Annotated in this window: 60 protein-coding genes and 1 tRNA gene (1 of these 61 only partly in view); 40 read left to right on the forward strand and 21 right to left on the reverse strand. The window is 60.1% G+C overall.

The annotated features are described in order from the left end of the window. The 12 genes from tuf to rpsQ all read left to right on the forward strand — a co-directional run. Nucleotides 1–1,072 (forward strand): elongation factor Tu (gene tuf, locus KKO72_RS12890; RefSeq protein ID WP_214938192.1); only part of this gene is annotated, 1,072 nt, incomplete at its 5' end. A 12-nt stretch (nucleotides 1,073–1,084) separates the two neighbouring features. Next, nucleotides 1,085–1,399: a 30S ribosomal protein S10 gene (gene rpsJ, locus KKO72_RS12895; RefSeq protein WP_028250951.1), complete on the forward strand. Its 315-nt coding sequence runs from the start codon at nucleotides 1,085–1,087 to the stop codon at nucleotides 1,397–1,399. Between the two features lie 175 nt (nucleotides 1,400–1,574). Beyond that, a complete protein-coding gene (gene rplC, locus KKO72_RS12900; protein WP_078366851.1) occupies nucleotides 1,575–2,255 on the forward strand; it encodes a 50S ribosomal protein L3 in 681 nt (226 codons plus the stop codon). Then, nucleotides 2,255–2,875, forward strand: coding sequence for a 50S ribosomal protein L4 (gene rplD / locus KKO72_RS12905; protein WP_214938867.1), 621 nt, complete (start codon nucleotides 2,255–2,257; stop codon nucleotides 2,873–2,875). Before rplC ends, rplD begins: the two co-directional genes overlap by 1 nt. After that, nucleotides 2,872–3,201, forward strand: a complete 330-nt coding sequence (rplW, locus tag KKO72_RS12910; RefSeq protein WP_180125175.1) for a 50S ribosomal protein L23 — start codon at nucleotides 2,872–2,874, stop codon at nucleotides 3,199–3,201. The genes rplD and rplW overlap by 4 nt, the downstream gene beginning before the upstream one ends. 2 nt (nucleotides 3,202–3,203) lie before the next feature. Further along, entirely contained in the window at nucleotides 3,204–4,028 is an 825-nt protein-coding gene (rplB, locus tag KKO72_RS12915) for a 50S ribosomal protein L2 (protein WP_078364576.1), read from the forward strand. 10 nt (nucleotides 4,029–4,038) lie between these two features. Next, the gene (rpsS, locus tag KKO72_RS12920) at nucleotides 4,039–4,317 is read left to right on the forward strand and encodes a 30S ribosomal protein S19 (RefSeq protein WP_078364575.1); all 279 of its coding nucleotides are present in this window, start codon (nucleotides 4,039–4,041) and stop codon (nucleotides 4,315–4,317) included. 10 nt (nucleotides 4,318–4,327) lie between these two features. Then, a complete protein-coding gene (rplV, locus tag KKO72_RS12925) occupies nucleotides 4,328–4,657 on the forward strand; it encodes a 50S ribosomal protein L22 (protein ID WP_075585605.1) in 330 nt (109 codons plus the stop codon). 16 nt (nucleotides 4,658–4,673) lie between these two features. Continuing rightward, nucleotides 4,674–5,564, forward strand: coding sequence for a 30S ribosomal protein S3 (rpsC, locus tag KKO72_RS12930; RefSeq protein WP_214938869.1), 891 nt, complete (start codon nucleotides 4,674–4,676; stop codon nucleotides 5,562–5,564). Between the two features lie 2 nt (nucleotides 5,565–5,566). After that, entirely contained in the window at nucleotides 5,567–5,983 is a 417-nt protein-coding gene (gene rplP, locus KKO72_RS12935; protein ID WP_078364573.1) for a 50S ribosomal protein L16, read from the forward strand. Between the two features lie 15 nt (nucleotides 5,984–5,998). Further along, nucleotides 5,999–6,205 (forward strand): 50S ribosomal protein L29, encoded by a 207-nt coding sequence (rpmC, locus tag KKO72_RS12940; RefSeq protein ID WP_214938871.1) that lies wholly within the window; start codon nucleotides 5,999–6,001, stop codon nucleotides 6,203–6,205. 10 nt (nucleotides 6,206–6,215) lie between these two features. Then, nucleotides 6,216–6,485: a 30S ribosomal protein S17 gene (rpsQ, locus tag KKO72_RS12945; protein WP_078364571.1), complete on the forward strand. Its 270-nt coding sequence runs from the start codon at nucleotides 6,216–6,218 to the stop codon at nucleotides 6,483–6,485. Between the two features lie 131 nt (nucleotides 6,486–6,616). Here the strand turns inward: rpsQ and KKO72_RS12950 are convergent, their stop codons facing one another. Beyond that, nucleotides 6,617–7,288, reverse strand: coding sequence for a cytochrome b/b6 domain-containing protein (locus KKO72_RS12950; RefSeq protein WP_214938873.1), 672 nt, complete (start codon nucleotides 7,286–7,288; stop codon nucleotides 6,617–6,619). Between the two features lie 85 nt (nucleotides 7,289–7,373). Between KKO72_RS12950 and KKO72_RS12955 the strand changes: the two genes are divergently transcribed. The 5 genes from KKO72_RS12955 (at nucleotide 7,374) to ptsP (ending at nucleotide 11,213) form a co-directional block, all read left to right on the forward strand. Further along, nucleotides 7,374–7,826, forward strand: a complete 453-nt coding sequence (locus KKO72_RS12955) for a cytochrome c (protein WP_214938875.1) — start codon at nucleotides 7,374–7,376, stop codon at nucleotides 7,824–7,826. Nucleotides 7,827–7,914: 88 nt separating this feature from the next. Further along, on the forward strand, nucleotides 7,915–8,619 hold the full coding sequence (locus tag KKO72_RS12960) for a DUF4197 domain-containing protein (RefSeq protein WP_214938878.1): 705 nt from the start codon (nucleotides 7,915–7,917) through the stop codon (nucleotides 8,617–8,619). 110 nt (nucleotides 8,620–8,729) lie between these two features. Next, a complete protein-coding gene (locus KKO72_RS12965; protein WP_078364567.1) occupies nucleotides 8,730–9,176 on the forward strand; it encodes a PTS sugar transporter subunit IIA in 447 nt (148 codons plus the stop codon). Continuing rightward, nucleotides 9,145–9,414 (forward strand): HPr family phosphocarrier protein, encoded by a 270-nt coding sequence (locus tag KKO72_RS12970; protein ID WP_214938881.1) that lies wholly within the window; start codon nucleotides 9,145–9,147, stop codon nucleotides 9,412–9,414. The genes KKO72_RS12965 and KKO72_RS12970 overlap by 32 nt, the downstream gene beginning before the upstream one ends. A gap of 20 nt (nucleotides 9,415–9,434) precedes the next feature. After that, the gene (gene ptsP, locus KKO72_RS12975) at nucleotides 9,435–11,213 is read left to right on the forward strand and encodes a phosphoenolpyruvate--protein phosphotransferase (protein ID WP_214938884.1); all 1,779 of its coding nucleotides are present in this window, start codon (nucleotides 9,435–9,437) and stop codon (nucleotides 11,211–11,213) included. 3 nt (nucleotides 11,214–11,216) lie between these two features. On the opposite strand, the gene KKO72_RS12980 is transcribed toward ptsP, so the two are convergent. The 8 genes from KKO72_RS12980 to KKO72_RS13015 form a co-directional block, all read right to left on the reverse strand. Further along, on the reverse strand, nucleotides 11,217–11,942 hold the full coding sequence (locus KKO72_RS12980; RefSeq protein WP_214938887.1) for an LrgB family protein: 726 nt from the start codon (nucleotides 11,940–11,942) through the stop codon (nucleotides 11,217–11,219). Then, a complete protein-coding gene (locus KKO72_RS12985) occupies nucleotides 11,935–12,282 on the reverse strand; it encodes a CidA/LrgA family protein (protein WP_214938890.1) in 348 nt (115 codons plus the stop codon). Before KKO72_RS12985 ends, KKO72_RS12980 begins: the two co-directional genes overlap by 8 nt. A gap of 9 nt (nucleotides 12,283–12,291) precedes the next feature. Further along, the gene (locus tag KKO72_RS12990) at nucleotides 12,292–13,794 is read right to left on the reverse strand and encodes an FAD-linked oxidase C-terminal domain-containing protein (protein WP_214938893.1); all 1,503 of its coding nucleotides are present in this window, start codon (nucleotides 13,792–13,794) and stop codon (nucleotides 12,292–12,294) included. A 165-nt stretch (nucleotides 13,795–13,959) separates the two neighbouring features. Further along, the gene (locus KKO72_RS12995; RefSeq protein WP_214938907.1) at nucleotides 13,960–14,847 is read right to left on the reverse strand and encodes a LysR substrate-binding domain-containing protein; all 888 of its coding nucleotides are present in this window, start codon (nucleotides 14,845–14,847) and stop codon (nucleotides 13,960–13,962) included. Nucleotides 14,848–14,899: 52 nt separating this feature from the next. Next, the gene (locus tag KKO72_RS13000; RefSeq protein WP_214938910.1) at nucleotides 14,900–16,123 is read right to left on the reverse strand and encodes a two-component system response regulator; all 1,224 of its coding nucleotides are present in this window, start codon (nucleotides 16,121–16,123) and stop codon (nucleotides 14,900–14,902) included. A gap of 15 nt (nucleotides 16,124–16,138) precedes the next feature. Then, nucleotides 16,139–20,632, reverse strand: coding sequence for a response regulator (locus tag KKO72_RS13005; RefSeq protein WP_214938912.1), 4,494 nt, complete (start codon nucleotides 20,630–20,632; stop codon nucleotides 16,139–16,141). Nucleotides 20,633–20,647: 15 nt separating this feature from the next. Beyond that, nucleotides 20,648–21,178, reverse strand: a complete 531-nt coding sequence (locus tag KKO72_RS13010) for a molybdopterin-dependent oxidoreductase (RefSeq protein WP_251140636.1) — start codon at nucleotides 21,176–21,178, stop codon at nucleotides 20,648–20,650. A 39-nt stretch (nucleotides 21,179–21,217) separates the two neighbouring features. Further along, nucleotides 21,218–22,777, reverse strand: coding sequence for a carboxypeptidase M32 (locus KKO72_RS13015; protein ID WP_214938915.1), 1,560 nt, complete (start codon nucleotides 22,775–22,777; stop codon nucleotides 21,218–21,220). A gap of 137 nt (nucleotides 22,778–22,914) precedes the next feature. Here KKO72_RS13015 and asd point away from each other — a divergent pair, with 137 nt between their 5' ends. Beyond that, on the forward strand, nucleotides 22,915–23,778 hold the full coding sequence (gene asd, locus KKO72_RS13020; protein WP_214938917.1) for an archaetidylserine decarboxylase: 864 nt from the start codon (nucleotides 22,915–22,917) through the stop codon (nucleotides 23,776–23,778). 89 nt (nucleotides 23,779–23,867) lie between these two features. Here asd and KKO72_RS13025 read toward each other — a convergent pair whose 3' ends face one another. The 6 genes from KKO72_RS13025 to KKO72_RS13050 all read right to left on the reverse strand — a co-directional run bounded on the left by KKO72_RS13025 (nucleotide 23,868) and on the right by KKO72_RS13050 (nucleotide 28,827). Further along, nucleotides 23,868–25,226, reverse strand: coding sequence for an esterase-like activity of phytase family protein (locus KKO72_RS13025; RefSeq protein WP_214938921.1), 1,359 nt, complete (start codon nucleotides 25,224–25,226; stop codon nucleotides 23,868–23,870). Between the two features lie 106 nt (nucleotides 25,227–25,332). Then, entirely contained in the window at nucleotides 25,333–26,181 is an 849-nt protein-coding gene (gene purU, locus KKO72_RS13030) for a formyltetrahydrofolate deformylase (protein WP_214938924.1), read from the reverse strand. A gap of 138 nt (nucleotides 26,182–26,319) precedes the next feature. Next, nucleotides 26,320–26,628, reverse strand: coding sequence for a DUF3567 domain-containing protein (locus KKO72_RS13035; protein ID WP_214938928.1), 309 nt, complete (start codon nucleotides 26,626–26,628; stop codon nucleotides 26,320–26,322). Between the two features lie 81 nt (nucleotides 26,629–26,709). Next, entirely contained in the window at nucleotides 26,710–27,786 is a 1,077-nt protein-coding gene (locus KKO72_RS13040; RefSeq protein ID WP_214938932.1) for a DUF3108 domain-containing protein, read from the reverse strand. A gap of 28 nt (nucleotides 27,787–27,814) precedes the next feature. Further along, on the reverse strand, nucleotides 27,815–28,417 hold the full coding sequence (locus KKO72_RS13045) for a MarC family protein (protein ID WP_214938935.1): 603 nt from the start codon (nucleotides 28,415–28,417) through the stop codon (nucleotides 27,815–27,817). After that, on the reverse strand, nucleotides 28,414–28,827 hold the full coding sequence (locus tag KKO72_RS13050) for a VOC family protein (RefSeq protein ID WP_214938938.1): 414 nt from the start codon (nucleotides 28,825–28,827) through the stop codon (nucleotides 28,414–28,416). Before KKO72_RS13050 ends, KKO72_RS13045 begins: the two co-directional genes overlap by 4 nt. 91 nt (nucleotides 28,828–28,918) lie before the next feature. Between KKO72_RS13050 and KKO72_RS13055 the strand changes: the two genes are divergently transcribed. From KKO72_RS13055 to KKO72_RS13135, 17 genes are all read left to right on the forward strand, one after another. Next, nucleotides 28,919–30,103 carry an FAD-binding oxidoreductase gene (locus tag KKO72_RS13055; protein WP_214938941.1) on the forward strand — a complete coding sequence of 395 codons (1,185 nt, stop codon included), beginning with the start codon at nucleotides 28,919–28,921 and terminating at the stop codon, nucleotides 30,101–30,103. Nucleotides 30,104–30,185: 82 nt separating this feature from the next. After that, nucleotides 30,186–30,476, forward strand: coding sequence for a 2Fe-2S iron-sulfur cluster-binding protein (locus KKO72_RS13060; RefSeq protein WP_214938944.1), 291 nt, complete (start codon nucleotides 30,186–30,188; stop codon nucleotides 30,474–30,476). After that, nucleotides 30,473–31,798 carry an FAD/NAD(P)-binding oxidoreductase gene (locus KKO72_RS13065; RefSeq protein WP_214938947.1) on the forward strand — a complete coding sequence of 442 codons (1,326 nt, stop codon included), beginning with the start codon at nucleotides 30,473–30,475 and terminating at the stop codon, nucleotides 31,796–31,798. The genes KKO72_RS13060 and KKO72_RS13065 overlap by 4 nt, the downstream gene beginning before the upstream one ends. A gap of 40 nt (nucleotides 31,799–31,838) precedes the next feature. Then, the gene (locus KKO72_RS13070) at nucleotides 31,839–32,684 is read left to right on the forward strand and encodes a transporter substrate-binding domain-containing protein (protein WP_214938950.1); all 846 of its coding nucleotides are present in this window, start codon (nucleotides 31,839–31,841) and stop codon (nucleotides 32,682–32,684) included. A 49-nt stretch (nucleotides 32,685–32,733) separates the two neighbouring features. After that, the gene (locus tag KKO72_RS13075; protein WP_214938953.1) at nucleotides 32,734–33,390 is read left to right on the forward strand and encodes an amino acid ABC transporter permease; all 657 of its coding nucleotides are present in this window, start codon (nucleotides 32,734–32,736) and stop codon (nucleotides 33,388–33,390) included. Between the two features lie 15 nt (nucleotides 33,391–33,405). Beyond that, entirely contained in the window at nucleotides 33,406–34,191 is a 786-nt protein-coding gene (locus KKO72_RS13080; protein ID WP_305849453.1) for an amino acid ABC transporter ATP-binding protein, read from the forward strand. A gap of 64 nt (nucleotides 34,192–34,255) precedes the next feature. Then, nucleotides 34,256–34,621 carry a DUF2946 family protein gene (locus KKO72_RS13085; RefSeq protein ID WP_251140637.1) on the forward strand — a complete coding sequence of 122 codons (366 nt, stop codon included), beginning with the start codon at nucleotides 34,256–34,258 and terminating at the stop codon, nucleotides 34,619–34,621. 172 nt (nucleotides 34,622–34,793) lie between these two features. Continuing rightward, on the forward strand, nucleotides 34,794–35,291 hold the full coding sequence (locus KKO72_RS13090) for a copper chaperone PCu(A)C (RefSeq protein ID WP_214938956.1): 498 nt from the start codon (nucleotides 34,794–34,796) through the stop codon (nucleotides 35,289–35,291). A gap of 40 nt (nucleotides 35,292–35,331) precedes the next feature. Beyond that, nucleotides 35,332–35,775: a DUF2946 family protein gene (locus KKO72_RS13095; protein WP_214938959.1), complete on the forward strand. Its 444-nt coding sequence runs from the start codon at nucleotides 35,332–35,334 to the stop codon at nucleotides 35,773–35,775. A 53-nt stretch (nucleotides 35,776–35,828) separates the two neighbouring features. Beyond that, nucleotides 35,829–36,350 carry a copper chaperone PCu(A)C gene (locus KKO72_RS13100; protein ID WP_214938962.1) on the forward strand — a complete coding sequence of 174 codons (522 nt, stop codon included), beginning with the start codon at nucleotides 35,829–35,831 and terminating at the stop codon, nucleotides 36,348–36,350. Nucleotides 36,351–36,389: 39 nt separating this feature from the next. Next, nucleotides 36,390–38,708 carry a TonB-dependent receptor gene (locus tag KKO72_RS13105; RefSeq protein ID WP_214938967.1) on the forward strand — a complete coding sequence of 773 codons (2,319 nt, stop codon included), beginning with the start codon at nucleotides 36,390–36,392 and terminating at the stop codon, nucleotides 38,706–38,708. Between the two features lie 86 nt (nucleotides 38,709–38,794). Then, the gene (locus KKO72_RS13110) at nucleotides 38,795–39,916 is read left to right on the forward strand and encodes an ABC transporter substrate-binding protein (protein WP_214938970.1); all 1,122 of its coding nucleotides are present in this window, start codon (nucleotides 38,795–38,797) and stop codon (nucleotides 39,914–39,916) included. Between the two features lie 5 nt (nucleotides 39,917–39,921). Next, on the forward strand, nucleotides 39,922–40,977 hold the full coding sequence (locus tag KKO72_RS13115) for a FecCD family ABC transporter permease (RefSeq protein WP_371736878.1): 1,056 nt from the start codon (nucleotides 39,922–39,924) through the stop codon (nucleotides 40,975–40,977). Between the two features lie 4 nt (nucleotides 40,978–40,981). Next, on the forward strand, nucleotides 40,982–41,776 hold the full coding sequence (locus KKO72_RS13120) for an ABC transporter ATP-binding protein (protein ID WP_214938973.1): 795 nt from the start codon (nucleotides 40,982–40,984) through the stop codon (nucleotides 41,774–41,776). A 38-nt stretch (nucleotides 41,777–41,814) separates the two neighbouring features. Next, nucleotides 41,815–42,444, forward strand: a complete 630-nt coding sequence (locus KKO72_RS13125; protein ID WP_214938976.1) for a hypothetical protein — start codon at nucleotides 41,815–41,817, stop codon at nucleotides 42,442–42,444. Between the two features lie 81 nt (nucleotides 42,445–42,525). Continuing rightward, nucleotides 42,526–43,269 (forward strand): PhaM family polyhydroxyalkanoate granule multifunctional regulatory protein, encoded by a 744-nt coding sequence (locus tag KKO72_RS13130; RefSeq protein WP_214938979.1) that lies wholly within the window; start codon nucleotides 42,526–42,528, stop codon nucleotides 43,267–43,269. A 43-nt stretch (nucleotides 43,270–43,312) separates the two neighbouring features. Then, nucleotides 43,313–44,584, forward strand: coding sequence for an FIST C-terminal domain-containing protein (locus tag KKO72_RS13135; RefSeq protein ID WP_214938995.1), 1,272 nt, complete (start codon nucleotides 43,313–43,315; stop codon nucleotides 44,582–44,584). A gap of 60 nt (nucleotides 44,585–44,644) precedes the next feature. On the opposite strand, the gene KKO72_RS13140 is transcribed toward KKO72_RS13135, so the two are convergent. Beyond that, nucleotides 44,645–47,665 (reverse strand): EAL domain-containing protein, encoded by a 3,021-nt coding sequence (locus KKO72_RS13140; RefSeq protein ID WP_214938998.1) that lies wholly within the window; start codon nucleotides 47,663–47,665, stop codon nucleotides 44,645–44,647. Between the two features lie 410 nt (nucleotides 47,666–48,075). Here KKO72_RS13140 and KKO72_RS13145 point away from each other — a divergent pair, with 410 nt between their 5' ends. From KKO72_RS13145 to KKO72_RS13160, 4 genes are read left to right on the forward strand one after another with little or no spacing between them, the layout of a single operon-like run. Continuing rightward, nucleotides 48,076–48,357 carry a DnaJ domain-containing protein gene (locus KKO72_RS13145; RefSeq protein WP_078364537.1) on the forward strand — a complete coding sequence of 94 codons (282 nt, stop codon included), beginning with the start codon at nucleotides 48,076–48,078 and terminating at the stop codon, nucleotides 48,355–48,357. Nucleotides 48,358–48,388: 31 nt separating this feature from the next. Next, a complete protein-coding gene (locus KKO72_RS13150; protein WP_371736879.1) occupies nucleotides 48,389–48,967 on the forward strand; it encodes a hypothetical protein in 579 nt (192 codons plus the stop codon). Between the two features lies 1 nt (nucleotide 48,968). Then, nucleotides 48,969–49,712, forward strand: coding sequence for a hypothetical protein (locus tag KKO72_RS13155; RefSeq protein ID WP_078364536.1), 744 nt, complete (start codon nucleotides 48,969–48,971; stop codon nucleotides 49,710–49,712). Between the two features lie 36 nt (nucleotides 49,713–49,748). Then, complete coding sequence (locus KKO72_RS13160; protein WP_214939003.1) at nucleotides 49,749–50,981, forward strand: hypothetical protein; 1,233 nt, start codon at nucleotides 49,749–49,751, stop codon at nucleotides 50,979–50,981. 24 nt (nucleotides 50,982–51,005) lie between these two features. On the opposite strand, the gene KKO72_RS13165 is transcribed toward KKO72_RS13160, so the two are convergent. Beyond that, nucleotides 51,006–51,389: a PilZ domain-containing protein gene (locus KKO72_RS13165; RefSeq protein WP_158081247.1), complete on the reverse strand. Its 384-nt coding sequence runs from the start codon at nucleotides 51,387–51,389 to the stop codon at nucleotides 51,006–51,008. A 119-nt stretch (nucleotides 51,390–51,508) separates the two neighbouring features. Between KKO72_RS13165 and KKO72_RS13170 the strand changes: the two genes are divergently transcribed. Beyond that, nucleotides 51,509–51,598 (forward strand) — tRNA-Ser (locus tag KKO72_RS13170). Nucleotides 51,599–51,705: 107 nt separating this feature from the next. Here the strand turns inward: KKO72_RS13170 and KKO72_RS13175 are convergent. The 4 genes from KKO72_RS13175 to KKO72_RS13190 form a co-directional block, all read right to left on the reverse strand. Further along, nucleotides 51,706–52,566 (reverse strand): FAD-binding oxidoreductase, encoded by an 861-nt coding sequence (locus tag KKO72_RS13175; protein WP_214939005.1) that lies wholly within the window; start codon nucleotides 52,564–52,566, stop codon nucleotides 51,706–51,708. Between the two features lie 243 nt (nucleotides 52,567–52,809). Next, nucleotides 52,810–53,391, reverse strand: coding sequence for an electron transport complex protein RnfA (locus KKO72_RS13180; protein WP_180128741.1), 582 nt, complete (start codon nucleotides 53,389–53,391; stop codon nucleotides 52,810–52,812). Nucleotides 53,392–53,393: 2 nt separating this feature from the next. Then, complete coding sequence (rsxE, locus tag KKO72_RS13185; protein WP_214939007.1) at nucleotides 53,394–54,053, reverse strand: electron transport complex subunit RsxE; 660 nt, start codon at nucleotides 54,051–54,053, stop codon at nucleotides 53,394–53,396. Beyond that, nucleotides 54,050–54,495 carry the 3' portion of an FMN-binding protein gene (locus KKO72_RS13190; RefSeq protein ID WP_251140638.1) on the reverse strand. 256 nt of this gene lie beyond the right edge of the window, so the window shows 446 of its 702 coding nt (coding positions 257–702); its start codon lies off the right edge, out of view; it ends in the stop codon at nucleotides 54,050–54,052. Before KKO72_RS13190 ends, rsxE begins: the two co-directional genes overlap by 4 nt.

The following is a 54,495-nucleotide window of genomic DNA, read 5'->3' on the forward strand; positions in this document are numbered from 1 at the left end:
TGGTGGTCAAGCCAAGGCGTATGACCAGATTGACGCAGCGCCCGAAGAAAAGGCCCGTGGTATCACCATCAACACCGCTCATGTTGAGTACGAAACCGCAGCTCGTCACTACGCCCACGTGGATTGCCCTGGACACGCTGACTATGTGAAAAACATGATCACCGGCGCAGCTCAAATGGACGGCGCCATCCTGGTGTGTTCTGCTGCTGACGGCCCCATGCCTCAGACCCGCGAGCACATCCTGTTGGCTCGCCAGGTGGGTGTGCCTTACATCATCGTCTATCTGAACAAGTGCGACATGGTGGATGATGCCGAACTGCTCGAACTCGTTGAAATGGAAGTGCGCGAACTCCTGGACAAGTATGACTTCCCGGGCGACGACACCCCCATCATCCATGGTTCTGCCAAGCTCGCCATGGAAGGCGACAAGGGTGACCTCGGTGAAGGCTCCATCTTCAAACTCGCTGACGCACTGGACAGCTACATCCCTACGCCTGAACGCGCTGTGGACGGCGCCTTCCTGATGCCCGTGGAAGACGTGTTCTCCATCTCGGGTCGTGGTACCGTGGTGACCGGTCGTATCGAACGCGGCATCATCAAAGTCGGCGAAGAAATCGAAATCGTCGGCATCCATGACACCCAAAAGACCACCTGCACCGGTGTTGAAATGTTCCGCAAACTGCTCGATCAAGGTCAAGCGGGCGACAACGTCGGCATCTTGCTGCGCGGTACCAAGCGCGAAGACGTGCAACGCGGTCAAGTGCTGTGCAAGCCGGGTTCGATCAAGCCGCACACCCACTTCACCGGTGAAGTCTATGTGTTGTCCAAGGATGAAGGCGGTCGTCATACCCCGTTCTTCAGCAACTACCGTCCCCAGTTCTACTTCCGTACAACTGACGTGACCGGCGCTATTGAACTGCCAGAAGGCAAAGAAATGGTGATGCCTGGTGACAACGTGTCGATCACCGTGAAGTTGATTGCCCCCATCGCTATGGAAGAAGGCCTGCGCTTTGCTATCCGCGAAGGTGGTAAGACTGTGGGCGCCGGTGTGGTTGCCAAGATTCTTGCTTAATAGGGGAACATCATGGCAACGAAACAAAAAATCCGCATTCGCCTGAAGGCGTTTGATTACAAGCTGATTGACCAATCGGCCGCTGAAATTGTGGACACCGCCAAACGCACAGGTGCGATTGTCAAAGGCCCTGTGCCTTTGCCAACCCGCATGAAGCGTTTTGATATTTTGCGTTCACCTCACGTCAACAAAACCAGTCGTGACCAGTTCGAAATTCGCACCCATCAACGCCTGATGGATATTGTGGATCCGACGGACAAGACGGTTGATGCTTTGATGAAGCTGGATTTGCCTGCAGGTGTGGATGTCGAGATCAAATTGCAATAATTGCAATTTCCGGCGAGGACGGATTTGCTTGCGTAAGCGATGATTTGTGTTTATACTCGCTGGTTCTGTTTTGGCTGTCTTGTAAAGGTCAGCCCGCAGATTTTTATCAACCCTCTTTCACGAACAAACAGACTCGCCAATTGAAGTGGGTCTGGTGAGAGTTATGGAGAAAACAATGAGTCTAAGCAATCACTTAGGATTGCTTGGTCGCAAGGTTGGCATGATGCGCCTGTTTACAGATGATGGGAATGCGATTCCCGTCACTGTGATCGATGTGTCTAACAACCGGGTGACTCAAGTCAAAACCCAAGAGAACGATGGCTATGTTGCTTTGCAAGTGACATTTGGTGCGAGAAAAGCCTCTCGTGTCAACAAGCCGATCGCCGGACACCTTGCCAAGGCGGGTGTTGAGGCTGGTGAAATCATTCGCGAATTCCGTGTGACTTCTGAGGCTGCGGCAGCCTATCAGGCTGGTGCGGTTGTTCCTGTTTCCGCTGTTTTTGCAGTCGGTCAAAAGGTGGACATCCAGGGCACCACGATTGGTAAAGGCTACGCCGGCACCATCAAGCGGCACCACATGAGTTCGCAGCGCGCGTCTCACGGTAACAGCCGTTCGCACAATGTTCCTGGGTCCATTGGTATGGCTCAAGATCCGGGTCGGGTGTTTCCTGGTAAACGCATGACCGGTCACCTTGGGGTTGATCTGGTGACAACGCAAAATCTGGATATTGTCCGGGTTGATGAGTCCCGTCAGTTGTTGCTGATCAAGGGTGCTATCCCGGGTTCTGCTGGTGGTTTTGTGACCGTGCGTCCCGCCATCAAAGCAAAAGCCGTTGAATCGAAAGGGGCGAACTGATGCAGATCGAACTCCTTAATGATCAAGGTCAAGTGGCATCCACTGTGGATGCGCCGGAGACTGTGTTTGGTCGTGCGTACAACGAAGATCTGGTTCACCAGGTTGTTGTTGCATTTCAGGCTAATGCTCGTCAAGGCACTCGTGCTCAAAAGGATCGTGAGCAAGTCCGTCACTCTACCAAGAAGCCTTTTAAACAAAAAGGTACGGGTCGTGCTCGTGCGGGTATGACGTCATCGCCGTTGTGGCGTGGCGGTGGTCGGATTTTTCCGAATATGCCTGACGAAAACTTTGCTCAGAAGATCAACAAGAAAATGTACCGTGCAGGTATGGCCTCGATTTTTTCGCAACTCGCGCGCGAAGGTCGTCTGGCTGTGGTTGATTCGTTGACCGTTGAGTCTCCCAAGACCAAAGCACTGGCTGCTAAATTCAAGGCGATGAACCTTGACTCGGTGTTGGTAATTGCTGACGAAGTTGATGAAAACCTTTACCTTGCTTCGCGCAATCTGGTGAATGTCCTCGTGGTTGAGCCTCGCTATGCTGATCCGGTATCGCTGGTTCACTACCGCAAGGTATTGGTGACCAAGGCGGCTATGGGTAAATTGCAGGAGATGTTCGCATGAGCCATGCTAATAACCCCAATCAAAAATTTGACGAAGGTCGTTTGATGCAGGTTCTCGTTGCGCCAATCGTGTCTGAAAAGGCCACGATGGTTGCAGAAAAGAGCAATGCTGTGACCTTCAAGGTGCTCCAAGACGCTACCAAGTACGAAATCAAGGCCGCTGTGGAATTGATGTTCAAGGTAGAAGTCAAGGGCGTGTCTGTGGTGAACACCAAGGGTAAGACCAAGCGTTTTGGCAAGTCTGTTGGGCGTCGTGACAATGTTCGCAAAGCCTACGTGATGCTTAAGCCGGGTCAAGAAATTAACCTTGGTGGGGAGGCTGCGTAATCATGGCTGTTATCAAAATGAAACCCACTTCTCCAGGCCGTCGTGGCGTGGTGAAGATTTCGCGTGATCACCTGCATAAGGGTGCACCACATGCAGCTTTGTTGGAGCCTCAGTTCCAGCATGCTGGCCGTAACAACAATGGTCACATCACGACCCGTCACAAGGGTGGTGGTCACAAGCATCATTACCGCGTTGTTGATTTCTTGCGTAATAAGGATGGCATCGCCGCCAAGGTTGAACGTATTGAGTACGATCCAAACCGCTCCGCGCACATCGCTTTGGTGTGTTATGCAGACGGTGAACGTCGTTACATCATTGCGCCACGTGGCCTGGAAGTTGGTGCGTCCATCATGAGTGGTGCGGAAGCGCCGATTCGTGTTGGCAACACCTTGCCGATTCGGAACATTCCGGTCGGTTCGGTGGTGCATTGCATTGAACTGCAAGTTGGCAAGGGTGCCCAGGTCGTTCGCTCGGCAGGTGCATCCGCAACTTTGCTGGCTCGTGAAGGCACTTATGCTCAAGTTCGCATGCGCTCGGGTGAGGTTCGCAAGATCCACATCGAATGCCGTGCCACTTTGGGTCAGGTTGCCAATGAAGAACACAGTCTGCGTCAGCTCGGCAAAGCCGGTGTCAAGCGCTGGATGGGTATTCGCCCGACCGTTCGCGGTGTGGTGATGAATCCTGTGGATCACCCGCACGGCGGCGGCGAAGGCAAGACCGGTGAAGGTCGTCATCCAGTCGATCCTTGGGGTAATCTGACCAAGGGATACCGTACCCGTAACAACAAGCGCACGCAGGTCATGATCGTGTCGCGTCGCAAGAAGTAAGGGGTAGGTAATGACTCGTTCTCTCAAAAAAGGTCCCTTTGTCGACCATCACCTGGTAGCCAAGACCGAAAAGGCCGTGGCTACCAAAGACAAAAAGCCGATCAAAACCTGGTCGCGGCGCTCGATGGTACTGCCCGAATTCATCGGCTTGACCATCGCTGTGCACAATGGCAAGCAGCATGTGCCTGTCTATATCACTGACCAAATGGTTGGCCACAAGTTGGGTGAGTTCGCTCTGACCCGTACTTTCAAGGGTCACCCTGCGGACAAAAAAGTCCAGAAGAAATAAGGAGGCGACCATGGAAACACGTGCAACCCTTCGTGGCGTTCGTTTGTCTGTTGACAAAGGTCGCTTGGTCGCGGACTTGATTCGCGGCAAAAAAGTGGATCAGGCCTTGAACATCTTGCAGTTCACGCAGAAAAAAGCTGCCGTGATCATCAAGAAGGTTCTGGAGTCTGCCATTGCCAACGCTGAACACAACGATGGCGCTGATATCGACGAATTGAAGGTGAAAACCATCTACGTCGAACAAGGCGCATCGCTCAGGCGCTTCACGGCCCGCGCAAAAGGCCGTGGCAATCAAATCAGAAAACCCACGTGCCATGTGTACGTGACGGTTGGTAACTGAAAGAGGCCAGGAAGTTATGGGACAAAAAATCCATCCAACCGGCTTTCGGCTGTCGGTTAGCCGCAACTGGTCATCTCGCTGGTACGCCAATGACCGTGATTTCGCGGGCATGCTGGCTGAAGATATCAAGGTGCGCGAGTACCTGAAAGCCAAACTCAAGAACGCCTCCGTTTCTCGCGTTCTGATCGAGCGTCCTGCCAAGAACGCCCGTATCACCATTTTCTCGGCACGTCCGGGTGTGGTGATCGGTAAAAAGGGTGAGGACATTGAAAACCTGAAGCGCGACCTCGGTCGCCAATTGGGTGTTCCAGTTGCGGTCAACATCGAAGAAGTGCGCAAGCCCGAAATCGATGCCAAGTTGATTGCTGACTCGATCACGCAACAGCTCGAAAAACGCATCATGTTCCGTCGGGCCATGAAGCGTGCCATGCAAAATGCCATGCGCTTAGGCGCCTTGGGCATCAAGATCATGTCGTCTGGCCGTCTGAATGGTATTGAAATTGCTCGTTGCGAGTGGTACCGCGAAGGTCGCGTTCCGCTTCACACCTTGCGTGCTGACATCGACTACGGTACCTCCGAAGCCAAGACCACCTACGGTGTGATTGGTGTGAAGGTCTGGGTCTACAAGGGTGATACCTTGGGTCGCAACGATCTGCCAGCAGCTGAACAGCGTACGGAAGAAGAACGCCGTCCTCGTGGCCCCCGTCGCGATGACCGTTCTGGCCGTCCTGGTGCAGACCGTCCGGCATCTCGTGGCGCACGTCGTCCGCTGGGTGGCAACAACGCACCTGCTGATGGCAGTGACAAACCCGCTGAGGCCGCTGGTGCCGACGCCAACAAACCCGCCGTTCAGCGCGTCCGCAAGGTAGCCGCGCCAGCTGCAGCAGCTGACGGTAAAGGAGAATAACTATGTTGCAACCCGCTCGTCGCAAATACCGCAAAGAGCAAAAAGGCCGTAACACCGGTATTGCGACCCGAGGCAGCTCGGTCGCATTTGGTGACTTTGGTCTGAAATGTACTGATCGTGGTCGTTTGACAGCGCGTCAGATCGAAGCCGCTCGTCGTGCGATTTCCCGTCACGTGAAGCGTGGCGGACGTATCTGGATTCGGGTGTTTCCTGACAAGCCAATTTCCCAGAAGCCTGCCGAAGTGCGTATGGGTAACGGTAAAGGTAACCCTGAATACTACGTGGCTGAAATTCAACCCGGCAAGATCGTTTTTGAGATTGTCGGTGTGACAGAAGAGTTGGCTCGTGAGGCGTTTCGTTTGGCTGCCGCCAAGCTGCCTTTGCGCACCACTTTTGTGGCCCGCATGATCGGTCAGTAATCAGGAGCAAATGATATGAAAACGACTGAATTACGCCAAAAAGATGTTGCCGGTTTGAAATCTGAAATCAAAGAGTTGCAAAAAGCGCACTTTGGTCTTCGCATGCAAAAGGCCACGCAACAACTCAACAACACAGCCACGATTCGCATTGCGCGTCGTGATATTGCCCGCGCCAAGACCATTCTGGTTGAGAAGCTGGCTGCTGACACATCCGCCAAATAAGGAGCGATAAATGACGGAAGCTAAAACATCCCTCAAGCGCACCTTGATTGGCAAGGTCGTCAGCGACAAACGTGCCAAGACAGTGACCGTTCTGATTGAACGCCGCGTCAAGCATGAGCTGTATGGCAAGATTGTTGGCAAGTCCAGCAAATACCACGCTCACGATGAAAAAGGTGAGTTCAAGTTGGGCGATACGATTGAGATCACTGAAAGCCGGCCGATTTCAAAGACCAAGAACTGGGTCGCGACCCGCTTGGTGCAGAAAGCAGCTATCGTTTAAGTGTTTTCAAAAGCGTTGCTGTCAGCGCGCTTCACTAGAAAAGGCCCACTCTGTGGGCCTTTTTTTGTTTGAGAAATACCTGGGTATCAAGTCCGGTTGCAGCCGTTCGCCGCGCTAAGGTGAGTCTTTGGTCACCCCATCCAGCGTACAAAAGCCCAAACAACCAGCGCACACACTGTCACGATGAGTGCGGCTTTGATCCGACTTTGGGCATGGTCTTCCGAGGCTGGGGCAGCGTACTCCAGGGTTTTGTCTCCGGTGACCATGGGGCGCACCAGATTCTCCCGCTTTTTCAGAAAATACAGGGCAATCGCAATCACATGAAGTGTGACCAAGACGATCAAGATCAGTTTACCGACTTCGGCATGGTAATACGTGGCATTGGACACCCAGGTTGACGAGGCCAAGGACGCCAAGGGTCCTGTTGCCGAAATCTCGTCGTCACTGAACATGCCAGAGACCAGTTGAATTGTCAAAAAACCCATTAATGCAAAAACGGACAGGGCACCCAGAGGGTTGTGTCCGACAGCATGCTGAGGATCTGTTTGACCCTTGAGGTGCGCCAAGACCTGTCCAGGGCGGTAAAGGAAGGCGCTGAAGCGTGACCAACGGCCACCGACCAAACCCCAAATCAGTCGGAACATCAGCAAGGTCAGAATGGCATAACCGAGCCGGAAGTGCCAATCCATCGCCGCTCCCCCAATTTGCGCGGTGATCACTGCCGCGACTACACACACGGTTAGCGTCCAGTGGAACAAACGGGTGGGTGCATCCCATACACGAACTACAAATTTCTTAGACATCTCAGCAATCCTTGTCGACGCGATTCAGCTAGGAAAACCCTAGAATGAAGATGGTCAGATTTAGTTTAACTCTTGGAGCAATGGGATGAAAAAGCTACGTACTTTTGTTCTGGCAGCGGTCGCTGCCTGTGTGATGGTCCCGGCCTCGGCACAGTTCGCCAAGGTGGAAGACGCTATCAAATACCGCCAGAGTTCTCTGTTTGTCATGCAGCAAAACTTTGGTCGTGTTGCGGGTATGGCTGCCGGGAAAATCCCGTTTGACGCCAAGGTCGCTGCTGACAGTGCTGCTGTGGCTGACTTCATGGCCAAATTACCCTGGGCTGGCTTTGGTCCTGGTATGGACAAAGGCGAGAGCAAGGCCAAACCTGAGATCTGGGCCAACAAAGCAAAATTTGATGACTATGCCAACAAGCTTCAGACTGAAATGGCCAAACTCAGCGTGGCAGCCAAATCTGGCAACCTGGATAGCATCAAGGCAGCTGTGAATGCTACGGGTGGCACCTGCAAGTCGTGCCACGACGATTTCAGAAACAAGTGATTCACTTGCAGGGCAAGCTGCAGCCCGGACGGGGTCACTGCTGGGATGGATTGCGGCCCCATGACGCCCCTTTTGTGAGGTTGAGCCAATGAATCGTCGGCATTTCAGCCGTCTCAGTGTTGCGTACACCGCAGCCATGTGGTGTGCTTTTCCAAAGACGGGCCAGGCGTTGACCCTGAGCGATGTCAGCAGCACACAAGCGACACAGGGTGTGAAGGCCGCGCTTGAGAAAGGTGTGCGATTTGCCATCGATTCTCTGGGGCGGCACAACGGGTTTTTGGGCAATGACAAGGTTCGCATTCCTTTGCCTGGGTATTTGGAAGACGCCTCTCGATTGTTGCGTCGACTGAGGCAGGGCGACAGACTGGATGAGCTCGCTGCGGCCATGAACCACGCGGCAGAAGCCGCCGTGCCGCTGGCCCGCGATGTATTGGTCGGTGCTGTTAAGTCCATGGGTGTTCAGGACGCCAAAAATGTTCTGGTCGGTGGCGAGACATCGGTGACGCAGTTTTTTGCCGACAAAACCAGGGCGCAGTTGGCCGACAAGTTACTGCCGATGGTCAAGAAAACCACCCAGCAGGTCAGACTGGCCGACAAATACAACCGCATTGCCAGCCAAGCCGCCAGTTTCGGTTTGCTCAAAGGGGATGAGGTCAGTCTGGAGCGGTATGTGACAGGTAAAACGCTGGATGGTCTCTATTTCATGATCGGGGAAGAAGAGAAGAAAATCCGGCAAGACCCCGTTGGCACCGGCAACGCCGTGTTGCAGAGGGTTTTTGGTGCGATGAAATAGCCCTGTGCAGCCGACCCAGACACACCTGCGACAACGCCATAATCACACCCATACTGTTACAAGCAGGACCCACATCGCACATCGCTGCACACCCGGCGCCTCTTCATCTTATGAACAACGGTATCTTCATCATTGCCCATGCGCCCCTCGCGAGTGCTTTGCGCCAATGTGTGTTGCATGTGTTTCCAGACGCGGCGACGTCGCTGGCTGTGTTTGATGTCCAGCCCAACATGCCCACGGATGAGACACTGGCTGCGGCGCGGATGACACTCTCGCTGCTCAACACACCGAGTACCTTGATCCTGACCGACCTGTTTGGTGCCACGCCCTGCAATATTGCTCAGAAAATGGCCGATGGTGTGAACTCCAAACTCATCACCGGTGTCAATTTGCCCATGTTGTTGCGGGCCGTGACCTACCGACAGGAAGCCATGGATGCCTTGGTGGCGCGGGTTTTGGCTGGCGGGACACAAGGTGTGATGCAGGTGGCCGTGACCGCACCGCAGAATCAAAAACGAAGACCACATGATCAAAACGACCACGACTATCAGCAATAAACTGGGTTTACATGCCCGAGCCTCGGCCAAATTGACCAAGTTGGCGGGCAGCTTTCCGTGTGAAGTCTGGATGTCACGCGGTGACCGCCGTGTCAACGCAAAAAGCATCATGGGTGTCATGATGCTGGCGGCCGGGCTGGGGGTGGAGGTTGGCGTAGAAACCAGCGGGGAACGTGAGCAAGAGGCCATGGACGCGCTGTTGGCCCTGATCAATGACAAATTCGGCGAAGGTGAATAAATGACCCAGGTGTCCCACCTATGACGTTTGCCATCCATGGATTGCCAGTCGCACGGGGCATCGCCATCGGGCGTGCGGTGCTGGTGGCCTCGAGCCGACTGGACGTCGCCCATTACTTCATCGAACCAACGCAGGTCGCTGCCGAAATCAACCGGGTACGTGATGGTCGTGATGCGGTGATTGCGGAAATCCACCGGTTGCAGACCAGCATTGGCCAAATGGGGCCCAAGGACACGCCACACGAACTGGCTGCCCTGCTGGAAGTGCACTTGATGCTGCTGCAAGACGAGCAGCTGACACAAGGTGTCAAACACTGGATCAAAGACCGGCTCTACAACGCCGAATGGGCGCTGACCAGCCAGCTGGAGGTGGTGGGCCGCCAATTTGACGAGATGGAGGACGAGTACCTGCGTGAGCGCAAGTCCGACCTAGAGCAGATCACCGAGCGTATCTTGCGCGCCATGCGGGGTATTTCCTCTCCGTTGATCCAGCCGCTCGGGCGTGGTGGGCGCAAAGCCTCGCAGCAAGACCTGCTGCTGGACGACACGGTCGATGTACCCCTGATTCTGGTGGCGCATGACCTGTCACCGGCCGACATGCTGCAGTTCAAGCAGAGCATTTTTGCCGGGTTCATCACCGATGTGGGTGGCAAGACCTCGCACACCGCGATTGTGGCGCGCAGTCTGGACATCCCGGCGGTGGTGGGTGCACGTTTGTCGAGTCAGTTGATCCGCCAGGACGACTGGGTCATCGTAGACGGGGATGCGGGTGTGGCGGTGATTGATCCCTCGCCCATCATCTTGGCGGAATACGGTTTTAAACAGCGCCAGGGTGAACTGGCCCGGGGCCGCCTGGCACGTTTGCGCCACACCCCAGCTGTCACGCTGGATGGCCAGAAAGTCGAGCTGCTGGCCAATATCGAGATGCCCGACGACGCGGCTGCCGCAGTTCAGGCCGGGGCGATGGGGGTTGGCCTGTTTCGCAGTGAATTCCTGTTCATGGGCCGCCACGGCAAGTTGCCCAACGAAGAGGAGCAGTACCAGGCCTACCGGCGCGCCATCGAAGGCATGCAAGGCCTGCCGGTCACCATCCGCACGGTCGACATTGGTGCCGACAAACCGCTGGACGACACCGCGCGCGACATCGGTCACCTCAATCCGGCGCTGGGTTTACGCGCCATCCGTTGGAGCCTGTCCGAACCGGCCATGTTCTTGACCCAGCTGCGCGCCATTTTGCGGGCCGCAGTGCATGGCCCGGTGCATTTACTGATTCCGATGCTGGTGCATGCCAGTGAAATCCGCCAGACCATGTCCTTGATCGACCATGCCCGGGTGCAGCTGGACAACCGGGGTGTGAGTTATGGCCACGTGAAAATTGGCGCCATGATCGAGATCCCGGCCGCCGCCTTGACACTCAAGGTGTTCCTGAAGTACTTTGATTTTTTGTCCATCGGCACCAACGACCTGATCCAGTACACCCTGGCTATCGACCGTGCCGACGAGTCGGTGGCTCATCTCTACGACCCCTTGCACCCGGCCGTGTTGCGGCTGGTGGCCAGCACCATCGAAGAGGGGCGGTTGCAGGGCAAGACGGTGAGCGTCTGTGGCGAAATGGCAGGAGACATCAGCTTGACCAAGCTGCTGCTGGGTTTTGGCTTGCGCAGTTTTTCGATGCATCCGGCGCAGATTCTGGCGGTCAAGCAAGAGGTGTTGCGTGCCGACACCAGCAAGCTCACCCCTTGGGCGCAAGCGATTCTGGCGGATGACGAACCCGCCCGGCGCCTCAACCAGCGCGTCTGAGGTTCAAAACAGCCAGAACAGCAGCGGTATCAGCAACGAAGCCAGCACCGCCTGCAAGCCCAGTGCCAGTCCGGCATAGGCTCCAGCATCGGCGTTGACCTGCAAGGCACGAGCGGCGCCAATGCCGTGTGCTGCCGTTCCCAAGGCAAACCCCTGCGACATCCAGCCGTGTGCTGTGGGCGGCACTTTCAGCCAGCTCAGCAAGGCCTTGCCACTCAGGGCGCCCACCATACCTGTGATCACGGTAAACACCGCCGCCAGCGCCGGAATACCGCCGATCTTGTCGGCAATGCCCATCGCCACCGGCGAGGTCACCGACTTGGGCGCGAGTGAAAGCACCACATCATGGGGCAGACCCAGCGCCCAGCCCAAAGCCAGTGCTGAGCTGCTGGCTGCCGCACCACCGACCAGGGCCGCCAGCAACAGCGCTCGCCAGCGCAGCAGCAGCTCGGTGCGGCGCTCCCACAGCGGCCAGGCCAGCGCCACCACCGCCGGGCCCAGCAGGAAATGGATGAACTGCGCGCCCGAGAAGTAGGTTTGGTAGTCCTCCCCGGTCAGGGTCAGCAGGCAGGCCAGCACAATCACCGACCACAACACCGGGTTGGCCCACGCCGCCTGGTCCAGGCGAGCGTAGACCGCTTGGGCCAGTACGTAGACCACCAGTGTGGCGGTCAAGCCAAACAGCGGTGTGGCTGAGAGGTAGATCCAGAGCTCCACAAACTTAGGCATCGCTGGCACTCCGGACATACCGCAAGACCAACGCGGTGGCTGCCAGGCCGATCCAGGTCGACAACACAATCACCACCAGCATACGCACCCCAAACTGAGCCAGCAGCCCCAGATGTGTCATCACCCCCACCCCCACTGGCACAAACAGAAGAGACAGGTGGGACAACAAAAAACCGGCGCAGCTGGCTACCGGCAAACGTACTGCTGGCCAGCGCAGGGCCAACAGCAACAGCAACATGCCGATCACCGGTCCGGGAATGGGAAGATGGAAACCACGGGACAACAGTTCCCCCAGCGATTGCATGGCCAAAAGCCATGCTAGCCCTTGTATTGCTTGCATAGTTTGCTATTAAAAACGTGATAGGGTGGGATGACTGAGCTGGCCGTTGCGCACCAGCATCTTGCCGTACTCGGCGCAGCGTTGCAGGGTCGGGATGACCTTGCCGGGGTTGAGCAGGCCGGGCGGATCAAACGCACGTTTGACACCAAACATCTGCTCGTTTTCTTCAGCACTGAACTGCACACACATGCTGTTGAGCTTCTCGACACCAACGCCGTGCTCCCCGGTTACCGTGCCACCCATGGCGACGCTGGTTTCTAGGATTTCGGCACCAAACAGCTCACAGCGGCGCAATTGGTCGGGGTCGTTGGCGTCGAACATGATGAGTGGGTGCAGGTTGCCGTCACCCGCATGGAAGACGTTGGCACAGCGCAGGCCATAGCGTTTTTCCATCTCCTGGATCGCCAGCAGCAGATCGGCCAGGCGTTTGCGTGGGATGGTGCTGTCCATACACATGTAGTCCGGGCTGATGCGCCCGCTGGCGGGGAAGGCGTTTTTGCGCCCGCTCCAGAAACGCAGGCGCTCGGCCTCGTCGCGGCTCACCGCAATCGCGGTGGCGCCACAGCCGCGCAGCACATCACTCATGCGGCCAATGTCTTCCTCGACTTCTTCGGGTGTGCCGTCGCTCTCACACAGCAGAATCGCCTCGGCCGTCAGGTCGTAGCCGGCGTGCACAAAATCTTCGACTGCAGCGGTCATGGGTTTGTCCATCATCTCCAGCCCGGCTGGGATGATGCCTGCACCAATCAGGCTGGCGACCGCGTCACCGGCTTTGCGCATGTCGTCAAAACTGGCCATGATGCAGCGTGCCAACTGCGGTTTGGGGATGAGTTTGACGGTGACTTCGGTCACCACCGCGAGCATGCCCTCGGAGCCAATCACCACACTCAGCAGGTCCAGACCGGGGTTGTCCAGCGCGTCGGAACCCAGGGTGAGTTCCTCGCCAGCGACAGTGAAACCTTTGACTTTGAGCACGTTGTGCAGCGTCAGGCCATATTTGAGGCAGTGCACACCGCCCGAGTTTTCAGCCACATTGCCGCCGATGGTGCAGGCGATCTGGCTCGACGGGTCGGGCGCGTAATACAGGCCCAGCCCAGCCACCGCTTCGCTGATGGCCAGGTTGCGCACCCCGCATTGCACGGTGGCGGTGCGGGCCTTGGGGTCGATCTTGAGGATCTTGTTGAACCTGGCCAGCGACAGCGTCACGCCCAGCGCATGGGGCAAGGCGCCGCCGGACAGACCCGTGCCCGCACCACGCGCCACCACCGGTACGCCCAGGCGGTGGCAGGTGCGCAGCACGGCTTGCACCTGAGCCTCGTTCTCGGGCAGCGCCACCACCAGCGGGCGCTGGCGGTAGGCGGTCAGGCCATCACATTCGTAGGGGGTGGTGTCTTCGGCCTGCCAGAGCAAGGCGTGTGGTGGCAAATCGGCTTGTAGCCCTTTGACAACCTGGGCTTGTCGCTCTGATCTTTGTAGTGGTGTGGTGTTGATGGCAGCAACGGGACTGTTCATGGCGGTGCTTTGGCAGAGCTGTGTGGTCAGGGGGGTGACTCTAAACCCTTGTGCGCGCCTGGGGTGTGATGATTTTTGCAACAGCGCTTGAAATAAAAAACACTCTGACAAACATAGCTGTTACCCCTTTATATATAAGGGCTGGAGGCACTTTTTGCATCCAACTCAGGCCGGGCTGGTTTTTAACCATTCGGCAAAGGCGGCGCATTCCCAACGGTCCATCATGCCGGTGCGCCAGCACAGGTAATGCGCGTGGGGGCTGGGCACGTTGGCGCTGAACACAGGGCTGTGACCCAGGCGCACCAAGGAGCCGTTGTCGAGCCAGGGCTGGGCCAGTTTCAGGCGGATCAGGCCGATACCCATGCCAGCGGCGGCGCCGTCACACATCAGGCCGATGTCGTTGAACTGGGAGCCGTCCACCGGCTCGGGCCAGTCCAGGCCGTTCGCTGCAAACCAGGTGCGCCAGGGCTCCAGTGGGCTGCGCAGCAGGGTCTCACCCGCCAGGTCCTGCGCCACCTCGAACGGCCCGTGTTCACGCACATAGGCGGGGGAGGCCAGCGGGGTGACATCGTCCTTGGTCAGGCAGGTGTACTCCATGTCGGCGTAACGGCCGGCGCCAAAACGAATCGTCAGGTCGGCGTCTTCGGCCACCACGTCCAGCAGCGGGATCGAGACCTGCAGCGTCAGGTCAATCTCAGGGTAGGCCTCGGTGAATTGGCGCAGGCGCGGGATCAGGATCGAGCGGGCAAAAGTGGGAGTCACCGCCAGGCGCAGCTTGCGTTTGCCTGGTGCCATGGCCGAGCTTGGAAAACGCTGCAGCATCGCCAGCCCTTCGCGCACATGCGCCAGGTACTCCACCCCTTCGATGGTCAGCGAAAAATCGGCCCGGCCAAACAGCTTGGTGCCAATGATCTGCTCGAGCTGTTTGACACGGTGGCTCACTGCGCTGGGGGTGACACACAGCTCCTCAGCGGTCTGGGTCACACTGCGCAGGCGCGCCAGCGCCTCAAAGGTCAGCAGGCATTGGACAGGGGGAATGCGGGCGGCAGACATGCCTGCATTGTGGCAGGCGCCGCGTTACCCAGGCGGCGCCACAGGGCCTCTGTCAGCTCGCCGTGCTGGCTGATGCCAAGCTGAGGTAGATCGACTTCTTGTGCATGTCGATGTCGGAATCGGCATACCGCAAGGCAATCGCCTGGAATTCACCCTGGATGCTCAGAAAGCAGTCCACCAGGTCTGGGTCGAAGTGTTTGCCACGCCCCTGCTCGATGATCTCGACCGCGCGCTCATGCGGCATACCTTCCTTGTACACGCGGCGGCTGATCAAGGCGTCATACACATCGGCCACGGCCATCAGGCGCGCCGAGATCGGAATGGCGTCCCCCTGCAAACCGGCCGGGTAACCGCTGCCGTCCCATTTTTCCTGGTGGAACAGGGCGATGTCCTTGGCCATGGTGAGGAACTCAACCCGGGTGCCGAGCGAGGCCTCGGCGTGGGCGATGGCATCACGCCCCAGGGTGGTATGGGTTTTCATGATCTCGAACTCTTCGGGCGTGAAACGGCCCGGTTTGAGCAGGATGCGGTCCGGGATGCCGACCTTGCCAATGTCGTGCAAGGGGGCCGACTTGAACAACATCTGGATGTTGTGGTCGGTCAGAAAGTGGGCAAAACGCGGGTGGGTTTTGAGGTTTTCGGCCAAGGCCTTGACATAGTTCTGGGTGCGCCGGATGTGGTTGCCGGTCTCGGAGTCGCGGGTTTCGGCGAGTGAGGCCATGGCCAGAATGGTCACGTCCTGAATCGCGGTGACTTCTTCGGTGCGCCGGGCCACCTCGTGCTCCAGAAACGCATTCTTGTCGTGCAGGAAGTCGTTTTTTTCCCTCAGGTAGTCGTTTTTCTCCAGCAAAAAGTCGTTTCTTTCACGCAGGAAATCGGTGCGGGCCTTGAGGGAGAGTTGCGCCGCCACCCGCGCCAGCACGATGGGCGGGTTGATGGGTTTGGTGATGTAGTCGACCGCACCGAGCGCCAGGCCCTTTTGTTCGTCCTCCATGTCCGAGCGGGCGGTCAGGAAGATGATCGGGATGTCGCGGGTGGCCGTCTGGGCCTTGAGCTGGCGGCAGACCTCGTAGCCGTCGATGTCGGGCATCATGATGTCGAGCAGAATCAGGTCTGGCGGCTGGTCTGAGAACGCAATCTTGAGCGCCCGCTCGCCATGGTTGGCAGCCCGGACCTGGTAGCTGTCTTTCAACAGGGTGGACATCAGCGTCAGGTTTTCGGGGGTGTCATCCACCACCAGAATGGTGGGTTTTCCCGTGTGGACAGATTTGTTCATGGTCATCGGTTGTTGTCAAAGAGAGAGTTTGGCCTGAGTAGCAGATGTCAGGACTCGCAGGGCTTCTTCAAAGTCGAAATCTTCCACGGCGGCTCTGATGGTGTGATAACTGGCCCCCAATGTCGCTTGGAGCAAAGGTGCGTGGTCCCGCAGCAGCTCAATTGCTTGCGGGTCATCGTAAGCCAGAAGGGCTTGTAGCTGTTGGCAAATCACCTGGCGTTGTGCCGGGTTCACCGCGATGCTCGCTGGCGGGACATCTGGCTCAGGCAGGTGGGTCTGGATCTGGGCCAGAAGATCTGTCAACAGGTCTGCTGCGGGGGCCAGCAGGCTGTGCAGGGTGGTCTGCGGCGCTTTCTCGCGAACAGCGGTTTCCACCTTCTCCATGGCCACCTGCAGTGCGCTGGCGCCAATGTTGCCAGCCAGTCCTTTGAGGGTGTGCGCCAGCCGTTCGGCGGCGATGGTGTCACCGGCCTCCAGAGCCTGCTCAATCGGCCGCAGGCCAGCTTGCTGGCCACGCACAAAGCGGCGCAGCAGGCTCAGGTACAAAGGTTTTTTGCCCATGGTATGGCGCAGCCCCAGACGCAGGTCCAGACCTGGAATCTGTGGCGGAATCTCTTCGTCCTGCGTGGTGGGCGTCCAGGTTTGGCGCGGCTGGGTCACCGGCTGGCCCAGGCCCTCGCGTGGGCGAATCCAGCGCAGCAGCGCCCGCCACAGATCCAGCGGCTCAATCGGTTTGGTGACAAAGTCGTTCATGCCCGCAGTCAGGCAGCGCTGGCGGTCGTCTTCCATGGCGTTGGCCGTCATCGCCACCACGGGCAGATCGGCGTGGCTGGGGTTCTTGCGGATCTCGAGGGTGGCCTGAAGACCGTCCATCACCGGCATCTGCATGTCCATCAGGACCAGGTCATACGGGCTGCCGACTTGCTGCATCTGGGCCAGCATGGTCAGGGCGATTTGACCGTCTCCGGCCAGGTCCACCGCAAAACCGGCATCACCGAGCAACTCCAAGGCAATTTGCTGGTTCAGCTCGTTGTCCTCCACCACGAGGATGCGTGCGCCGCGCAACGGGGCGAGTTGCGCATCCAGGGCGGCGCTGTTGTGGGCTGCAGGCGTCAACCCGGCTTGGTTGGTGTTGTGACCCAACAGGCGCAGCATGGTGTCAAACAACAGCGAGGCACCCACCGGTTTGACCAGGATGTCGTCAATGCCCACGTCGTGGGCGCTGCGTATCACCTCTTCGCGGCCATACGCTGTCACGATCACCAGGTGTGGTGAGGTGGCCAGCCCCAGGTTCTGGATGCGGCGGGCGGTTTCCACTCCGTCCATGCCGGGCATCTGCCAGTCGAGCAAAACAAAGTCAAAGCCTTGTTGATGGCTGGCTTTCTGCGTGATGTATTCGATGGCTGCGGCACCACTCAGGACGGTCTCGACCACAAAACCGAATGAGCCCAGCAGATCACTCAGCACATGGGCTGCGTGTTCGTTGTCATCCACCACCAGGATGCGCTGGCGCTGCAGGTCGAGCCGTGACAAATGCAGGCGCGGTTTGGCCTCTCCCAGACCCAAACGGGCGGTGAACCAGAAGGTGGAGCCCACGCCAGGTGTGCTGTCCACCCCCACAGTGCCACCCATCAGCTCGGCCAGGTTTTTGCTGATGGCCAGGCCCAGGCCGGTGCCGCCATATTTGCGGGTGGTGGAGCTGTCGGCCTGCTGGAAGCTTTGGAACAGGCGACCGATCTGCTCCTGGGTCAGGCCTATGCCGGTGTCTCGCACCTCAAAGCGCAGCAAGCCGGGCGTGGATGCCCCGTCTGCCAGGCGCACCACGATGCTGATGTCGCCGTGTTCGGTGAACTTGATCGCGTTGTTGGCGTAGTTGATCAGCACCTGCCCCAGGCGCAGCGGGTCGCCGATCAGGTTCTGGGGCACGTCGGGGGCGACCTCGCAAATGATCTCCAGCCCTTTGGCACTGGCCCGGTCGACGATGACGGTGGCCACGTTCTGCAAGACCTTGTCCAGCTCGAACGGGATCTGTTCCACCGTCAGCATGCCAGCCTCGACCTTGGAGAAGTCCAGGATGTCGTTGATGATGCCCAGCAGTTGCTGGCCCGCTTGCTGGATTTTGCTGACGTAGTCGTGCTGGCGTGGTGTCAGCTCGGTTTTCAGGGCCAGGTGCGACATGCCGATGATTGCGTTCATCGGGGTGCGGATTTCGTGGCTCATGTTGGCCAGGAAGTTGCCCTTGGCCAGACTGGCGGCGTCGGCCGCCTCTTTGGCGCGCTGCAGTTCCTGGGCCGCTAGTTTCTTTGGGGTGATGTCTTCAAAAACCCAGACGCAACCCCAGTCCGGGTGTGCCATGTCCAGTGCCCGACCATGGACGCTGGCCCAGAACAGGCTGCCATCACGGCGCCGGTACTGCGCCTCATAAAACGCCAGCTCACCCTGTTCAATCGCGGCATAGGCCAACTGGCCGATCTGCTCAAAGGCGCTGGAGTCGCTGTAGAGCACTTCGGTAGATTGCCCCAGCAAAGCACCCGGCGCATACCCAAACATGGTCTCCATCGCGCTGTTGCAGCGTTTGATCTGGCGTTGGACGGTGAGCAGCACACCCAGGCTGACGGCCTCAAAAATCACCTTCTGTTCCTGGGCGGCTTCGGTGATGGCTCGTTCGGCGGCTTTTTGTTCGGCCATGTCAACAAAGGTGCCCACCAGACCGGCCGGTGTGCCGTCTGCATCTGCAAAACCCGCCACAAAATACAGGGTCTCGTGCAGGCGGCCATCGGCAAACGGGATCAACATTTCGCGCTGCACCCGGCTGCATTGGGCAATGGTGGCTTCATCCTCGGCCTGGTAGGTGGCGCGGTCTGCTTGCGGCAGGTAGTCCAGATCCAACACGCGTTTGCCCAGCAGGCTGTCGCGCTGGATGCCCATGTATTCCTCATAGGCACGGTTGACCCCCAAAAAGCGGGTATCGGCGCCTTTGTAAAACACCGGGTAGGGAATGGTGTCGATCAGTGCACTCTGGAACCTGGCCTGGTTGGCCAGCTGCGACGCCATCTGTTGGCGTTCGCTGATGTCCTCCACCACCCAGATTGTGGCACGGTCAAAGCCGCGGACAGTCACCCGGCGACCCGCCAGCCGGGCATGGAACGGGGTGCCGTCAAAGCGGTGGTAAACACCTTCTTCGACCACTCGAAGCCCCTCATTAAGCTGCGGCACCACGCGGGCGTTAAAAGCATCTTGTGCCTCGCGGCTGCCAAACAGGAAGGCCGCACTGTGGTTGATCAGGTCGGCGGGCGGGGCACCAACCATGCCCGCAAAACCGGTGTTGATTTGCCGGATCAGACCGTCGGCAGAAAACACCAGGCCCGAGGGGATGTTGTCAAACAGGACAGTTTGCTGTGCCAGCACCTCCTGCACTTTGTCGTCACGTTGTTTGAGGGCATCAATGCTCTGGATGAAGCCGGTCCAGAGGATGCTGCCATCGTCCTGTCGCTTGGGGGAGGCCGCCAAGTTGACCCAGTGCCACTGATCGGGTGCGTGCTGGATGCGCAGATCCTGGCTGCAGGGTGCCAAGGTGTCGGCCGAGGCGTCAATGCAGCGCTTGAGTGCACGCATGTCCTCTGGGTGACCCCGGCGGATGAACAAGCTGACGTCGTCGAGCATGACCTGTGCGGTCTCACCCCACAGTGCCTCAATCTGATGGCTCAGGTAGGTCAAAACCAGGTGGCCCGCCGGGTCGCGGCGCGCCCTGAAAATGGCCAGGGGCAGGGCCTCGGTGATTTCGTGCAACTCGTCCTGCACCACCCGAAGTGCGGCGTCTTTCTCCTGGCGTGCCGTCAGACTGGCCAGTGCCATCTGACCCTGCAGGTTCAGTGCCTGTGCCGCGATACGGCGACGGTGCTGGCGCAGCATCGCCAGCGCAAACAATAGAGTGAGTACACACAAAAAAGCCGTCAAGGCCACGGACACCTGCAGCTGTGTCTTGATCTCTTTGGTGCGGGCATCCACCAGCAAGGCCGAGGTCTGGCCGGCACGGATCGACAGCTCCCGGATCGGTGTTTTGAGGGTGTCGAGCTCACGCCTCAGTTCTTGCAGCACTTTGGGTGTGTTGGCAGATGAGGCCGACAGCACAGCGTCGGCATGTTGGACAAATTGTCGGATCAGGGTCTTGTCTTCGTCGAAGGAGGCTGCATCCCCGATCAGTTCACGCATGCCGGTGCCGTCCAGCGCATTGACCCGGCTGACGAAGATGTCAAAACGCAGCTGCAAGGTGTCGGCGGGCAGGCTTTTCGGGTCCAGCAGGCGCAGATCCAGGGCGTTGCTGAAGCGCAGATACTCACTTTCGAGTTGCAGGAAGGTCCACAAGGCTTCACGGTCATTGCGCAGCATGACACGCTGCAGGCTGTCGGTCTGGCGCACCTGTAAGACCGCGATCGCGACATACAGCGTCGCCAGGCCCGCAACCAGGAGCAGAAGCAGCTTGTTGCGTTTCATCAGTGCGCTGCCCATGGTGCTTGTGCTGCCTCAGTGGATGTGCAGGCGGTTCACTTGCCACGCCGAGCGGTTGTAATACACCTGGGTTCTCAGCTCGGCGACGGCGTCAAACGGGTAAACCACAAACAAGGGCCCTTTGTCGCGCACAGCCATGGGTTGGCCATTCATCAGGCGGGCCAGGATCACGTCGTATTTGAGGGCGTCCTCCAAGGGGATCTCGGTCTTGTAGTCGTTCAGTGCATACGCTGTGATGGTTTGGCCTTGGCCACCCACAGCACGCACCACATCGCGCAGCAGCGGGCCGGTGAATTCGGCGCCCGCCGGGTACCAGGGTGACTTGGTGAACACGGTGCGTTGCGGCAATCGGCTCAGCATTGGCAGGCTGAACACGGCGGTTTTACCCTCGTTCACTTGGCTGATCTGACCGGAAAGGGTCAGCACCACCTTGTCACCTGGTTTCTCAAGTGCTTGTGCACAGGACAGCGTCCCCAGCAGACACATCAGCCCCAACACAAGCGGAATGGACCGGGTGAATTGTTTGAAGATCCGCAAGAGATTCATGGCCATCCCTATTGAAGTTTGTCGCTGGAAGTGTATCGCTCACCTGTTCAGGACGCTGCGTGCTTGTTGTGCCGTTCCACCCCCGTCTGAGGGCGGCAGGACGGGCGTTGCGCGCAACAGATAACGCTGTTCCAGATGCGAGCGAAAGTGCTGTGGGTTGAGTATTTCGCCGGTGGCTTGTTGCACCAGGTCCTGGGTCGGCCAGCGGCTGGCCTGTTGCCAGATGTGTTGTTGCAGCCAGTCAAAGATCGGAGACAGATCGCCTGTTGCCACCCGTGTGTCCAGGTCGGGGTGGGCGCGTCGGATGCAAGCAAAAAACTGCGCGGCATACATGGCACCAAGCGTGTAGCTAGGGAAATAACCAAAGCTGCCGCTGGGCCAGTGGATGTCCTGCAGGCAGCCGTCTTTGAAATTGCCGCGTGTGTCCAGACCGAGGTACTGCGCCATTTTCTGATCCCAGTGGGCCGGAATGTCCTCGGGCGCCATCAGACCGTTGATCAGATCCCGCTCAATCTCATAACGCAGGATGACATGGGCCGGATAGGTCAGTTCGTCCGCGTCCACCCGGATCAAGCCTGGCTGCACCCGGGTGTAGAGGCGAGCCAGGTTGTCTGCCTCAAAGGCGACCTGGTAGCCCAGGTGTTGGGCAATGCGTGGTGCGATGTGTTGCAGAAACGCGGCACTACGGCCCAGTTGCATCTCGAACAGCAGGCTTTGGCTCTCATGGATACCCATCGAACGAGCCCGGCCGACCGGCAGGTGACGGGTGTCTGTGGGCAGATTCTGCTCGTAACGCGCGTGGCCGGTTTCGTGCACGACGCCCATCATGCTGCGCATGAAGTCGGCCTCGGTGTAGCGGGTGGTGATGCGTACATCCTCGGGCACACCGCCGCAAAACGGGTGGGCGGACACATCCAGCCGCCCTGCGGCAAAGTCAAAACCGAGCAGCCCCATGAGATCGACCCCCAGCGCCCGCTGTTGTTCGACGGGGAAGGGGCCAACTGGTGCCAACACAGGCTCACCAGCCTGTTTGGCCAACACCTGTTGCACCAAGTCGGGCAACCAGGTTTTGACATCATCAAACAGGGTGTCGATGTCGGTGCTGCGGCTGCCAGGCTCGTACTTGTCCATCAGCGCATCAAAGGGGCTGATGCCTTGGGCCTGGGACAGGATCTGTGCTTCTTCCCGCGCGTTGTTCACCACCTCGCGGAAGTTACCCAGAAAACCGGTCCAGTCGTTGTTCTGGCGCTGGCTGCGCCAGGCATGTTCACAGCGGGATGTGGCCAGACTCTGGGCCTGCACCAGGCGCTCGGGTAAACAGGTGCTCAAGGTCCAGTCGCGCCGCATCTCGTGCAGGTTGGCCTGCTGCAGCGCGTCCAGGGGCTCGGCGCTGGCACTTTGCAGCAGACCGGGCAAACGCACATCAGCCAACATCTGGTGCATCACCACCTGTAATTCTGCCAGCGCTGCACCGCTGGCTGCGTTGCCTTTGGGCGGCATCATCGCCGCCTGGTCCCAGCCGGCCAGGGCGCCCAGGTGGCCCAAACGGTACAGGCGGGTGAAGGTGTGGGTCAGGGCGGTGTAGGCGGGGGTGTTCATAGCGTGGGTATCCTGAGGTTGAGTGCGGCGAACGGACCGCGAGCGGTGGTGACATTTTGGCACCGGGTCTGCTGCGAACTTGGCCTGGCAGGCCGACCGATAGAATGCCATTCCCCATTCACTCCCCACCTTGCTCCATGTCTGAACGTCTTGCCGTGCTTTCGCAGTACCTGTTGCCCAAGCAGGCCCTCACGGCCTTGGCTGGGAAGGTGGCCCGTTGGCAGGGCGGCTCGGCGACCACCGCGCTGATCGCCTGGTTTGTGAAACGTTACCGGGTCAACATGACCGAGGCAGCGAACCCAGACATCGCCAGTTACGCCAGCTTCAACGACTTTTTCACCCGTGAATTAAGTAGCGGCGCCCGCCCGCTAGCGCAGGCCGAGCTGATTTGCCCGGTGGATGGTGCCATCAGCCAATTCGGCCCGATCCAGGGGCAGCAGATTTTTCAAGCCAAAGGTCACGATTACAGCTGTACCGCTCTGGTGGGTGGGGATGCCAGTCTGGCCGCCCAGTTCACGGATGGCCACTTCGCCACGCTGTACCTCAGCCCGCGCGACTACCACCGCATTCACATGCCCTGTGACGGGGTGTTGCGCCGCATGATTTATGTGCCGGGCGACCTGTTTTCCGTCAATCCGGCGACGGCGCGTGGTGTGCCGGGACTGTTTGCGCGCAACGAGCGGGTGGTGTGTGTGTTTGATGGCCCGCGCGGGCCGTTTGTGCTGGTGCTGGTGGGTGCCACCATTGTGGGCAGCATAGCCACCGTCTGGCATGGGGTGGTGAATGCCAAACGCACGGGTCAACAGGCGCAATGGCACTATGACGATCAGAGCAAAGTATTCAAGCAGGGCGAGGAGATGGGGCGCTTTTTGCTTGGCTCGACGGTGGTGATGTTATTCCCCAAAGGCCCACTCACCTTCAACCCCGGCTGGCAGCCAGGTGGTGCCATCCGGCTGGGTGAGGTTGTGGCCAACACCAAGCCGTCTGACCACCTGGCCTGACATCTGACCGCCGCCCGGAGCGGTGTCACACCCAGGCGCCGCGTCAGCCGCTGCTGCTGTTCAGCGCCATGCGGCTGTGAGGCCTTGCTTCAGTTGGCACGCAGGAACTCAGCCACGTCCAGCAGCACCAGTTCGTTGTCATCCGCCTTGTTGGGCTCGCGGCTGCTGGAGAACGGCAGGTTGTTGTCATTGCCGACCACGATGTGGGTGGCGTCCACCACATCCACGTTCTCAATCGTGAAGAAGGGGAAGGTCAGCACCCCGTCGTTCAGCGGTTTGCGTGCCAGTTTGTGTGGGTCGGCGATGGCCATCAGGTCGATGTAGCCGATCTTGCGCAGCGGACCGCCCGCATTGGCCTCATTCAGCTCCACCTTGTAGACCCGTTTGAACTTGGCCAGGTCGTGGAAACAATCGCTGCGTTTCTGGCCCTCGGGGCAGGCTTTGTCAGCCGTGCCTTCGCCGTTGTCGCGCTCGATGATCAGGCCGGTGCTCTCGTTGATCATGTTGAAGTCACCAATGGCGTGGTGGTTGGCCTCCAACACATATTTCCAGTGGCGGCCCGTCCATTGCCCGGCCTTCACGTCGAATTCGAGCACACGCAGGTACTGCTTGCCGTCCAGCACTTCGGGCGCTTTGCTGGCGTCGTCCCACAATGCGCCTTCGAGCAGGGCATACAGTTTGCTGCCGTCCTTGGAGGCGGCCATGCCTTCAAAGCCTTTGGAGCGGCGCACCTGGAACTTGACCTCCTGGTTGGGCGCAGCGGGCGTGGTGACGGCCGGGTGGTCGGGGGAGCGCACCACTTTGCCATCAACCTGGGTTTCAAACACCGCCAGCACTTTGCCCTTCAGGTCGGCCTTGATCAGGAACGGGCCCAGTTCGTCGCCAATCCACAAGGCGCCGCCCGCAAACTGGAAACTCTCGGTGTCGAAGTCCGAGCCGGTCAGGTAACGCGCCTTGGAGCCTTCGTGCACGATGCGAAACGGCACCTTTTTGTCCGGATCGTGCAGGAAGATGGTGTCGAGGCGTTTGAATTGACCCGTTTTGAAGTCCACTTTGTAGTGGTTCAGGTACAGCGCAAAGTCAGGTGAGTTGGCTTTGGAGCCGGCGCCGTTGTCAGTCAGGATCCAGAAGCTGCCGTCTGGCATGTGTTTGATGCCCGAATGCCCCTGCAGCGGCTGGCCTTTGAAGGGCAGGGAGATGCCGGTTGGTCGGCCTGCTGACAGGCCTTCAACGCTGGCCAGTTTGTCCACCCGAGTGCCGGTGGTGAATTTGCCGCTGGTTTGCAGGTCAGCTGGGGCGTCCTTGCGGGCCGCAACAAAACTGGCCGCTGGCAGGACCGCATGACCTGACAGGGTGGCCGGGTAGGCCTGTTGTGCCCACGTCGAAAGCTGGAATGTGAGCAGTGCGGCAGCAGCCAGGTTCAAACCAAGTTTGGTAGTGGGTGTCATAGGTGATGTTGACATCGTTGATGAAAACGCCACTATGGCGGCCCGCCATGACAGTTGCGTGAAACAGGCCTGGCGCTGAGGCACAGGCCTGAACCACAACTCACGACTACTTGAAGATCACGGTTTTGTGGCCGTTGAGCAGCACCCGGTGTTCGCTGTGCCATTTGACGGCGCGGGCCAGCACCTGGCTTTCGGTGTCGCGGCCTAATGCCGTCAAATCTTCCACGGTTTTGCTGTGGTCAACACGGGCCACATCCTGCTCGATGATCGGGCCTTCGTCCAGGTCTGCGGTCACATAGTGGGCTGTGGCACCAATCAGTTTCACCCCACGGTCATGTGCCTGGTAGTAGGGCTTGGCACCCTTGAAACTGGGCAGGAACGAGTGATGGATGTTGATCGCGCGGCCAGACAAAGCGCGGCACAGATCGTTGCTGAGGATCTGCATGTAACGTGCCAGCACCACCAGTTCGGCATCTTCGTTCTGGATAATCTCCAGCTGTTTGGCTTCGACCTGCGCCTTGGTGGCTGCGGTGACCGGTAGGTGGTGAAACGGCACGTTGTAACTGGCCGCCAGCTGGTAGAACTCGCGGTGGTTGGAGACGATGGCGCGGATGTCCAGCGGCAGCAGGCCACTCTTCCAGCGAAACAGCAGGTCGTTGAGACAATGGCCTTCCTTGCTGACCATGATCACTGTGCGCATCGGCTCGGCCTGCGCGTGTAATCGCCACTGCATCTCAAATGGTGCCGCAAAATCGGTCAGTTGGGTCTTGAGCTCGCTAAAGCTGAGTTTGGCGCAGGCAAACTGCACCCGCATGAAAAACAAGCCAGTGCTCTGGTCGTTGTACTGGGCGGCTTCTTCGATGTTGCCGCTGCGTTCCAGCAAGAAGCCGGAGACCGCGTGCACCAGACCCAGACGGTCCGGGCAGGAGAGGGTGAGGATGTAGACGGGGTTCATAGGGGCGATATTGTCGCAGGCCAGCAAGGGGTGGCTGCCCAACGGTTTGTTCCCGTCAGCCCCAAGACGGCTTCACAAGGTATCAGCAGACCGGATTTGCCAGCTGCGAACGCACCAGGTCGCCGCGTGACAGCGGCGTCAATGCAAGATGACCGGGTTTTGTGCCAGCTCGGCGTATTGTTCCAAGGTGTCTTCGACTTCTTCCTGGGTAGGGGTCTTGAGCTGCCAGGCTGAAATATGCTGTTGAAACAGCTCGGCCCAGGAGCCGTCGAGGTAAACCTCTTTGCCGTTGCGTTTGTCCACGATCTCAAAACCGTGGCGCGCCAGTCTTGGCACGATCAGCAGTTGCTCACCCTCCCCCAAGCTGTCTGTGGGCACGTCAGCGGCCACGGCATTGGCCAACATGTGTGTCACAGAGAAGGTGTCAGAGTCGTAAAGGGTGTGCATGGACAAATTATGCTTGATTCAAGGTGTTGCTGCAGTTGGGTGCCAAACCCGGTTTTTCAAGCTCCCATGCGATGGGCCATATCAGTCAGTTTCGGTCGCCAACTCGGTGGATCGCCATTGCTGGTCAGCGCTTTCGCCATTGGCGTCGGTGACGCGGATGCGCGCGGGCAGGTAGTCCAGTTGGGGTGCCAGCCAGACCTCAATCTTTTGCTCGTAAGGCTCACGCGGCTGGCGCTCCAGTTTCACGGTCTGGAGTGTGCCCCCCGGCAGTTCGAGAGCCTCGGCCGGCATCACAGTGAACAGCCAGACGATGGCATTGCGTGGCCCGGCGGTTTGCAGGCTGAGGGTGGTGCCGGATTCAAAGTGTGCCGGGTCGCTGGCCACCAGAGCGCCCAGTTGAAGCAGCACACTCAGTCGGTCTTGCGCGCCAGCCAGCAGGGGTGCGTCTGGTGTGTTGGCGCTGAAGCTGATCGTGCCTTGTGCCCGGTTGAAATGTGTGGCGAGTTCGCTGCGGTATTTGTCGGCAAAGCGGTCGGGCGCCAACCCGGTGCTGGTGATGTGCCCCTGGCTGGTTTGCATGCGTGACTGGCCAAAGGCGCTGTAACGCAGCCGTGCACTGTAGTGGTCGCCCAGGTTGCGCCAGAGCAACTCGGCGTTCAGACTGAACGGGAATTTGCTGGTCATCAGGGTGTAGGTCAGCCGTTTGGAGCTGCTCAGGCGCTCTGGATCGACATGTAAGGGTTTGGCGGCTGGGGCCTGCGCGATATCGGGTGTTGGCTTCGCTTCAGGTGCTGAAGCAGGAGGTTCGGGCTCAATCGCTGCCACTTGAGGGTCTGGCACCACCGCTTCGGCGGGTGAGATGTCTGTGCTGCGGGTGTCCGACACGACTGCGCTTGTGTCGACCTGGTGCTTGGGTTGAGCGGCTGCCACGCGGGTTTTTGCTTGGGGCTTGGCCTTGCTTGCCTCCACTGGCGTGGGGGCCATTGGCTGCAGGGGTAGGGGCTCCGTCACCGTGCGCGTCACAAATGTGCTTTCTGCGCGAGCGGTCTGGTTCAACGGTGTCAGGGTGTCAGAGACCAGGCCCATCAGCGCCAGATGGGCCAGCACAACAGCGGCGGTCAGCAACAACCAGCGTTGGATGGCAGAGCGGGCAGGCATGATGCGCTGAGATTATCCGCGTTGGGCTTCAGGCGCCTGCCAGCTGTTTGGCGAAAGTGCGCACACCACGCAGCATCATCTCGATCGACACCGCCACCAGCACCAGGCCCATCAGCCGCTCCAGCGCCACCACAAAGCGGTCACCTGCCACACGCTGGATGCGCTCGGCCAGTACCAGCACCACGGCGCTCACGGTCATGGTGACACACAGTGCAGCTATCCACTCCAGGCGTTTTTCGGGCGCCTGCGACACCAGCAGCAGCACCGTGGCCAGCGCGGAGGGCCCAGCGATGGCGGGGATGGCCAGCGGCACGATCAGCGGTTCCCCCATCGGCTCGGCACCCTCCACCTTGGGTGGCGGAAAAATCATGCGCAGCGCGATCAGGAACAGGATCACGCCACCACCAATCTGCAGGGACAGTTCGCTCAGGTTCATCACCCGCAGAAAACTGTCGCCGATGAACATGAAACTCAGCAACAGCACAAAGGCGATCAGTATCTCGCGCAAGATGACCCGTGCGCGGCGCTCGGGCGGGACGTTTTTCAGCGCATTGGCAAATATCGGGATGTTGCCGATCGGATCCGTGATCAGGATCAGCAGGATGGTGGCCGAGACAAAGGTGTAGTTCATGCAGCGTAGACCGTGTCCAGCGAGGCAAAACCCTTGACCTCGATCGGGTTGCCAAACGGGTCGCAAAAAAACATCGTCCACTGCTCGCCCGGTTGACCGGCAAAACGCAGTTGCGGCACCAGGATGAAGTCAAGTTGGGCAGCCTGCAGCCGCTCGGCCAACGCCTGCCAGTCGGGCAAGGCCAGGATCACACCAAAGTGCGGCATCGGCACCAAATGGTCACCCACATGTCCCGTGGCCGCAGTCTTGAACGGCTCACCCAGATGCATCGAGAGCTGGTGGCCAAAAAAGTCGAAATCGACCCAGGTGTTGGTGCTGCGGCCCTCGCGGCAACCCAGCATACCGCCGTAAAAAGCGCGCGTCTGGTCCAGGTCGGTGACGTTGAAGGCAAGGTGAAACAGGCTGTTCATGGGCCACAGGATATCAGGGCATGGCTGGGTTTTTGGCGCGGGCCGCTGCGCCAGCGGTTAAGCTTGGTCATGGCCAAGGGTTTCAAACACTTTGTTTCACGCTGACGTTCACCGCTCTGTGCGTGCGCCGCATGTCATTGTCATCGGCGCGGGGATTGTGGGTGCATCAGTCGCCTTCTTCCTGAGTCGGGCTGGCGCACGGGTCACGGTGCTGGATGCGCATACCCCCGCAGCAGGGGCTTCGGGCGCGTCGGATGGTGCGGTGTCGGTGGCCAGCAAGCGTCCTGGCCCCATGATGACCTTAGCCCAGGCGTCGCGTGCCCTCTATCACCAGTGGGTGCAGCAGGGCGTCCTGACCGATATCTACCACACCCGTCCCACCTATCTGTTTGCGCGAACGGACGAAGAAGTAGCCGTGATTGCCCAGCAGGGCGCCGATTTGATGGACCTGGGTGAACGCATTCTGCCGCTGACACACGCCGAGCTGATGCAACGGGTGCCAGGTCTGGGGCGCCATGTGCTGGCGGGCATGAAGGTGCCTGACGATGGGCATGCGCTGGGGTACCGTGTGGTGGATCGCTTGCTGCAGGTGGCCAACGCGACCATTCACCGTTTTACCCCGGTGCACCGCCTGCTCCTGTCGGGTGAGCGCGTGGTGGGTGTTGTGACACCCAATGGCACGTTGGTGGCCGATATGGTGGTGGCCGCTGCAGGCCTGGGCACGGGGGCATTGGTGGGCTTGGACAAGGTGTTGATCCCGCGCAAAGGGCAACTCATCGTGACTGACCGCGCATCCTTATCGGGCCCGGCTTTGCCTGGGCCTTTGATGTCTGCCGGGTACCTGGCGGCCAAACGACGTATGGTGCTGGGCCAACGCAGCGCCAGCCTGGTGATTGACCCGCTGGAGACAGGCCAATTTTTGATCGGCAGCAGCCGCGAGACCGGGTTTGCCGACCGCCAAACCGACATCCACACTGTCTCCAGCCTGTTGCGTGAGGCTCTGGCGGTGGTGCCCGCGCTGGCTCAAAGGCGGGTGATCCGCACCTTTGCCGGCATTCGCATTGGCACCCAGGACGGTCTGCCGATTGTCGGGCGGCATCCCATGCTGGCTGGCCTTTTCATTGCCACCGGCATGGAGGGTGACGGTATCTGCCTGGCGCCGGTGATGGGGTCGGCGCTGGCCAGGATGGTGATTGATGATGACGCGGGGGGGCAGGATGTGTCGGCCTTGGACCCCGGCCGTTTTGGTGATTTGCCCCTGGCCGACCTGAGCTGAGCGGGCGCCCCGGCGCTACCCAAGGGTTTGGCCTGATGACGGGCATGTGCAAGCTGTTATCCTTGCAAATACATTTGTGCAAATGAAAATGCAAAACACGCAGTCCCCTACGTTTTTCTGGAACCAGTTGGTCATATCGTTTGACCCGGGTGAAAGCATTGCTGCCGCCTTGTTGCGCAGCGAGGTGTTTCGACTGGGCGCGGCTGTGGGGGGGCTGCAGGGGCGCTATTTTTGCGGCATTGGCAACTGCCAGGCCTGTCTGGTGTGTGTGGACGGTGGCAGTCCGGTGGAGGTTTGTTTAACGCCCGCGCAGCCGGGCATGCGCCTGACGCCCGTGCTGCAGGTCGACCGCCCGCCCGGGGGGGCCCCGTGACCCAGCCGTCTGATGTCTTGATTGTGGGAGCGGGCCCGGCGGGCTTGTCTGCGGCCACGGAGCTGGCGCGTCACGGTGTGCGCAGCCTGTTGGTGGAGCAGCGCGACCAGATTGGTGGGGCCATTTTTCGGCGCCATGTGGGCACCGGCCCCAGCCAGTGGGTGATGCCTGAACACCAGCGCCGCCGACGCGATGCCTTGATGCAAGCGGTGGCGCAGGCGGGGGCATACATCAGCCCCCTGATGCAATCGGTGCTGATCGGTGTAGACCGCGATGGCCGGTTTTTAATTGACAACCGGCCGCTGGGGCGGGTGCAGAGTGTCCGGCCCAAGGCGGTGATTCTGGCGGTGGGCGCTGTGGAGCAGGTGAACCCGCGTGAAGGCTGGGAGCTGCCGGGGGTGGTTACGGCGGGGGGCATGCAGGTGCAGTTTAAGGAAACGGGTCGTGTGCCTGCTGGCTCGGTGGTGCTGGCGGGCAGTGGCCCGCTGCTGCTGGCGTTGGCGGCCCAACTGGCTGCGGCGGGCAACCCTCCTTTGGCGGTGCTGGAACATGCCCAGCCGCTGGCCGCGATGTGGTGGCAGGGCCGCTCTGTGATCCAGGCGCTGCGCAGTTGGCCTCTGGTGCAAGAAGCTGCGCTGTATGCCCGGGAACTGTGGCGCGCCCGTGTGCCCTACCTGATGGGCTGGCAGGTGGTATCGGTGATGTCAGAGGGTGATCAGCTGTTGGTCACCGGGCAACACCACAGCGGCATTCGACGTCAATTTCAGGTGCGGCACCTGGCTCTGCACGACGGTCTTCGCCCCAACACCACCGGCCTGCCCAAGGTGAGTCACAACGAGTCGGGCTGTATCGTGCACGCCGGGGATTGTCGCGAGGTGCTAGGTGCGGCCGCTGCGGTGGACGATGGTCGCCGCGCTGCATGGCAGGTGCTGCGTTCCCTGGGCCAGCCCGGCGCAGAAAACGCCCAACTCGACCAAGCCATTGCCGCCGCCAGGCGCACGCAAAACGCCTTGTCCCAGCTGTTTCAGACTCCCCCTGTCGTACCCACGGCCAACACCGTGGTCTGCCGTTGTGAAGGACTGCGCCGTGCTGATTTTGAACGTCTGCAGCTGGCGGGTTCTGCGCATGAGCTGCGTTTGGTCGGGCGGTTTGGCATGGGCAACTGCCAGGGACGGTACTGCGCCCACGCCGTCAGTGCCCTGGCACAGGAGCACGGTGTGCTGTTTGAGCCCGGTGCGCTCAACGGTGAGGTGCCACGCTGGCCGCTGCGCCCGGTGGCCTTGACCGCACTGGCGGCCTATACCGGCAACGAATCTGTTTAACCCCCGGCACGGAGCTGCCTTTTTTTGAAGGAGAAAAGTGATGACAACCCACCCACACCGCCGACTTGTTCTGGCTGTCGCCGCACTGACCGTGGCCGCACTGAGTGCACCCGCCTGGGCGCAAGCGGGCGCTGATTTGTCCACCTGGGACCGCATCAGCAGCAGCAAAACCCTGCGTATCGCGGCGGTGGCCGGTGGTGCGCCCAACTACCAGAAAGACCTGGCCACAGGGGCGTGGAGCGGCATCATGATTGACCTGGCCAACAACCTGGCGACCAAACTGGGGGCCAAGCTGGAGATTTCCGAGACCACCTGGGGCAACGCGGTGCTGGACCTGCAGTCCAACAAGATCGATATCTTTTTTGGTCTGAACCCGACGCCGCAGCGCGAAAAAGTCATCGCCTTTTCTCAGCCACTGTTCAACAACGCCTACAGCCTGATCGCCAAAAAGGGCTTCAGTCCCAAAACCTGGGCCGAGATGGACACACCGGCGGTGACCATTGCGGTGGATGTGGGCTCGTCCTACGACAACCTGGTGACCACGATGTACACCAAGGCCAAGATCCTGCGTTTTGAGAAGTCGGCCGATGCCACGCTGGCGGTGCAAACCGGGCGTGCCGATGTGCAGCCGCTGGTGGTGACGCTGTCCGCTGGTATTGTCAAAAAGAACCCAGGCATTGGCCAGGTGGTGGTGCCTGAGCCCATCAAAAGCACCTCCACCAATGCGGGCCTGCGTATGGAGTCAGACCAGCGCTGGCGCGCCTATGTGGACGAGTGGATCGCCGAGTTGCGCCGCACCGATGCCATCAACCCCATCGTGTTGGGCAATCTGGACAAACTCATGAACATCAAGCGCGAAGAGATTCCGGCCATTGTGAGCTTCTGAGGCGTACCCTGGTGGCAAGTTTGAGACGGCGCTGAACCAAGGAGTGGGCATGTACGAGTGGAACTTTGGCTACCTCTGGCAATACCGCCAGCTGTTTGCCAACGGCCTGATGGTCACCGTGGGCTACAGCCTGCTGTGTATTGTGTTGGGCATGGCGGTCGGGCTGATCGCGGGCATCGGCGGCCTGGCCAAAACGCGGCTGCTTGCCTTGCCTTTGACATGGTATGTGGAGCTGTTTCGGGCCACGCCGGTGCTGGTGCTGATCATCTGGTTTTATTACGCGTTGCCGGTGTTGATCGGGGTGGCCATGACGGCCTCGGTGGCGGCGGTCCTGGCTTTGTCGTTGTACGGCGGGGCGTTTTATTCCGAGATCATCCGGGGCGGTATTGTCTCGATCGACCCGGGCCAGAGTGATGCCGCACGCGCGCTGGGCATGACCCGGTTTCAGGTGATGCGCCGGGTGGTGTTGCCACAAGCCTTGCGGCGCATGACGCCACCGCTGATGAACCAATCGATCATGCAGCTCAAAAACACCTCGCTGCTCTCTGTGCTGGCGCTGCCCGATCTGGTGTATCAGGGCCAGGCGGTGGCGCACGAAACCTATCGCCCGCTGGAGGCCTACACCCTGATTGCCCTGATGTACATCGCCATTTTGTTGCCCGCGAGCAAGCTGGTGCGCCGGCTGGAGTCACAACGCGCCAAGTAAGCCACCCACCTGACAATGAAACACGCCAGACGCCACGCCATGATCGACATCCACGGGTTACAGAAAAGTTTTGGGGACCACCTGGTCCTCAAAGACATCCACATGCACATCAACAAAGGGGCGGTGGTGGCGCTGCTCGGGCCATCCGGTTCGGGTAAATCCACGCTGTTGCGTTGTATCAACCTGTTGACCATTCCCGACCAGGGCAGCATCCGCGTGGGCAGCCATGAGATGCACTACTCGGGTGATGCCACCCGCCTGCCCGGCGACCGGGCTCTGGCGCGTTTTCGGGCCAACACCGGCATGGTGTTCCAGCATTTCAACCTCTTTCCGCACATGACGGTGCTGCAGAACGTGATGGAAGGTCCACTGACCGTGCTGCGTTTGCCCAAGGCCCAGGCGCGTGAACGGGCGCAGGCGCTGCTGGCCAAAGTGGGTCTGCAAGACAAGGTGGACCAGCGCCCCGAGCAACTCTCTGGCGGCCAGAAGCAGCGCGTGGCGATTGCCCGCGCCCTGGCCATGCAGCCCCAGGTGATGTTGTTTGACGAGGTGACCTCGGCGCTCGACCCCGAGCTGGTGGGCGAGGTGCTGGGGGTGATCCGCGAACTGGCGCTTGATGGCATGACCATGGTGCTGGTGACCCATGAAATGGCGTTTGCGCGTGAGGTGGCCGACCAGGTGGTTTTTATGCGCGACGGTGTGGTGCTGGAAAGTGGCCCGGCCAAAGAGGTGATCGACAACCCGCAGCACAGTGCCACCCAGCAGTTTTTTGCGCGTTACCACGCGGGCACCAAGGTTTGACGGAGGTCAAGGTATTGCTCATGGCTGGTCGAGCTTGACTGAGGTCAAGTTATCATCCGCCACCATGTCCCTTCTGCACCTCCTGCGCAACACCCCCTGGCTCGCCAAACTGGCGCTGCTATGGTTTGCCTTGACGTTGGGTGTAGCGGTGGCATCCCCCTTGGTGGACTCGCAGCAGGAGTTGCTGATCTGCACCTCGACCGGCATGGCCAAGGTGGTGTTGCATGACGACGGCTCGGTCACCACCAGTCCGGTGGACCAGGCGCACTGCCCGCTGTGTATGACAGGTGGTTTGCCAGCCAACTTTGCCAGCCTGGTGTTTGAGCCGGTATTGCCGCTGGGCCGGGTGCTGCAAAGCATTCCTGCGGCGCGCCTCGCAACGCTCACGGCCGCACCGCCACCCTCGCGTGGCCCGCCCAGCTTTCTCTAAGCTACCCCATCTATAGCTATCGGCCCTTTATCCATAAGGGCTGGAGGCTGATTTAATCAGTATTTGCGCAGAAACACCTCAGTCCCACAGGCTGGCTCTGGTGTGGTTTGCGTCGGCTGAAACGCCTTTGTCTCCCGGCACAGCGTGCCATTCTTAACCTGAAGGAAATCCCATGAAGTTGACATCCCTGATGACCGCTGCCGCCCTGGCCTGTGTGGCCCTGAGTGCCCTGGCCCACGAGACCGTCGAGGTCCAAAACGCCTGGGCGCGCGCCACCGTCAAAGGCCAGATGGCCTCCGGTGCGTTCATGACCCTCACTGCCAAGGACGGCGCCAAGTTGGTGGGCGCGGCCTCGCCGGTGGCCGGTGTGGCACAGGTGCACGAGATGAAGATGGACGGTGGTGTGATGAAGATGGCTGAAGTCAAGGGTGGCCTGGATCTGCCCGCAGGCAAGGCGGTGGCGCTCAAACCCGGTGGTTACCACGTCATGCTGATGGACCTCAAAGAGCAGCTGGTCAAAGACAGCACGGTGCCTGTGACACTCATCTTCAAAGACGCCAAAGGGGTCGAGAGCAAGTTGGAACTCAAGCTGCCGGTGGCCACCACCGCGCCGGATGGCATGGCTGGTATGGACCATTCTAAACACGGCATGTCCGCTGCCAAGCCCTGAGTCAGTCTGACCACCACCACCCACACTGACCAAACACGCCATGTCCAGCCCGCTGACGACCGTGCTGCGCCGCCCTCGGGTGGTGTGGCTGGCGCTGTGGATCGCGCTGCTGGGCGCGCTGGTTCCGACGCTGTCGCATGCCCTGGTGTGGGCACGTGGTGATGCGGCGCTGGTGGAGATCTGCACCACCACCGGGCAGCGTTGGGTGGTGGTGGCGCAAGCACCGGCCGATGGGGCGATGCCTACATCAGACGCATCGGGTGACCCGGCTTCTGCCCAAGGGCTGAAGCACTGCCCGTTCTGTCTGCTGTCCGCCGAGCGCCTCAGCACCCCGCCACCGCCCCCGTTCGTGCCCTTGGTGCTACCTGGGCAGGCCGTGCCAGCACAAAGTCGGCAGCTCTTCGCTTCACTTTTATTGTTTGTTGTTACACCGCCACCGCGCGGTCCACCTGCTTTCCTGAATATCCAATTTCATAGTGCTTGATCCAGCCCTGATAAGGGCTACAGGCATATTTTTTGGTTAGTTGGGAGAGTGTCATGGTCTCATTGTTGCGCCTTCAGGGTGCGCTTTCTTCTCTGCGGCCCACGGGTTGGCGCCGCTGGATGGTCTCGCTGCTGCTTATCCTGCCCTTGTGGGTGTCAGCGCATGGTGTGCGCAAAGGTGAACTGCTGATGGATCACCCCTATGCGGTGCCCAGTGCACCGGGTGCAGCGCAGGGCCAGGTCTACTTTCGGGGCATCCAGAACAAGGGAGCGCAGCCTGACCGTCTGTTGGGCGCCAGCACACCCCAGGCCGCCCGGGTGGTGTTGGAGCGCCTGATCCCCGAGGCCCACGGCCTGCGCACGCAGGCCGTGTCGGCCATCAACCTGCCTGCCAAAAACACCATCCGGCTGCGCCATACCGGTGACTACCAACTCACGCTGCTCGACCTCAAGTCGCCGCTCAAAGATGGCGACCGCTTTGATGTCACGCTGGACTTTGAACACGCGGGCAGCCAGACCGTGCAGGTGTGGGTGCAGACCCCGCGTGCGCTGTCCGTCAGCCATGCCGAACACTGAGCGTGAATGCCCCCTGTTTTTTGAACCCAGGAACACACCATGTCTTCCCCCAAACTTCAAACCTTCCATCACGCCATGGCCTTGGCGCTGCCCGCGCTGTGCCTGTTGTGCACCCATGCCCGGGCCGCTGACGAGGCGGTTGCGGTACTGCCTGCCGTTATCGTCACCGGCACACCAGACAACATCAGCCCGGCGCCCGGCGCCACCTGGGTGAACAAAACCACGCTGGCACCCAAGCTCGCCGCCACCAGCGACACCGCCTGCCTGCTGTCGGACATCCCCGGTCTGAGCCTGTATGGTGCGGGCGGTGTCTCCAGCCTGCCGGTCATCCACGGCCTGGCCGATGACCGCCTGCGCATCCAAGTCGATGGCATGGACCTGATTGCGTCCTGCCCCAACCACATGAACCCGGCGCTGTCCTACATCGACCCGTCTCAGGTGGATGTGATCAAGGTCTATGCCGGTATCACCCCGGTCAGCGTGGGCGGTGACAGCATTGGCGGCAGTATCGCGGTCAGCTCACGTGCGCCGGAATTTGCCGCGCCGGGGCAAGCGCCCATCAGCAAGGGCGAGGTGGGCACCTTCTACCGCAGCAACAACAACGCGCGCGGCTTGAACCTGTCGGCCACCTACGCCACCGACAGCTTCAACATCAGCTACAGCGCCGCCACCGCCAAGGCCGACAACTACACGGCCGCCGGGGACTTCAAGACCAGCATGTCCACCGGCCGCGCCGGGCACACGCTGCCTCTGGACGAGGTCGGCTCCAGTGCCTACGACACCCGCAACCAGACCCTGGCACTGGCCTACAAAAACGACAACCACCTGTTCGAGGCCAAATTTGGTGTGCAGGACATGCCCTACCAGCTGTACCCGAACCAGCGTATGGACCTGCTCAAGAACGACCAGAACAGTGTGAACCTGCGTTACCTGGGCCAGTTTGACTGGGGTGCACTTGAAGCCAGGGCTTATCACGAGAACGTGGACCACTTCATGGACTTCGGTGCGGACAAACAGTTTTTCTATGGCCCCAATTTGCCGTCCACGATTGTTGCGCCAGGCATGCCGATGTACACCCAGGGGAAAACCACGGGGCTGAGTGTCAAAGCGGACAAAATCCTGTCACCAACGGAGTTGTTGCGCCTCGGTGTCGACTTGCAGCAGTACCGGCTCAATGACTGGTGGCCGCCGTCCCCTTCGTCGCTGGATGGCATGGTTTCAGCCCCGGGCGTGCCTGCCACTTCGGGCGGCATGGCCCCAGACACCTTCTGGAACATCAGGGATGGCCAACGCGACCGCACCGCGTTGTTTGCCGAGTTGGAGTCCAAGCTTGACGCGCAGTGGCTGACACTCTTGGGTCTGAGATACGAACGGGTGACAACCAATACCGGGAACGTACAAGGCTACAACACCGTGATGGCCGGATATGCAGCTTCTGCGGCCGCCTTCAATGCGCGGGAACACCGGCGAACGGATCACAACTGGGACCTGACGGCTCTGGCGCGGTACACGCAGAGTGAGCGCAGCGATGTCGAGTTCGGTTTCTCCCGCAAGACGCGCTCGCCCAACTTGTATGAACGTTACTCCTGGTCACAGAACTCCATGGCTTTGGAGATGAACAATTTTGTGGGTGACGGCAACGGTTATCTCGGTAACCTTGACTTGAAGCCTGAGGTGGCGCACACACTGTCCGCCACTTTGGATGTTCACGCACCAGACCGTGCCTGGGGTTTCAAGGCGACCCCCTATTTCACCCAAGTCTCGAACTACATCGACGCTGTTCGTTGTGCCGGTTCCGGCACGATGATGAACGCACTGTGCAGTGGCGCAGGCAATGCCACGGCAGTCGGCAAGTTTGTCAACCTCCAGTACGCCAACCAGCCCGCACGCCTGTACGGTGTGGATTTGTCGGGTCACATGCCACTGGCCAACAACGCTTGGGGCCAATTCGGGTTCAAGGGTCTGTTGAACTACACCCACGGTACCAACCGCGACACCGGCGATGCACTCTACAACGTGATGCCGCTCAATGCCAAGCTGGCGCTGACCCAAAAACTGGCAGGCTGGGACAACAGTCTTGAGCTGGTGATGGTGCAGGCCAAAGACAGCGTTTCCAGCGTGCGCAACGAGGTCAAGACCCCCGGCTACAGCCTGGTCAACCTGCGTGCCAGCCACAGCTGGAAAACGGTGCGTCTCGACTTTGGTGTGGAGAACCTGTTGGATAAGTTCTATTCCTTGCCCACAGGGGGTGCCTACACCGGCCAAGGCAGCACCATGAGCATCAACGGTATTCCTTATGGCATTGCCGTGCCGGGCGCTGGTCGATCTGTGTATGTGGGTCTGAATCTCAAGTTCTGAAACTTTGTGCTGGCTGCGCCGCCACGTGGGTGCGCGCAATCTCAGCGCTGTTTTTGTCAAAGCTGCATTTTTAACCTGGAGAATTCATGCGTTTTTTTGTCACGAAGTCTGTGCTGCGCCGCCTGTTGGGTGTGTGGTTGGCCGTTTTTGCCCTGTGTGCCTGGTCGGCCACGGTGGAAGTCACCGATGCCCTGGGCCGCAAGGTCAAGGTCAGCAGCCCGGTACAGCGGGTTGCGCTGAATTTCAACTTTGAGGAGTTCACTGCCGTGGCAGGCAAGGACAACTGGGCCAAGGTGGTGGGTATTTCCCGCGCTCCCTTTGAGGGCTGGCGCCCGGTGATCTTCAGCCGTTATGCCGCAGTCATTCCGAACCTGCAGGCCATGCCCGACATCGGGCATTCGGACGATGGCACCTTCAGCGCTGAAAAAGTCATCGCGCTCAAACCCGATGTGTTGTTCATCTCCGAGTGGACTTACAAGTCATTGCAAATCGCACGTGAGCAGATCGAGGCCGCGGGCATCCCGATTGTGGTGATCGACTACAACGCCCAGTTGCTGGAGCGCCACCTGAGTTCCACCCGAGCCATCGGCAAGGTGATGGGCACCGAGGCCCGCGCCGAGGAACTGGCCAAACTCTACGAGCGCGAGTACAACGGTGTGCTCTCACGTATCGCCAAGGCCGGTGGCTCGACGCACAAAAAAGTCTATGTGGAGCTTGGCCAAGCCGGTGCTGACACCGTGGGCAACAGCTACAGCGGCACCATGTGGGGCAAGATATTGACCACGCTGGGCGCGGTCAACGTGGCCGATGGCAAGCTGCCCGGCCCTTGGGGCCCGGTGAACCCCGAGGCGGTGATTGCCGACAACCCGGATCTGATCTTTATCACCGGCTCCAGCTGGGTCAACAAACCCAAAGCTGTCAAAACCGGCTACCAAGCCACACCTGAGATAACCCGTGCGTCGCTGCGACCTTATGCTGAGCGCGCTGGTTGGGCCAACATAAAGGCTGTAAAAGATGGTGAGGTACACGCCATCGAAGCGGGTCTGTCGCGTAGCCTGTTTGACTTTGTCGCTTTGCAGTACATCGCCAAGCGCCTGTACCCGGACGCCTTCAAGGATGTGGACCCCGAGGCCTCGTTCAAGGCCTACCACGCCAAGTACCTGCCAGTCGCTTATGCCGGTACCTGGATGCTGCCGCTCAAGCCGTGAGTGCCGTGATCTCTCCCGCCCTGGCAGCGGATGCCGTCAGCACCGAATACCGGCGCAGCATGGCTCGCCGTGCGCTGGTGCTGCTGATGGCGCTGGGTCTGTTGCTGCTGGGGGTGCTGCTGGATGCCGCCACCGGGCCGGCCATGCTGCCCTTGGGGGATGTGGCACGCGCTGTGTTCGGTTTTCCCGCCGACAGCTCGGTGCAGGCCATCGTCTGGTCGATCCGTTTGCCCGTGGCCTTGATGGCGCTGGCGGTGGGTGCCGCGCTGGGCTTGTCGGGCGCGATCATGCAGACCATCCTGAACAACCCGCTGGCCTCAAGTTACACGCTGGGCCTCTCGGCCGGGGCCGGTTTTGGCGCCTCGCTGGTGATTGTGCTGGGCCTCAGTCTGCCGGTGCCTGACAACTATGCCATTGCCGCCAATGCCATGTTGTTCGCCGGTGTGGCCTGCGCCGGGGTGTACTGGATTGGTGGCGCTCGCAACGCGTCTGCCGAAGGTCTGGTGCTGGCCGGTATCGCGCTGTTGTTTCTGTTTCAGGGGTTGTCCAGCCTGTTGCAGATGGTGGCCTCACCCGAGTCGCTGCAGCAGGTGGTGTTCTGGTTGTTTGGCAGCCTGCAAAAGTCCACCTGGCCCAAACTGGGGGCCATGCTGACGGTGCTGGCAGTGTGCGTGCCCTGGCTGGCGCGGGATGTCTGGGGCCTGACCGCGCTCAAACTGGGTGATGCCAGGGCAGCTGCGCTGGGAGTCAACGTCAGTGCCTTGCGCATCCGCTCCTTTGTGCTGATCTCGGCCTTGACCGGTGTCGCGGTGGCCTTTGTCGGCACCATCGGTTTTGTCGGCCTGGTGGCACCGCATCTGGCGCGCATGCTCATTGGCGAAGACCAGCGTGGTTTTTTACCCGCTTCGGGCTTGCTTGGTGCTGTGTTGTTGTCGCTGGCCTCGGTGGCCAGCAAGACCATTTCACCGGGCGCGATTTTTCCGATTGGCATCGTCACCTCCTTGATTGGTGTGCCGTTTTTTATCTGGATGGTCTTGCGCAACCGCAAGAGTTACTGGTGAGGCCATGAACATTTCCCTTCAATCTCTCAGCGTTGCGTATGGCTCACGTGTGGTGTTGCACCCGATTGATTTGTGCGCGCAGCCGGGCCGGGTGCTGGGCATCGTCGGGCCGAATGGATCGGGCAAGTCCACCCTGGTCAAGGCGGTCGCCGGACAGGTCAAGGCCAGCGGCCAGTTGCTGTTCAACGGCAGCGCACAGCGGCCATCAGGATCCATTGCTTACATGCCGCAGGACCAGCTGAGCCTGGCGGCGCTCAGTGTGCTGGAGGTGGTGCTGCTTGGACGTTTGCAGCAGTTGCGCCTGAAGGTGCAGCCTGACGACCTGGCCGCGGTGCGCCGGGTTCTGCAGCGCCTGGGTATCGAGGACCTGGCCGGGCGCGATGTGCGCGAACTCAGCGGTGGCCAACGCCAGATGGTCTTTCTGGCCCAGGCGCTGGTGTCTCAGCCCAAGGTGCTGTTGCTTGATGAGCCCATCAGCGCGCTTGATATCTGCCACCAGCTGGAGGTGCTGGAGGTGGTGCACCAGACCACCCGCCAGCAAGGCCTGACCACGCTGCTGGTGTTGCACGACCTCAACGCCGCCGCCCGCTTCTGTGACGACGTGGTCCTGCTCAAAGACGGCCACCTGCTGGCCTGTGGCAACCCGGCCCAGGTGCTGACAGTGGCCCATGTGGCGCAGGCTTTTGGGGTGGAGACCGAGGCGCTGCGCTGTGCTGATGGCACCGGTGTGCTGGTGCCCAAGCGGGCTGTGCCGAAGCACATGAACGCTATGGATGACATAGCTAGGTGTGCTTTATGAGTAAGGTCTAGAGGCCAATTTAATCCATGGAGGACAGCATGAACAAGCAGCTTCCCGACACACCCACCCGCCACCTGGCCGCGCGCGAGGCGCTGGTGCCTGATGAGCTGCGCCTGCCCTGGCGCGTGGTCTCAGGTGTGTTGCGGGTGGACAGCGCCCCCAAGGGTGAGCCCGCGCGTTTTGTGCGCCTGGCGCTGCCCGGTGATGTGGTGGGGGTGGAGCGTTGGGTCGGCAGCAACGACAGCCTGCGCCTGCGCGCGGTGATTGCCGCCCGCCTGACGCCGGTGGACGCCAGTGGCGACGCGATGATGCAGATCCTGATGGAAACCGTGGTGGTGGCACACCAGCGTTGCCGCGAGGTGGTCAGCCTGCGCAGCGGCCCGGCGGCGCGGCGTATTCAGGCCTTGCTGCTGATGTTTGCCCAAAGTGGTGTGGCTGAGGGTGTGGATGAGGGCTTGGCCACCCAGAACTTTGCAGTGCCGCATCTGTCTGACCTGAGCGCGATTCTGGACATCGCCCCTGAGACCGCCTCGCGTGCCTTCACCAGCATGCGCAGCGGTGACTTTCTGGCCGAGCGCCGACCCCAGAAAGCGCGGCTGCGTGGGTCCGTGGCGCTTGGGTTGGAGATGGCGACCGGCCTGTCCACGGTGCTGGCGCCGGGCACCTAGACCAGGTGCCCTGATCATCCACTGGGTAGGGCCGCATTGGGGTAAGCTGTGGCCACCCCAGCACCCACCAAGGAGACTTTCATGAGCGACACATCCAGCACCGGATTTGGCCAGTTTGTTCCGGGCTTTGACTTTTTGCAGAATTTGGCCAAAAACACCTCGCAGGCCATTCCGCAGATGCCCAACATGGCCAACTGGATTGCACCCACGCTCAGCGTCGAGGAGCTCGACAAACGCATCTCCGAACTCAAGGCGGTGCACTTTTGGCTGGACCAGAACTCTAAGGCGCTGGCTGCCACCGTGCAGGCGCTGGAGGTGCAAAAAATGACCCTCGCGACCTTGAAGGGCATGAACTTCAACATGACCGATGTGGCCAACGCTTTCAAGCTCAAGGCCGCTGACACCGTGGCCTCGGGCCTGCAGAAAGTCAGCGACACCGCTGCCGCGACCGTACAAACCGTGAGTGATGTGGCGGGCAAAACCGAAGACATGGCCAAAAAAGTCGGCGAGGCCGCCAAACCCGCCGCTGCCGCTGCGGTGGCGGGCCTGGTTGACCCGATGCAGTTGTGGAACTCGCTGACCCACCAGTTCCAGGCCATTGCCGCCAGCGCCATGGCCGAGGTCGGCAAAGCCAGCGCCAAGGATGTCGGCAAGAAGTTGGTCAAGGGGGCCGCCAAGGGGGTGGCCAAACAGGTCAGCAAAGCGTCGGTGGTGAGTCCACCCGCCAAAAAGGCAGTAGTCAAACGGGTTGCTGCCAAGGCCCCTGCCAAAGCTGCCGCCAAGAAAACAGCTGAGGCCAGCGCCCGTGGTGTACGCAGACGGTGAGACTGCTTCCCGACCTTCCATTTGAAAGCCTGCGGGCCCTGACATGAAACTTTTTCCTTACGCACACGCCACCCACCCGCGCTGGGACATGGCCGCCGGTCTGGTGCTGGCGCAGTTGCGCGCCCAAATGAGCTTGCATGGCTACGCCGCTAACCCGACACTGGCGCTGCTCTATATCACCGACCCCTATGTATCGCAGGCGCAGGAGATCCTGGCCTACCTGAGTGCTGAGTTGCCGGAGGTGACCGACTGGTCCGGCACCGTGGGTGTGGGCATTGCCTCCAACAACGTCGAGTACTTTGACGAGCCCGCGATGGCGGTCATGTTGTGTGAGCTGCCCAGTGACCAGTACCGCGTGTTTTCGGGGGTGGCGCCGCTGGGCATGGCGTTTGAGGCTCACACCGCCCTGGTGCATGCTGATCCGCACACGGTGGACATGACCGAACTGGTGGACGAGATGGCGGCCCGCACCGATTCGGGTTACCTGTTTGGTGGTTTGTCCAGCAGTCGCGGCAAGACGGTGCAGTTTGCGGTGGCGGGGGACGGCAACGTCAAGGGCCAGGGGGCTGCCAGCGGGGTGTTCAGTGGTGGCCTCAGTGGTGTCGCTTTCGGGCCAGGAATCAACCTGGTGTCGCGTGTGACCCAGGGCTGCCTGCCGCTGGCGGGTGCGCACCAGATCACCGCCGCGCAGCACAACGTGGTGCTGGGGCTCGACGGCGAACCTGCGTTGGAGGTGCTGCTGCGTGAGCTCAATGTTTCGCTCGACCAACCCCGTGAGGCCCTGCACGCGGTGCGTGCCACGCTGGCGGGCTTGACCGAACGCGGTGCGCAGGCCGGTGTGGCGGGCGACGCCCCCACCATCACCCGCACCGGCAACTTTGGCAGCGATGTGCTGGTGCGCCACATCATTGGCCTGGACCCGGCGCGTCTGGGCATTGCGCTGGCATCACCAGTCAAAGAAGGCATGGAACTGGCGTTTTGCCAGCGCAACGTGCAGGCCGCCCGCGCCGACCTGCGCCGGGTGTGTGCTGAAATCCGTGAGGAGCTGGAGCCGCAGGAGCTGGCGCTGGAGTCCGCCACCGCGCTGGCCGCCAGTGAGGCCGAGGCCGCACCCCATCCGGCGCGCGGCATCGCCGGGGCGATTTATGTGAGTTGCTCCGGGCGCGGCGGTGAGCATTTTGGCGGCCCGAGTGCGGAGTTGCAGATCATCCGCCACGCGCTGGGCGACGTGCCACTGGTCGGCTTTTTTGCCGGTGGCGAAATCGCCCGCAACCATTTGTACGGCTACACCGGGGTGCTTACCGTTTTTACGTGAGGTCTGTCTCTCGCCCTTTGGTGGGTGAACGGCAAAGCGCTTTCAGTGGTTCACCCTTGGTCAGACAGCGTGATGCACAAGCCTCACGCTGTCCCTGTCCGGATGCTGTTCTGAAGCGCTGTACCAGGCGGGGTCTGGCCGCCAAGCTTTCACCCAGGCCGGCAAGTCGCTGGCGGGCATCGGTCGTGCAATGCCATAACCCTGGGCCAGGTCACAACCCAGCGTCATCAGCATGCTGCCCTGCCCGACGGTCTCTACGCCCTCGGCAATCACCTCGCGTTTGAAAGCAGAAGCCAAGCTGATCACACTCTGCAAAATCGGCAGATCCTCCGGGTCTTCGAGCATGTTGCGCACAAAACTCTGATCGATCTTGATCATTTTGACGGGCAGGCGTCGCAAATAGGTGAGTGATGAGTAGCCTGTGCCAAAGTCGTCCAGGGCAAAACCGACTTTGAACTGTGCGCAGGCCTCAATCAGGTCGGAAATCTGTTTGATATCTGCCAGTGCGCTGGTCTCGAGGATCTCCAGCTCAAGGTGGGACGGAGGTACCAAGGGGTGGCGTGCCAAGATATCGCGCAGGCGCAGCACGAAGTCGGGTCGCTGTAACTGGCACGCTCCAATGTTGACGCTGACCGCCATGTCCAGGCCAAGGGCCCGCCAAGCGTCGATCTGGGTCAATGCGGCGTGGATCACCCACTCTCCCAAGTCGATCGACAGCGGGTGGTCGTCCACCAAGGGCAAAAACTCGGCGGGTGCCAACAGACCCCGTTCGGTGTGTTGCCAACGTATCAGGGCCTCTACACCCACCACGGTGCCGGTTCGCATATTGACCTTGGGTTGGTAATACAAGACAAACTCACGGTCGTTTAACGCTGCACTGATGCGTTCCAGGCTCTCGTTGCGCAGACGGATGCCATTGTCTAGAACAGCATCAAAGACATGGATGCGGTTTTTTCCTGCCAGCTTGGCCTGGTACATCGCCTGATCGGCTTGGCGCAACAACTGGTCGGCATCGATGGGCTGCGCTTGAGGGTAAAAGCTGACGCCGATGCTGGCAGACACCTGGAGTTTTTGACCCGCAACCACGAGTGTTTGTGAGGCTGCATCCAGCAATCGACGCAACATGGGCAGGCTGGCTTCGCCATGTGTGAGGTCCCCCATCACCGCCACAAACTCATCACCACCCAGTCGGGCCAGCGTGTCCTCTTCGCGCAAGACCTGTTTCATGCGATCAGAGACTTGTATCAACAACTGGTCACCGGCTTCATGGCCATACTGGTCGTTGATGGTTTTGAAACCGTCAAGGTCAAGGTAGCCGATCGCCATCATCTTGCCGCGACGCTCTGTTTGCGCCAGACCTTGGTTCAGACGATCTGACAGCAGCAAACGATTGGGCAGGTTGGTGAGGGCATCAAAATGCGCCAGGTGTTCCAGCTGACTCTGGTGCTCTCGGATGGCGGTCACGTCTGTGAACAAGGCCACGTAGTGTTCAATACTTCCGTCCGTGCCCAGCACGGCCGTCACCGTCAGTGCTTCCAGGTAGAGCTGGCCGTTTTTGCGGCGGTTCCAGAGTTCTCCATACCAGTGACCTTTGCTGCGAAGGTCTTTCCACATGGCGACATAAAACGCTTTGTTCTGGCGCGTCGAACTCAACAGACTCGGGTTCTTACCCAGGACCTCATCTCGCTCATAACCGGTGATGCGGGTGAATGCGCCATTGACGTTCAGAATGGTGCCATCTGCCTTGGTGATCATGATGCCCTCTCGGGCATAGGTGAAGACACTGGCTGCCTGCATGGCACTTTCGGCCTTTTTTTGTTCGGTCACGTCGCGCGCAGCGGCAAACACACCCAGCACCTTGCCCTGCTCGTCACGGTATAGGCTGGCGTTATAGAGCACATCCGTGAGCTTGCCGCTGATGTGGCGGATAACCAGCGGATAGTCGGTGACAAAGCCTTTGGCAAAGACCTGCCGGTAGCCTTCGCGGGCATGGACCGGGTCGGTGAAATAGTCCGCGAAATCACTGCCGACCAACTCCGCACGGGCCAGCCCGGTGACGCGCTCGGTTGCGGTGTTGATGTCGGTGATCTTGCCTTCGGCACTGATGGTGACCAGCGGGTCCAGGCTGGCTTCGAGCAGGCTGCGGGAATACCGCGACACCTGTTGCTCGATCAATCGACGCTGGCGCTGGGCTCGCCAAGCGATGACGCCGATCACGACCAGCGCGGCCAACACAGCGATGATCACCAACAACCAGCGGCGCACCCAGGCCTGAATCAAAGCCAAAGGCTCTGGCCGAATGCTGATCCATTGGTCCAGCACGGCCTGGCGTTCCTGGTCTGGGATCGAGGCCAGTGCTTTGGACAGAATATCGCGCAGAACCGGCAAATCCTTGCGAACACCAAAGCTCAGCTCATAGGTGAAATCAAAAGCGGCAAACAAACGAAGGTTCGCAATCTTCTCTCGCTCAATAAAAAAGGAGGCGCTGGCCACATCCATGATGACCGCGTCCACCTCCCCAAAGGACAGTTTGCGCATACCGTCCAAGTCATCGGGAACCAGGGTCAGCTGGATCGTCGGGAACTTGTTCTCCAGGTATTTCTGGACACCATAGCCCTTGCCGACCGCGACGCGTTTGTCCGCAAAGCTGGCGGGCCATTGCCCTTGTGGAAAGCCCGCCTTGACGATGATCGCTGTGGGAACGCTGAGATAGGGCTGGGTGAAATTCAGATACTGCGCGCGTTCTGGTGTTGCTTTCAGTGATGTCACAACATCCGACTGGCCCTGTTGAACCCCAGCCAGGATGGTTTGCAGGTTTTGTGCCGGCAGGATTTGAAAACGGGTGCCCAGCTGCTTCTGAAGCAACGCAAGCATGTCCGCCGAGATGCCATGCCAGGCCTGCGATTCAACGAAGCTGAAAGGTGGGTAGTTTTCCTCTGGCGCGATGCGGATCTGATCGACGTGGTGATCAATCCACTCAAGCTCCTGCGCCGTCAGAAAACTGCTCTGGGTACCTGCGGCCCAAGCCGGGGCAACAAACATGTTGCAGACAACCGCGCCCAGCGCTAACAGTCTTCTCATCCAGATGGTCCGGTGTTGTCTCACGGATGGCAGCCCTCGCAAGTTCGGGTTGTGACGTGTACTGACACTGACACAGGCAGTGTTGCATGAGTGCGGTGCATGATGCCACAGCGCTGTGGGTGCGTGTTGCATCGGTTGCAGCCGACAGGACGCAAGCTGACCAGCGAAGGGGCATCCGCGCTTCCGCTGCGTCAGGTGTCATCGCTGGTTAAGAGGGCGTGGTGCATAATTCACCCCCCTGAGGAAGTCCTGCAAAACACGGGTATACAAGTGTCCAGGCGGCTTCTGAAAGCCTTGTTTATCAATGAGTTATGCGATGGGTGGGTTTGGGTTCAGACCCGCAGGTCGCGCCCAGCACCGTACCCCGGCTAACGGGGGCTACCCCACGCGCCACTTAAGCAACACGTCTCATGCAGCATAAAGACCATTACGCCGCCTTGGGTTTGCCCAGCTCGGCCTCACTTGCCGATATCAAGAAGGCTTTTCGTCAGCAGGCGTCCGTGCATCACCCCGATCGCAACGACTCGCCCCAAGCGCCGGCGCGGTTTCGTGCGGTGCAAGAGGCGTATGAGGTGCTGTCGGACCCGGACCGGCGCAAAGCCTATGATGACAATCGCCAGCGCAACCTGCTAGACAACCCTCTGGAGACGGCACGCGCGATCTGGCTTGACTATTTTGGCCGCCTGGTTTGAGGCCGGCCGTTTGGAAGGAACTGCGATGAGCATGTCTGCATTTTTTCGTGCTTTGCACAACGCCTACCAGGCGGAGATTGATGACCTGACCTCGGACTCCGAGGGCAAGGATGTGCTGCGCCAGCGCTTGCAGGAAAAGCGCAGCCAGCTCACTTTTTTAAGCCAGATGATGGAAACCGCGCCTGAAATGGTGGCGGTGGTTTTTCATGGTGGCTTCCAGTTCAAGCTGCCAGCCGTCATGGAACATCTGCTGACCCTGGAGTCCGACGAGTTCCCCGACTGGGACAGTCTGGCGGATGCGGTTCACATGGCGCCGTGGGCCAGCAAGCTGGCCGATGTGTTGCTCAAGCAGCCGATGGGTGATTGGTTCATGACGGTGGCTGCCACGCTGGAGTACCTGTACCAGCGGCCGTCGCCGCACCAGCAAGACCATGCCAACGACGAGGAGCCCGCGGAACACACCGACCACGGCAGCCGTTCGCAGGCCCGCCATCTGGACCATGGTCACGACTTTGACGCGGATGATGACCACGCCCACAGGACCGACCAGGACCACGACGAAGCCAGCGCCGACTGGCTCGAAGGCCAGGGTTTTGACCGCAAGGAGTGACATGAAACATTTGGCCCTGATCGAAAAAACCCAATCCCTGATTGCCGCCGGTGACATCGTGGGCGCCGAGTCGGCTTTGGTTGAACTGGCCGATACCCAGGGAGATGGCGCGCTGATGGAGGTGCTGGCCGAGCTGCCTCCCAAAGACGTGTTGGCGGTGATCCGCGAGTACGACAACTCCAAGTCATCCATCATCAATCTGATGCTCACGCCCGAGCAGTTTGCCCGCGCCGTGGTCATTGAAAAGCAGTACCGTGACCTGACCCGCGGCCATTTGCGCGGCATGATGAACTCGGTGATCTTCCGTGATGGTGCCGACCCGCTGGCGTTTTTGACCGCGATTGGTGACCTGGAGGGTGGCAGCGAGGCACTGGCCGACTACTTTGAGGAAAAGTGGAGCCGTGTGGAGGCTTTCGCCCGTGCCGGTGTGTTTGACACCGTCGAGGATGACGGCGACATGGTTTCTGAAGACGACCTGCGCGCCAACGCGTGGGCGCGCCCGCGAGTGGACCAAGACGAGGTGGCCGACCAGGACTGGATGCAACTGGCCTGGCTGCTGCGCCACGAGTTGCCCGACCTGTTCATTGAAATGCTGCTGGTGTTGCGCGCCAAAGCACGGGCTTTTGAGCTGGGGCTGGATGCCGAAGACCTGCCCGAGGACGACGGCAAGGTGGAGACCCGTGACACCGACCTGGGCAAAGCCACACCCGCAGCGCGCGAGTCAGACGAAGAATCCGCCATCTAGCCTTGTGGGCCGGCCTTGGTGCCCGCCCAGCCAAACATGCCAATCACCACCCCATCTGCTGCTGACGTTTCTTGTGCCGTCTCGTTGTTTGACGGGCGCCCTTTTTTCGAGAAGGCGCTGTTGTACGGTGTCCAGCATGGGCTGATCGATTCCGCCAAGCTCGACGCCATCCGCGAGGACGCGCCCAAAGGCATGGTGCAGATTGCCCGCTACTTTGGCAGCGAGTTCCTGCGCCCCGAACTTGAAAAAGCGCGCGACCGCATCGTCAACCTGGTCAGCCTGCACCTGCAGTTGGCCAGCGAGGGTGACCTGCGTGTGGCGGCCACCTTGTTACGTGAACACTCGTTCCTGTCGCGCTCCAAAGCGGGCTCGGACCTGCTCAAGGCGATGATCGTCATGCCGCAAAACACCCACTTCGGCATGAACGAACGTGGCGGTTTTTCGGACCGGCATATCCCGCAACTGGCGCGCTGGTCTTTGGCAAGTTTTGCCGAGGTTCAAGTCGAACTGGCAGCGCGCCAGCGTGTGGCGCGGGTGGTGGACGCAGCCTTGTGGATGGCGGACCAGTTGGGGCTCGCCGCTGATGAGTTGCAAGACTACGAGCCCGATGCCGAGGCAGTGATCCGTACCGCTCTGCTGGTGGCCGCCACGCGGCGCAAGGAGCTGCCTGATTGGCCGATGTTCGAGAAAATGATAGCAATGTTGCGCTGTAAGGAAAGGGCTGCAGTCACTTTATCCTTGGTATTGCCAAAAAACTTGCCTGCCGAGTACACCGAGGTAGTGGCCTCTGTGCGTGACAGTGTGGTGTCTGATTTACCCAAATTGCTCGATGCACGTTTTGGCGTGCGCAAGCTGTTTGACCAGACCCCCGCATTCATGGGGCGCTACTTCTGGATTGAAGATGCCTTGAGTGAAGTCAGCCAGCATGACCGCGCGCGCTCAGCGGCCTGGGACAAGCTGACCCAGGGCCATGGTGACGACAGCACCCTGTTGACCCTGTGTGTGTGTGTGGCGGCTGGCAGTCCGCCCAAAACCTTGTTGACCGACAAGTCTGCCGCCACCCTGATCCGCAAGATGCGCAAAAGCGGCTTTTTCCCGGAGAAGGCGACCCAATTTGTGCAGGAACACGCGCCGGAGCAGCATCAGGACGACTACACCCGACTGTGGTCGGACTTTGTGGCCGAAGCGCAATCCACCCTGTTGAGTGACCACGACAGCAAGCTCAGTGATGCGCTGTCCTTGATGCGGCGTGAATGTAACCTGGCCTGATCAGGGGCCGTTGTCTGGTCAGACTCAGGCTTGTCGGCTTGAAAAAAGATGGGACAGTTCGCGGTCCATCAAGTCGGCGTCCCCGGTGTTGAGCTCCAGCAGGCGACGCAACAAGGTCAGGCTGGTCAGGTCAATGTGCTCACAGCGCATGCCAATGTGACAGCCTTTCAAATGGGCTACCGTGCCTGCCATCTCAATCGTCTCACCGTCGTTGGACAGCGGCAACAACAGGCGGCACGGCGCCTGAAGCTGAACGTCTTCAGGCACATCGGTTTGCACCAAGGCGCCTTTGAGTGCCAGGTCCAGCAAGCTGACCTCCAGCGTTTTGCCAGGCAGGTGCAGTGTCACGGCCGCACTGAAGGGGATGCGCGAAAACAAGCGGTGACTTTCGGCAGGGAAGGCTTTCATGTGGTTTCCTTGAAGCATGGCAAGAGCCGGGTGTGTCGCACCGGGCAAATCATAAGGCAGGACCAAGTTGACAACTCTACAACGGAGTTGCCCGGCACCTCAAGCTACAATTCAGGCATGGAAGCTTGGCCGAGCGGTTTAAGGCACCGGTCTTGAAAACCGGCGATGTTTTACGACATCCGTGAGTTCGAATCTCACAGCTTCCGCCAAATCATATGCCCAAGCTGTTGAATTGAACCAATTTTCAGCTTGGCCGATTCTTAAGGACACATCAACCGTCCATCCCAGCCGATCACGCTTTGCCTGATCGGCTTTTTTAATACAAGACCTGATTCCAGCGGCCGCTGTCAAGCAGGTGTTGGTACAGGGTGGGCCAGTCCCCGGTGTTGCCCACAATGCGTTCGAAGCTGTTCTCGACCTGGCCCAGCATGGCCTGTGGCCCGGCGATGAAGATGTGTGTTTGCGGGTCCTGCAGCATCTCTTTGAGCTCGCTGGGGTGCTGGTCCAAGGCGGCGCCCAAGGCCGGTGGTTCGTCGAAATGGGGGCACGGGCTGAGCGCCTGAAACGCCTTGAAGGTGGCCTGGTCAAAATAGTTGGCCAGGTCAGCGTTCTCGGTGTTCATGTACAGCATTTCCAGGCCACTGCGGGCGCCATAAAACAGCCGGACCTTGCCTTCCCAGCCCCCTCGGGCGTCGTAGATTCGGCTGACCAGCCCCCGAAATGGGGCGATGCCGGTGCCCATGCCCACCATCAGCAGCGGTGCGCGGCGATTGGCAGGAATGGAGAACGGGTGCCCAACCGGGCCGGAAAATGTCATCACATTGCCCATCGGCAGGTCACACAGGTAGTTGGAGGCCACACCGTCATAACGCTCGCCGCTGAAGTCGTCGAGGTAGGTGCAACGCCGCACCAGCAAGGAAAACTCGGTGCACTGTGCGTCAGTGTGGTCAATATGGGCCAACGAGTACAGCCGTGTATGGTGGGGGTTGCCAAACTGGCCGGGTGCCATGACCCGGATGCATTGGCCCACCCGAGCATCAAACCCGGCGTCGTCCGTTTCAAAAATCATGTGTCGCACGTCTTCTGGCGAATCAGCGCGTGTGATGCGGCTGCTGCCGATCAACCTGGCTGAGTGTGTGGCGGTGTCGGTGGTGGTGTCATGGTTTGGGATCTGCATGGGGCTCCATTCATCAAGGGTGTTTGCTTGGTCCAGAGATGGCGTCGGTAGGGTCGGCTGACCGGTTGGTGCAGGGCTGAGCGCAAGCGCCACAACCGCCGCCACAGCCCTCTCCCGCTTCTTGGTAGGGGCCGCATTCAGGGTGTTGTTGTGCAAACCGACGTGCCACAGCCTGTACCGTGATCCACGCCGCCAGCAACAACAGCAACGCAGCAACGCTGCTCAGAAAGTGTGTCAGCATGGTTAGCCCCCGAGGCCGGCAAAACCCATGAACGACAGTGACAGAATGCCCGCCATCATCAACACCACGGCCGCACCCTGGGCGATGTCGGGCACTTCAACCAGTTGGACCCGTTCTCGCAAGCCTGCCATCAAGACCAAAGCCAGGGTGAAACCGGCGCCACCTCCTATGGCAAAAGCCATCGACTGCAACAGGGTGTAGTCACGCGCAGTCTGGATCAGCGCCACGCCCAGCACCGCACAATTGGTGGTGATCAGCGGCAGGTAGATGCCCAGCGCCCGAAACAACACCGGGCTGTGTTTCTTGAGCACCATCTCCACCAGTTGCACGGCCGAGGCAATGACAACGATATAGGCGATCAGGCGCAAAAACTCCAGGTGCATCACACCCAGCAACCAGTTCAGTCCGTAGGCGCACAAGGCTGCAACCGCCATCACGAAGGTGGTGGCCACCCCCATCGGGAAAGCCGTGTCCAACTTGCCGGAAACACCCAAAAAGGGACACAGACCGAGGAACATCGCCAGCACGAAGTTGTTGGCGAGCAAGGCACCTATGAAAATCTGGAAGCTTGATTCGTGTGCCATCGTCAGGCCCCTTGTGTGCTTGTGCTCGGCTTGGCCGAGACCTTTGGCTGGCGCTTTTTCCACCATGCAAACACCAGCAGCCACCCACCCAGTACAAAAAAGCCGCCCGGCGGCAAGACCATCACCACCCAAGGCTGAAAGCTGGCGCCGAACAGCGACACACCAAACAAGGCGCCGGCACCCAAGATCTCTCGCACAGTGCCCAGCGCCAACAAGCCGACCGTGAACCCTGCACCCATGCCCAGGGCGTTGAGCATCGCGGTGGTAGGTGGGTTTTTGGAGGCGTGCGCCTCGGCACGGCCCAGAATGATGCAATTGACCACAATCAGCTGGATGAAAGCGCCCAGCGCATCGTAGAGGGTGAGACTGACGGCCTGGATGCCATAGTCGACCGCCGTCACAAAGGTGGCGATGATCACGATGTACGTGGCGATCCGGACTTCTTTGGGCACGATGTGGCGCAGCATGGAGACCAGACCACAAGACGCGACCAGTACCAGCGTGGTGGCCAAGCCCATCGACAGTGCATTCATGGCAGATACCGTGACCGCCAGCGTGGGACACATGCCGAGCATCATGACAAAAACCGGGTTCTGCCGCCAGAGACCTTCGAGCAGGTTGTCCCATGAGGAGACCGTGTTGGGTGCGATGGGTGCGTTCATGGTGCCTTCTGAATCTGGTCGATTTTGGGAACAAGGCGCGGCAACAGCGCCTGCGCTGCTTCGTTGATGGCGCGGCCAACAGCACGGGAGGTGATGGTTGCTCCAGAGATGGCGTCCACCTGCCACGCTTGTGTTTTGGTGCCGTGTTTGACGGTTTTGACCTCGTTGGCTAGGCCATTGAGTTCGGCATTCAGCCGCGTGTCGAGGGCCTTGAAGTTGGCTAGAAAGCGGGTGTCGGTGAGGATCTTGTCACCAATGCCGGGTGTCTCGCGCATGCTGATCACACCGATGCCAACCACACAGGCACAGGGTGGCGAGTACCCGAAGAGGATGCGCACCGTGTCGGCATAACCTTTGGCCGAGCCTTCGGCGGCGATGCCCATCAGGCGCCCGGTGGTGTCATAGGCCGCATGAAAACGCAAAGCGCCGACTGGTGTGTCAT

The sequence above is a fragment of the Rhodoferax sp. U11-2br genome, from assembly GCF_018619435.1.
Lineage (GTDB): Bacteria > Pseudomonadota > Gammaproteobacteria > Burkholderiales > Burkholderiaceae_C > Rhodoferax.

What these genes read in the sequence shown, in the direction of transcription:
- rpsJ (WP_028250951.1), top strand. Translation starts at nt 1,085, where the DNA reads ATGGCAACGAAACAAAAAATCCGCATTCGCCTGAAGGCGTTTGATTAC.
- rplC (WP_078366851.1), top strand. Translation starts at nt 1,575, where the DNA reads ATGAGTCTAAGCAATCACTTAGGATTGCTTGGTCGCAAGGTTGGCATG.
- rplD (WP_214938867.1), top strand. Translation starts at nt 2,255, where the DNA reads ATGCAGATCGAACTCCTTAATGATCAAGGTCAAGTGGCATCCACTGTG.
- rplW (WP_180125175.1), top strand. Translation starts at nt 2,872, where the DNA reads ATGAGCCATGCTAATAACCCCAATCAAAAATTTGACGAAGGTCGTTTG.
- rplB (WP_078364576.1), top strand. Translation starts at nt 3,204, where the DNA reads ATGGCTGTTATCAAAATGAAACCCACTTCTCCAGGCCGTCGTGGCGTG.
- rpsS (WP_078364575.1), top strand. Translation starts at nt 4,039, where the DNA reads ATGACTCGTTCTCTCAAAAAAGGTCCCTTTGTCGACCATCACCTGGTA.
- rplV (WP_075585605.1), top strand. Translation starts at nt 4,328, where the DNA reads ATGGAAACACGTGCAACCCTTCGTGGCGTTCGTTTGTCTGTTGACAAA.
- rpsC (WP_214938869.1), top strand. Translation starts at nt 4,674, where the DNA reads ATGGGACAAAAAATCCATCCAACCGGCTTTCGGCTGTCGGTTAGCCGC.
- rplP (WP_078364573.1), top strand. Translation starts at nt 5,567, where the DNA reads ATGTTGCAACCCGCTCGTCGCAAATACCGCAAAGAGCAAAAAGGCCGT.
- rpmC (WP_214938871.1), top strand. Translation starts at nt 5,999, where the DNA reads ATGAAAACGACTGAATTACGCCAAAAAGATGTTGCCGGTTTGAAATCT.
- rpsQ (WP_078364571.1), top strand. Translation starts at nt 6,216, where the DNA reads ATGACGGAAGCTAAAACATCCCTCAAGCGCACCTTGATTGGCAAGGTC.
- KKO72_RS12950 (WP_214938873.1), bottom strand. Translation starts at nt 7,288, where the DNA reads ATGTCTAAGAAATTTGTAGTTCGTGTATGGGATGCACCCACCCGTTTG.
- KKO72_RS12955 (WP_214938875.1), top strand. Translation starts at nt 7,374, where the DNA reads ATGAAAAAGCTACGTACTTTTGTTCTGGCAGCGGTCGCTGCCTGTGTG.
- KKO72_RS12960 (WP_214938878.1), top strand. Translation starts at nt 7,915, where the DNA reads ATGAATCGTCGGCATTTCAGCCGTCTCAGTGTTGCGTACACCGCAGCC.
- KKO72_RS12965 (WP_078364567.1), top strand. Translation starts at nt 8,730, where the DNA reads ATGAACAACGGTATCTTCATCATTGCCCATGCGCCCCTCGCGAGTGCT.
- KKO72_RS12970 (WP_214938881.1), top strand. Translation starts at nt 9,145, where the DNA reads ATGATCAAAACGACCACGACTATCAGCAATAAACTGGGTTTACATGCC.
- ptsP (WP_214938884.1), top strand. Translation starts at nt 9,435, where the DNA reads ATGACGTTTGCCATCCATGGATTGCCAGTCGCACGGGGCATCGCCATC.
- KKO72_RS12980 (WP_214938887.1), bottom strand. Translation starts at nt 11,942, where the DNA reads ATGCCTAAGTTTGTGGAGCTCTGGATCTACCTCTCAGCCACACCGCTG.
- KKO72_RS12985 (WP_214938890.1), bottom strand. Translation starts at nt 12,282, where the DNA reads ATGCAAGCAATACAAGGGCTAGCATGGCTTTTGGCCATGCAATCGCTG.
- KKO72_RS12990 (WP_214938893.1), bottom strand. Translation starts at nt 13,794, where the DNA reads ATGAACAGTCCCGTTGCTGCCATCAACACCACACCACTACAAAGATCA.
- KKO72_RS12995 (WP_214938907.1), bottom strand. Translation starts at nt 14,847, where the DNA reads ATGTCTGCCGCCCGCATTCCCCCTGTCCAATGCCTGCTGACCTTTGAG.
- KKO72_RS13000 (WP_214938910.1), bottom strand. Translation starts at nt 16,123, where the DNA reads ATGAACAAATCTGTCCACACGGGAAAACCCACCATTCTGGTGGTGGAT.
- KKO72_RS13005 (WP_214938912.1), bottom strand. Translation starts at nt 20,632, where the DNA reads ATGGGCAGCGCACTGATGAAACGCAACAAGCTGCTTCTGCTCCTGGTT.
- KKO72_RS13010 (WP_251140636.1), bottom strand. Translation starts at nt 21,178, where the DNA reads ATGAATCTCTTGCGGATCTTCAAACAATTCACCCGGTCCATTCCGCTT.
- KKO72_RS13015 (WP_214938915.1), bottom strand. Translation starts at nt 22,777, where the DNA reads ATGAACACCCCCGCCTACACCGCCCTGACCCACACCTTCACCCGCCTG.
- asd (WP_214938917.1), top strand. Translation starts at nt 22,915, where the DNA reads ATGTCTGAACGTCTTGCCGTGCTTTCGCAGTACCTGTTGCCCAAGCAG.
- KKO72_RS13025 (WP_214938921.1), bottom strand. Translation starts at nt 25,226, where the DNA reads ATGACACCCACTACCAAACTTGGTTTGAACCTGGCTGCTGCCGCACTG.
- purU (WP_214938924.1), bottom strand. Translation starts at nt 26,181, where the DNA reads ATGAACCCCGTCTACATCCTCACCCTCTCCTGCCCGGACCGTCTGGGT.
- KKO72_RS13035 (WP_214938928.1), bottom strand. Translation starts at nt 26,628, where the DNA reads ATGCACACCCTTTACGACTCTGACACCTTCTCTGTGACACACATGTTG.
- KKO72_RS13040 (WP_214938932.1), bottom strand. Translation starts at nt 27,786, where the DNA reads ATGCCTGCCCGCTCTGCCATCCAACGCTGGTTGTTGCTGACCGCCGCT.
- KKO72_RS13045 (WP_214938935.1), bottom strand. Translation starts at nt 28,417, where the DNA reads ATGAACTACACCTTTGTCTCGGCCACCATCCTGCTGATCCTGATCACG.
- KKO72_RS13050 (WP_214938938.1), bottom strand. Translation starts at nt 28,827, where the DNA reads ATGAACAGCCTGTTTCACCTTGCCTTCAACGTCACCGACCTGGACCAG.
- KKO72_RS13060 (WP_214938944.1), top strand. Translation starts at nt 30,186, where the DNA reads ATGAAAATGCAAAACACGCAGTCCCCTACGTTTTTCTGGAACCAGTTG.
- KKO72_RS13070 (WP_214938950.1), top strand. Translation starts at nt 31,839, where the DNA reads ATGACAACCCACCCACACCGCCGACTTGTTCTGGCTGTCGCCGCACTG.
- KKO72_RS13075 (WP_214938953.1), top strand. Translation starts at nt 32,734, where the DNA reads ATGTACGAGTGGAACTTTGGCTACCTCTGGCAATACCGCCAGCTGTTT.
- KKO72_RS13080 (WP_305849453.1), top strand. Translation starts at nt 33,406, where the DNA reads ATGAAACACGCCAGACGCCACGCCATGATCGACATCCACGGGTTACAG.
- KKO72_RS13085 (WP_251140637.1), top strand. Translation starts at nt 34,256, where the DNA reads ATGTCCCTTCTGCACCTCCTGCGCAACACCCCCTGGCTCGCCAAACTG.
- KKO72_RS13090 (WP_214938956.1), top strand. Translation starts at nt 34,794, where the DNA reads ATGAAGTTGACATCCCTGATGACCGCTGCCGCCCTGGCCTGTGTGGCC.
- KKO72_RS13095 (WP_214938959.1), top strand. Translation starts at nt 35,332, where the DNA reads ATGTCCAGCCCGCTGACGACCGTGCTGCGCCGCCCTCGGGTGGTGTGG.
- KKO72_RS13100 (WP_214938962.1), top strand. Translation starts at nt 35,829, where the DNA reads ATGGTCTCATTGTTGCGCCTTCAGGGTGCGCTTTCTTCTCTGCGGCCC.
- KKO72_RS13105 (WP_214938967.1), top strand. Translation starts at nt 36,390, where the DNA reads ATGTCTTCCCCCAAACTTCAAACCTTCCATCACGCCATGGCCTTGGCG.
- KKO72_RS13110 (WP_214938970.1), top strand. Translation starts at nt 38,795, where the DNA reads ATGCGTTTTTTTGTCACGAAGTCTGTGCTGCGCCGCCTGTTGGGTGTG.
- KKO72_RS13120 (WP_214938973.1), top strand. Translation starts at nt 40,982, where the DNA reads ATGAACATTTCCCTTCAATCTCTCAGCGTTGCGTATGGCTCACGTGTG.
- KKO72_RS13125 (WP_214938976.1), top strand. Translation starts at nt 41,815, where the DNA reads ATGAACAAGCAGCTTCCCGACACACCCACCCGCCACCTGGCCGCGCGC.
- KKO72_RS13130 (WP_214938979.1), top strand. Translation starts at nt 42,526, where the DNA reads ATGAGCGACACATCCAGCACCGGATTTGGCCAGTTTGTTCCGGGCTTT.
- KKO72_RS13135 (WP_214938995.1), top strand. Translation starts at nt 43,313, where the DNA reads ATGAAACTTTTTCCTTACGCACACGCCACCCACCCGCGCTGGGACATG.
- KKO72_RS13140 (WP_214938998.1), bottom strand. Translation starts at nt 47,665, where the DNA reads ATGAGAAGACTGTTAGCGCTGGGCGCGGTTGTCTGCAACATGTTTGTT.
- KKO72_RS13145 (WP_078364537.1), top strand. Translation starts at nt 48,076, where the DNA reads ATGCAGCATAAAGACCATTACGCCGCCTTGGGTTTGCCCAGCTCGGCC.
- KKO72_RS13150 (WP_371736879.1), top strand. Translation starts at nt 48,389, where the DNA reads ATGTCTGCATTTTTTCGTGCTTTGCACAACGCCTACCAGGCGGAGATT.
- KKO72_RS13155 (WP_078364536.1), top strand. Translation starts at nt 48,969, where the DNA reads ATGAAACATTTGGCCCTGATCGAAAAAACCCAATCCCTGATTGCCGCC.
- KKO72_RS13160 (WP_214939003.1), top strand. Translation starts at nt 49,749, where the DNA reads ATGCCAATCACCACCCCATCTGCTGCTGACGTTTCTTGTGCCGTCTCG.
- KKO72_RS13165 (WP_158081247.1), bottom strand. Translation starts at nt 51,389, where the DNA reads ATGAAAGCCTTCCCTGCCGAAAGTCACCGCTTGTTTTCGCGCATCCCC.
- KKO72_RS13175 (WP_214939005.1), bottom strand. Translation starts at nt 52,566, where the DNA reads ATGCAGATCCCAAACCATGACACCACCACCGACACCGCCACACACTCA.
- KKO72_RS13180 (WP_180128741.1), bottom strand. Translation starts at nt 53,391, where the DNA reads ATGGCACACGAATCAAGCTTCCAGATTTTCATAGGTGCCTTGCTCGCC.
- rsxE (WP_214939007.1), bottom strand. Translation starts at nt 54,053, where the DNA reads ATGAACGCACCCATCGCACCCAACACGGTCTCCTCATGGGACAACCTG.